Below are 56,301 nucleotides of genomic sequence, written 5' to 3' on the forward strand. Positions count from 1 at the left end.
GCCTGGCTGGCCAGGAGGGGAGGGGGTTGCTCGTTTGTGGCAGGTTCGGCGTAGTGGGTGCATCACTATGATGCAGCATGTAGTGTTGGTGAAAATGCGAGACGTCCCTCAGGGGGTCGGTAGGGATATATTTGCAAGGTTGAGGGTCTCGATGGTGTGGGGGTCTACGGTGTAATGGACGCGGCTCACCCCGGCTGTTATCAATGCTATTTGGCAGCGTGGGCAGGGCTTTGCGAGTTGTGCGGCGCCAGCTGCATCCACGCGGGCAACATAGATGGTGGAGCCCGCCGTTCGCGCAGCGCGGCGGAGGACGGCTTCTTCGGCATGGAAGGTGGCGTGGAGGAAGGTGATTGCCGGATCGTTGCGGCGCCGGTTCGGGGATGCCGCAATTACCCGCGTGCCCGCTGTGAGGACCGCGCCGACTCTGTGCCGGCACTGGGAACGCAGCGCCTGCTTCAGCGCCAGGTTAATCATCGTCAACGTACCAGTGCTTTCGGGCCAGTTGAGGGGTGGACCCCTCCGTGTGGCTGGAGTCTAGTCGCTGGGTCTGAAGCTCTCACTGGAAGAAGAAGCCTTCTCGTCAACGTATGTCGGTACGGCACGCGATTACCTTCTCAGGAGAATGTAGAAAGTGTTCACGCTCCGGCTCAAAGAACACCAGGTAGACCAGAAGTCAGCCTTCCGTAAGTGGGTGGGATTCCCTGCAAGATCATCTGTGCCCCCTCAGGGGGCACGGGGCACGATCGTGTCCGCGACCGGATCGGGGAAGACCATCACCGCCGCCGCGTGCGCGCTGGAGTGCTTCCCTGGCGGGCGGATCCTCGTCACCGTCCCGACTCTGGACCTGCTCGCGCAGACCGCCCAGGCGTGGCGTCTGGTGGGTCACCGGGCCCCGATGGTCGCGGTGTGCTCGCTGGAGAACGATCCGGTGCTGAACGAGCTGGGCGTGCGCACCACTACCAACCCGATCCAACTGGCACTGTGGGCCGGGAGCGGGCCCGTCGTCGTGTTCGCCACCTACGCCTCCCTGGTGGACCGCGAGGACATCGACGCACCAGTGGGCCAGCGGAAGGTCCGCGGGCCGCTCGAGGCCGCTCTGGCAGGCGGGGAGCGGCTCTACGGACAGCAGATGGCCCCGTTCGACCTCGCGATCGTCGATGAGGCCCACGGCACCGCCGGTGATCTTGGTAGGCCGTGGGCGGCCATCCACGACAACCAGCGAATCCCCGCCGACTTCCGGCTCTACCTCACCGCCACCCCTCGCATCCTGGCCTCACCCCGGCCGCAGAAGGGCACGGACGGCCAGGAGTTGGAGCTCGCCTCGATGGGCCAGGACTCCGAGACCTACGGGCCATGGCTGGCCGAGCTCGGGCTCTCAGAAGCGATCGAGCGGGGCATCCTCGCGGGCTTCGAGATCGACGTCCTGGAGATCCGCGACCCCGAGCCCGCCCTCGGGGAATCGGACGAGGCGCAGCGAGGCCGACGCCTCGCTCTCCTGCAGACCGCGCTCCTCGAGCACGCGGCCGCGGACAACCTGCGCACCGTCATGACCTTCCACCAGAAAGTCGAGGAAGCCGCCGCGTTCGCGGAGAAGATGCCGGCGACGGCAGCCGAGCTGTACGTCACCGAGACGTCCGACGACGACCTGGCGGCCGCGGACCGGCTGCCGAAGTCCTCGATCGACGCTGAGTTCTACGAACTCGAGGCCGGCCGCCACGTACCCCCGGACCGCGTCTGGTCTGCCTGGCTCTGCGGCGACCACCTCGTCACCGAACGCCGCGAAATCCTGCACCAGTTCGCCAATGGAATCGACGCCGCCGGCCGACGCGTACACAGAGCATTCCTCGCCAGCTGCCGCGTACTCGGAGAAGGCGTCGACATCACCGGCGAACGTGGAGTGGAAGCCATCTGCTTCGCCGACACCCGCGGCTCGCAAGTGGAGATCGTCCAGAACATCGGCCGCGCGCTCCGGCTCAACCGCGACGGCACCACGAAGGTCGCCAGGATCATCGTGCCGGTGTTCCTGGAGCCCGGCGAGGACCCAACCGACATGGTCGCCTCCGCCAGCTACCGCCCCCTCGTAGCCGTCCTCCAAGGCCTCCGCTCGCACGATGAACGACTCGTCGAGCAACTCGCCAACCGGGCCCTCACCAGCGGGCAGCGCAAGGTGCACCTCCGGCGCGACGAGGACGGGCGGATCATCGGCGCCGGCGGCGAGGTAGGCAAGGACCAGGACCAGGACGACACCGACGCCGCAGCCAAGTCCGCCCTGCTCCACTTCTCCTCTCCCAGGGACGCGGCAACCATCGCGGCCCTCCTGCGCACCCGGGTCTACCGGCCCGAATCCCTGGTCTGGCTCGAGGGCTACCAAGCCCTGCTCCGCTGGCGCACCGAGAACCAGACCACCGGCCTCTACGCCGTTCCCTACGATGCCGAGACCGAGGTCGGCACGACGAAAACCTTTCCGCTCGGAAGGTGGGTCCACCAACAGCGGAAATCACTGCGGACCGGGGAGCTAGAGCCACGCCGCAAGACCCTGCTCGACACGCCGGAGGCCGGGATGGTCTGGGAACCGGGCGACGAGGCATGGGAGAACAAACTCGCCGCGCTGCGGTCCTACCGGCGCGCCACCGGGCACCTCGCACCCCGCCAGGACGCCGTGTGGGGCGAAGCCGACAACGAGCTCGTGCCCATCGGGCAGCTGATCGCCAACCTCCGCCGCAAGAACGGCCTCGGAAAAAACCCCGCACGCGCGCAAGAGCGAGCCGCGCAGCTGGAGGCGATCGACCCCGACTGGAACTGCCCCTGGCCACTCGACTGGCAACGCCACCACCGCGTGCTCGCCGATCTGGTCGACGCCGACGGCGTCCTGCCGGCCATCGATCCGGGGGTGCTGTTCGAGGGCGACGACCTGGGCAAGTGGCTCCAGCGGCAAAAGCACCCGGGCACCTGGGCGCAACTGTCCACCGAGCAGCAGGAACGGCTGTCCGCACTGGGGGTGAGGCCGCTCGAGGCTCCGGCCCCCGCCCCGTCGGCCAAGCCTTCGGCGAAGGGCCCGAACAAGGCGCAGTTGGCATTCCAGCGCGGCCTTGCGGCCCTCGCACAATGGGTAGAACGCGAAGGCGCCGACCGGCCTATCCCCCGCGGCCACAGCGAACAGATCACCGTCGACGGCGAGACAGAACCCGTGACCGTACGGCTCGGCGTATGGATCTCCAACACCCGCGCGAGACGGGACCGGCTTGCCCAGGAGCAGCTGGACGCGCTGCGGGAACTGGGCGTGGAATGGGCGTAGAGCAGCACTCGGTCGGTGGCCCGCTGAACTCCGACGATAGTCCAAGCCGCTCATGGCGGCGCCGGACCGGATGTGCTGCGGGACCCGATGATGCCGTGAGGCCTCGAATGGCTGTCGCGCGGCCCAGGTCGTCTTCTTCGGCGGTAGGGCTTGATCAAAGGGTCACACCAGTGTTGTCATTCAGTACTCTCCGCGCACGATCCGTTCGTGCGCGTGACGTTCCAGCGTCGTTTGGGTGTTGGGGGATGCGTGAACAGCAGGTTAGTGAGCCGTCACCGGCTTGGGGGCGGGAGCACCTCACAGTCAGCATCTCGCCTACTCGTGATCATGGATGTGTTGGGAACTCCCGCAGATCGGGACGGTGCCGTGCCCGGTGCTGTCAAAGCGGTGCGCTCCCTCACTCGGCTGGTGAAGATCGATTTCTGGCTGCGCAATCCGGACTACCTGGCTCATGAGCTGTTGACCGAAGTGGAGGAAGGCCGTCAGCCTCCACAGGACACGCTGCTCTTGGTCGCAGGCATGATCGGCGGGACAGCGCCGTCACTGCATCGCTATCCGATGGCCAAGTACCTCTACGGGGCGTATGAGCGTCCCGACAACGCATTGGCCCTGCTGGCTTCCCGCAAGCACATCAAGATGCTGCGGGTCAATGAGAGCAGTGCCAACGCCCGCAAGGACTACTACCTCTTACTCAAGGGACAGGCCGCGGCGACCGCCCTGCGAGAGCAGGTTCCGCCGATGCAGTGGTACGTGCGTCAGGCTGAGGCCATCAGCTTGATACCGGAAGCCGTCAGCGGAGGGCTCATGCGCCGGCGCCAGTACGAGCATCCAGGGTATGAAGCTGCGGTCAATGGCCGCCTGATCCCTGAGATCACTGAGGAAGTGACCAAACGGACGGAGGACGTGGCGGGGCGGTTTGGCCTTGTCTGGCCGCCGGCATCACAGGACGTCGCAGATGGGGGGCCGCAGACATGACCGAACTGTGGGAGGGCGGTGTTGATGCCGAACCCATCGTGGGTGCGGATGGGTGGATTGCTGAGGTCGTTCGCCGCTCTCGGTGCGGTGAGGAGGAGGTTCGCCAGGTCCTGGCTGCCGAATCGGTCCGGCCTCCGACAGGCTGGAGCACCGGTCGGCACACTTTGGAGGTGCGCGGGGTGCACTTCGCGGGGATCAAGCAGCTGCGGGATGCAGCTCCTGCTCCATTCTCCTTCGCCACCGCGGTTGGCCCGGGGGTCAGCGGGTTCGGCACTCATGAGGTGAACGACGCGGGCAAGTCGAGCTTTTTGCACATCATCTTGTGGGCTATCCGCGGCCGGACCGATATCCAGGACGACGTCAAGAAGTGGCTCCGCGGTGTACTTGTGGAGCTCGCTGTCGATGGTGAGCGCATGGCATGCGTCTTTTCGATCCACAATCGACGCCCGCGCGGCACGGTGTGGTTGCTGGCTCCGGATGCCGAACTTCCGTGGGACGGTTTGAGGCAGGCCAGCGACGAGATCGTGCGCACGGCCTTCGAGGCGAGCGGGGATGCCACGGTAGCTACCCCGGAGCTCACTGAGGAGATCAACAGGATTCTGCGCCCGTACGTGCAGCATGAGCTTGCCTCCTTCTCCTCCGGAGGAGACATGGAGCGCGTCATGGACGGGATCATGACGTCCCGTCTGGGCTTTGAAAGCATCCCCAGCTGGGCGGCCCGGCGCGAGAGCGACCGGATCGACGAGTCCGACGGGACCATGGGCAGACAGGGGTGGCCCACCTGGAGCGGCGCCCTGCTGATCAGCGACCCCAGCATCAAGGTCGTGCTGGGCGAGGAGACATTCGCAGCGGCACGCCTGCTGCAGGTCTATCTCGGCAGTCCTTGGGCTCCCGTCGCCGCCACCGCCCACGCTCACGTCAAGCAGTTGGAGAACCGCATCTCGGTGCTGACTCGGCAGGCCGAACAGGCCAGCACCGCACACAGTGGAAGCCTCGACGACCTCCAGCAAGAGATCGAGCAGATCGACGCCTCTCTCGCAGCCTTGTCACCCGCACCCGACCCTGTCCAGCTTGGTCAGCTCGCAGGCGAACTGCAGCAGGCTTCGGCGGCATATGCACAGGCCAATGCGGTGTGGCTGGAGCGCAGCGAAGCCTACGGGAACACTTCGAAGCTGCTGGAGTCCGCCGAAGCCGATCAGGCGGCACTCACGGAGGCAGCCCACACCCGACGCTTCTGGCACGCGCTCAAGCCCACGTGCTGCCCTCGCTGCGAGACGGACGTCACCCCCGAGCGGTGGGCGGCGGAGAAATCCGGGAGCTGTTCTCTGTGCGCCAGTGATCTGGACCTGGACCTGGAAGCGGACCAGGAGCAGGAAGTGGCTGCGGCCTCGCCCCAGGATCTCCACCAGCTACTCACGGCCGGGGAATCCATCGACTTGGATTCGCTCGACGACCTCACCCAGACCCGCCTGGCCATCCTGCAGCTGGAGGAAGCACTTGCGCAGGAAGAAGGTGCGCTGGACGACGCCAAGCGGCAGCGTGAGCAAGCCGCAGCCGTGCTGGCGAAGGCCCGCTCGCAACTGGAGAGCATCGACACCTCGGTGACCGAACGCCGCATGGCCCTGCAGCTGCGCCGCGCCGAGCTCAGCGGACAGCTCAGCGAGCGCCGCGGCGCCAAAGTCACACTGTTCAGCCAGCAGATCGACGCCCTGCGCAGGCGGTTGAAGATCGTCACTACTGCTGAGGCAGTATCAGTGGATAGGCGCGGCGCCGACCAGAGCGAACTTCTGGCGAAGGTCAACGAGAAACTGACCACCATCGGACAGCACCTGGGGGTCGCGCAGCTGACTCGTGCGGAGCTCAACGGCGGATGCCGGATGGATGTCACCAAGGGCGGCACGACCGTACCGTTCAGCAAGGTCAACGTGGGAGAACGGCTGCGCCTGAAGATCGCTGTGGTGGCAGCGCTGCTGCGGGTCGGGAAGGAGGCCGGCGTCACCCGGCACCCCGGCCTGCTCATTTTGGACTCCGTCGGACGCGAGGAGACCAACCCAGCACACGTTGCCCGCATGCTCGAAGAGCTCATCCAACTCACCGGTGAGATCCCCGGCCTGCAGGTCATCGTCACCAGCGCCCACGGCGCCTACCTGACCGATGCCCTGGGCCCTGATCGGACCTACCTGGCAGAGCCGGGGCATACGCTCTGGTGACGGCCGCCGTCGAGGAATTCAGGGGGAGATGTGAGCCGCGTACTGGCGCGCTTGGAGTCCCTGCGCGAGGCCGAGGCTGACCTCACCCTGGACGCTTTGGGAGGTATGGAAGCGATTCTGGCTGACCAGGAAGACCTCCTGGCCTCACCCGAGATGCCGCTTCTGGTCAGCGTGCTGCTGCACGAGTGGCCGCAGCTGCCAGCACCGGAGCAAGCCGCAGCCTTAATCGTCGAGAGCATCCCGGTACAGGACGCCTTCGCACTTGAAGACATCGTTGACGATGCTCTCTCTTGTCCCGAGGCTCTTCCGCTGCTGGCCACCCCCATCAGCCGAGCCTTGCTGCGCCGGGCCGGTGGCGCCGACGCCGAGGCCGGAATCGCCTTGGAAGGGCTGACGCGCCTGGCTCTGGGCGGCTGGATCCGCTCGCTGCAGGTGCGCAGCCAGCTGGTCGAGCAAGCCACCGATCTGGCCGAAGGCATCGTGGGCTCCGATCCCGACCCCGTATTGATCCAGCGGGTCATCCGCGCCCTGGGTGCTGCCGCCGAGTGGTGGGATGACGCTGAAGTGCCCTCCGCGCTGGAAAGCCTGCTGTCGCTGGAAGCCTGCGAAGACGACATCACCTTCGAACTGGCCATGCTCCACATGCGAACTGGGTTGGCCAAGAACACCCTGGATGAGGCCGTTCCAGCGCTGCGGCAGGCCTTGGTGTGGCTGGACCGGTGCAGTCGCTACGAAGACCGCCTGGACGCCCGCATCTTCCACACCGCTCTGGACGCCCTGCTGTCTTTCACCGCCGGCAACGCCATCTCCGGCTCCACCCTCGAAGACCTGCACGCACTGGTGGTGGAGTACCGGCTGACCGGCCTCCGCGAGCGACCCACCTGGCGCCAGCCCCGAGCGGATGCCACCGCCGCCTGGGTGCAATTCACCGACCGACTGCACGCCCTGCACAGCCTCAACGAGGTGTGGTGGGACCCGCCGGCGCTCATCTCCTCCATTGCTCAGGCCTACAGCGCGCACCGAACCATCCGTCTGCTCGTGCCGCCCGACATCCCCCACGCCGCCGAGGAGCCGCCCGCGTCTGGTGACGCCACAGCACTTCCACACCTGCTGCAGCCCCGGCTCATGAGCTCACTGACGGCCAGGGGTGACAGTTCCGCTTTCCTCGATCGGTGGTTGTCCCTCCACGCCGACGACCCCAGCACCAGCCAGGAAGCCCGGGCCGCAGTTCGTGAACTGCGTGACTTGATGCGCACCGGAGGCGGCAGTGAAGACCCAAAAGGCCGTGAGATCGAGGTCAGCGCCGTCACCTCGGCTCTGGCGCTGACTGCACCGGTGCGAGACCGCCTGACCGCTCTGCTACACAACGAGCCGGAGCTCGCCGAGGACCTCAACAAGTCCGGTCGGGCCGTCCTTGCCGCGCGCGAGCCCGATCTCAGCGACTACGCCAACACAATCTTGCGCGAGCTGCAGGAGGACATCGACCGGATCACCGGCATCGGCGGAGAAGCTGCACTTCGCGTCGAGGAACTGCTGGTCTTCCTCCTGCGCTACACGCGCTGGTCCATCGAGGCCGAGTCCGGCGGCCCGCTGGGCGAACCCTTCCTGCGGCCTTTCACCAAGGGAGAGGAATCGCCAAAGGAGGTCGATATGGCCAAAGACCTCGCCAAACGCCTGTACACGTCGGTCAGCACCAGCCCACGGTGGGAAGTGAAGAACATCGGCTCCGGCCGCACCGACATCGTCCTGTTCTACGGCGCTTTCTACATCGTCATCGAATGCAAGCAGGAACCCAAGAACGCATCGATGGACTACCTGTGCACCCGTTACAGCGTTCAGCCCGCCGAGTACGGTGCCACTGATATCCCCGTGGGTTTTCTCGTTGTCCTCGACCTCACCCCCAAAACCCGCAAAGCGCTGCTCCACCAGTGCCTTCGCGTCACAGAGGTACCCCCAGCCGAACCCGGCGGCCGCCCCCACGCCGTGATCACCGTACGGATCCAGGGGAACACCAGATCCCCCTCGTACTCCTCAACTCCCGCTGCCTACCGCCAGCGCAGCCGTGTAGATCAGCCCTGATCTAGCGATCTGACATTCTGGTGCGCCATGTCCGTTCAACGAGCGCCGCTCAGGGCGGCCGTACCTCCGAACTAGGGAAGGCAGCCGTCGCAGCCGGAGCCCCGGGCACCATGACTGATCTCTCGGGGCTCCCATCCTGTGGGGCAAGGCGTTCTACACGAGCGTGCCCAGGGCCTGCTCAGCCATCTGAATGCCGACCTGGGCGGCCGCCGTCGCTCCCGCTCCCACCAGCATGTCCTTGACCTGGGTCGCAAACTGCCGCATCCGGCCCGGCTCCGGGGTCGGCGACGTCGCTTCGTCATGGAGCTCCTGGGCGACGCGCTCCAGTTCCACTCGGTCCGGGTCGGGCATGCCCAAGGTGTTGCTGATCTGGCCGACGTAACCGGCCAGATGGACGAACGCGCTCGGGTCGATGCCGGCGGTGTTGTTCTGGGTGACGTTCTGCTGCTCACCGATGATGACGCCCTGCGCGTTCGGCAGGAAGTTGTTGTAAGTGGTGCCGGGACGCTGGCGGTTGGTGTACTCCTGCACGCTTCCTCCTGCCAGGGCACAGCTGACGCCCTGAGGTGTGATGGCGACGGTGACGGGTTCGGTCTCGATGTACTTGATCAGCTGGTGCTCAGACAGGTAGCCGAGCGCTTCGTGCAGCTCGGATTCGGTGATCACGGCCCCGGCGAAGAACGACCAAGGTGTGTCAAGGAACAGCACCGGGTTGATGGGCTCGTGGTCGCCTGTGGTGTTGAACAGCCACCGGTGGAAGACATCCATGGTGTGCCGCAAGCGGGCAGCACGGTTCTTCTGCAGCTCCTTCAGCCGGTGCACTTCGACCAGGCCCTCATCGCTGAGGTGGATGGCGTAGAGGCCGGATGCGGCCCGCAAGGCCCTCACCAGGCCTCGCTGTTCCAACTGAAGAGCGAGGGGGGCCAGGTCCTCCTGAAATTCCTGCTCGATGTGTTCCAGGCTGGCGCCACGCCCGGTCCGGGTGTCCAGCAAGAGCAGCAACCGGTCCAGATAGCCGCTGCTCTCGGTCACCTCACCGCCGGAATGCGCGCTGACGGTGGCATCGAGCTGTGCAGACATACGAGCAGGGTTCCGTCGTTGGGCGCGTTCTAGGCTCTTCTTGGTCTCCTTGGCAACACTGTTCGCCCACTTGTCCAGCTCACGCTTATTGATCCCGCTGCGGGCCACATCGCCCTCCTGTCGCACGTGCTTGGGCGACAGGGTACGGGTGGGCACCGACAGTCCGGCCGTGAGTGAAAATGCGGCGACGGCGCGGGCATGGCTGGTGGGCCAGTCAAGAGGACCAAGAGCCTCGAAGGGCTAGTCCACGGGTCGCGGTGCGGGCCAGCCCTGTTGAGTCAGTTCCCTCGGGCGGGACGGGCGTCCAGCGTCGTGCGCAGGCGCTTGGCGATGGGCTGGTACCGCTGGACGAACCTGAGGTCCTTCAGCTGATCGGGCTCGGGCAGCTGCCGGTGCGGGGGTGGTCGCCGGTCGCGCGCACAACCAGGTCCAGGACGTCTCCAGGGCGAGCCGCAGTTCGGCGACCTCTTCGTCCTCCATATATGAGAGACGCGTAACGCGACTATGACGGCCACGGCGGCTTCGCTCACAACTGCTTCGAGGCCTACGCCCGGCGTATGCACCGTCTGCGACGAACCGCCCGAAGCACACTCGTGGGTGTTCGACTCCATCCACGGTGAGCGCCGCCCCCCGCAGGCTGATCCGAGCTCGACGAACGCTCCGGTCCCGACACCGGCCGGACGCCGCCCGGAGTGCGTGAGTCCCGAAGTCTGTGACTTCGGGACTCCCAGACGGTTTCCGGGCCGGGCACTACTTGAGCAGCAGGTGCAGGAGGCCCACCATGCCGACGCCGACCAGGAGGGCGACGCCGACGGCAGGGTGAAGCAGGGCGATGTATGTGGTGACCCCGCCGACCAAGAGCAGGAGCGCGGTACGCAAGTCGAGCCCGTTCCCGTTGTTCACCGACCAACCGCCTTACGGGCGGCGGCACGGCCGTACAGGGCTTCGATCTCGCCATGTGACGCCATGACCTTCGCGCGGGCACGCAGACGGGCCATGTGCCCCTCGACCATCCGGGACGTCATCCCGAGCTCGGCGCCGATCGCCTTCTGGGTCATCTTGGACTCCCAGATCAGGCCGCAGATCGCGCGCACCTCGGGGCCGGCGCCGTCCAGGATCCGCTGGACGGTGTCCTGGAGGACGAACGCGTCCTCGGGGGAACGGATGTATCGGGGACCCCACATGTCCTCGTAGGGTTCCGCGGCGATGGGATCTGCGGCCTCGAACAGGCGTCGGCGGTAGCCGTAGGCCCATTTCTTGAACACGTCGCGGAAGGCGTACAGGCAGGTCTTCACGAAGTAGGTGCGCATCGTCGCGCCCCCCTCCGGGTCCCACTTGCCGGCGGGGAGGAGTTCCTCGGTGAACCTCTGCACGGCGATCTCGACGGCCTGGTGGGCGATCTCGTCACGGATGTCCCCGCGCCGCTTGAGGATCTCAACCTCGAAGTAGCGGGCCCCGAGAGGGACACCGCGCTCCCCGCACTTCTCGATGACCGTCCCGTCCCGCATCCATGCGCGCAGGCACCGCCAGCCATAGACCCACAGGTCGTCGCGCAGGTACTTCATCTCCCAGTGGTCGGGGTCGAAATCGCGGAGCCGAAGGCGTTCGTACAGCGCGCAGTCCGCCGCGTGCTGCTCAAAGTTGCGCCGCTTCGGACCCTTCGACCGCTTACCAACCCCCTGGGGTGACTTGTCCGTTACTTCCGATGTCTGCTCGGGCATGTGGCACCAATCCATCTCGCACATGAAGTTCTACTGGCGGTGCCGTATGGAAAGAACAGCAATTCATCCCACGCACTTTTTGATAATTCCGCGACGAAATCTCGTTTCCGCTGGTCAGCGACGCTCAGGGGTGACGCAAGCGGGTCGACGCGCCACGGCGGCCCGGCGAGTCGCTGGGCCGCCGTGGGAGGGGAAGGCCGGTGGGACAGAGCCCGTGAGTCCCGATGTCACAGACTCCAGGACTCACGGCTCCGAGTGAGCTGGTTCTACTTTTGGGCCCGGACATGAGGCGCTCGGGTCACGCTGCCGGATCGCCGGCCGCCGGGGAGCGGGGTGGGGCTCCAGCCACTCACGCGGGCAGGCGAGGCAAGGGACAGGTCTTTGGGGCTGGGATGCCGGCGACGTCCGTCGTGACCCGCGCCGCCGGCTTGTCGCTGATGCGCACCCAAGGGCTCGTAGCCTGCGTCGGCCAGCGCTGTGTGGAGAATGCAGAAACTGGCAGGCAGAGGCAGACGACGTGGGAGAACTGACGCGACGGACTACAGGTGCCGGCCCTGCCTGTTGGCCGCTTCGAGAGGCGGACATGGGACAGATTGAGCAGGGTTTGGAGCGCGCGTTGCGCACTCGGCCCGTACCCTCAAGCACCGAGGCCCGCCTGCGTTTCCTGCTGGCAGCGCATCGGGGCTCCACCCGGAGGGTGGCCGCCGTGCTGGGGGTGTCGCAGCGCACCGTGCAGCGGTGGGTGACGAAGAAGCCCGGAGCACGTCGTCCCCCGGGGCCGACGCAGGTGCGGGCGATCGAGGAAGCGGTCCTGGCTCGGTGGCAGCCCCGGGTACGGGCCCGTCGGCGTGCCCAGGCAGAGGCGGAGGGGTTCGTCTTCCATACCCGTGCGCGATTCGGATTCGCGGCTCCTGCAGGCTCCTCGGACGATCCGCGGGTTTGGCGTGTAGATCGCCACGTCGGGGTCATCGAGCAGGATGTTCGTGTCGACCGCTACACGCACCGCCCAGGCGTCATCTGGCAGGAGCTCGCCCAGCTTCCGGAGCGTGGCCACGGCCGTCTTGACCTTGTCGATGGCCTTGTCGATGCTGGCCGGCACGGTGGTGTCCCGGGGGCGTACGAGCCAGCGCTGCAACAGGGCAACGGTCCCGTCGAGGCGCTTGGTGACCTCCGGTGTCGGGTGCGGGAACAGCAGCCGGAACAACGGTTCCCATTCCCGTACACGCCCCAGCAGTTCCATCCTTCGCGCCTCGAGTTCGGGGCCGCTGGGTACCCAGCCCCACTTCGCGGCACCAAGGTGCACGATGCCGCTGGACCGGCGGTTCGGATCAACGTTCCTGATCTGCGAGTCCGCGAGGACCTTCAGGAAATCCGCTTCGATCAGGTCCAGGTCCGACCGGAGGCGTTCCAGGTACGTCGGCGGGGCTTGTGTGGCGGCCATCTGCCGATGATGCCGCACGCCTCTGACAGCCCGGCAACACTCAGCGCAGCCCCGGGCCCCGGCCGACGCACTGCAACACGGTGGTGCAACAACGGTCCCAGAAGCCTGATCCGGGGCTCCGCAGCAGGTCAGGGGTGAAACGCCCGGCGGTGTTTCACTGGCTGCGTTTCAGTGCCAAGAGCTGGTGTTGCAGGGCGCCGGGCTCGGTCGAAGCTCTGCGGGCCCGGGACCGGCGCTGCCATCGGGTGCGTCGTGATCGCCGAACGCCGACGGAGGACGCGTTGAGCCAGCAGGAACAGCCCTGGCAGCCGGGCCCGAACGATCTGCCCTTCACCACCCACCTGATCAACCCGCACGGCGACCGCCATCTCGGCTTCAACGATGTTGAAGGCCGGTACTACCGGCTGGCGTAGCCGAAGCCGGCCATGAAGCCGTTCGCGTACGCAGCGACGAGAGTGAAGCCGTCGTGCTCGCAGTGGTGGTCGGCGGTCGGGAAGCTCCGACGAGACCCGCTGGTGCGTGGCCGTACGGGGTGGGGCCAGAATCTTCGCCATGTCAGAAACCTTCTGGGTGGCCCTCGGCTCGATCGGCACCACCCTGGCCTTCGGGGGCGTCGTGTGGCAGGGGTACCTCACGCGCGGAGCACTGAAGGCCAACCAGCTCATGACCGCCGACGCCATCCGCAGCCGACTCGACTCCCAGGCCCCGGGAGTCACCCTCAGGCTCAGTCCCCCGCCATGGGATCCGCTGGCAGCAACCACCATGGGGATGCCGTGCAACCCCTGGCCGCAGGGGCACACCTGGCACTTCCCCGCAGAGCAGGAGGGCGCCAACCGCCTCGTGCTGCAGCAGGTTCTGATCATGGAGAATCTCAGCGACCGACGCGTGCAGGCACGGTTCGACGGCGACCTGGTCGTGGCCGATGAGGACAGGCGGCCCGCTGCCGCCGGCGTCATCGTCCTGGGGCCCGGCGAAACAAGTCAGGACGTCTACCTGCAGCGCGAATTCACCATCAAGGAGCTCTCGGAGAACTACACGGCAAAGCAGGCCGCGCAGGAGCTGCCGCACAAGGTGTTCGGCACGGTTACGGCGGAGGACGACCGTGACAACGGAAGCACGGATCGTTGGGACCTGGTACTGACCGGCTGCCCGGTCCAGCCAGTCCCCGACCGGGAGGGCCTGTGGATGATGGCTCCGTGGCACCTGACCGAGGGATCGGGGCTGCGCACCCTGAACTACAGCCTGCTGCCGTCGCGGCAACGCATCCACTGGATATCACGCGCCAGAGGCATACAACTACCTGCTCCAGACGGCGGGTAGCGGCGTAACACCGCTGATTGGCCGTGGTCGGACGCCTCGGTCGCTCTACTCGGCGGTGTGCTCGGGCGCCGGTACGGAAACTTGGAACAAACGGTTGCTGGACGTTGGGCCCCGGGCCGGTCGGGGCCTGCCGTGGGGCGCAAGGACACGTGCGCCAACGCTCGCCGCACTGGAAGCAGGCCACCCGGTCTGACCCGGGCCGCTATCCGACGACGCCGCCTCTCCCCCGTGTCGTTTGGGTCGCAGCGGTGACCCGGCGTTGGACAGCTTCAGCGATCGTTCGGTACCTGGGAGGACAGGACACCAACTGCAACTGCTCATAGGTACACGTGGTGAAGCGCAGCTCGATGAGCCCTGTCCGGGCTTCGTCGTCGAAACGGGTCCAGTTCTCCATCTGTTCTGGCGGGTAGATCGCGTCTAGGTGATGGGCTCGGGCGACGGGCAGACCGAACACCGGATCCGTCATCGCTTCGATCAAAGGCTGCTTCTGATAACGGACGCCGGAGCGGTGGATGATGTCCAGGCACCACCGCACCGGCCCGCTGCCGTCGTAGCCGTTGATGCCCAGCCCCTTGTAGCCGGTGACGGCGTCGGCGGCTGTGAGGGTGTGGAAGAGGCCGATGCGTCGCAGCACTCCGCTGGCACTCCAAGCACCGGCTCGGAACTGCCGCTCCCACGTCCCTGTGTTCCACCGCTGCTCGAAGGCGAGTTCTTCAGCTGACCACTGCTCTGGTCCTCGCCACAGTGCCTTCCATCCGGTGTCGGCCGCGCGCTCGAGGCTCTCTGTCTCCGCGCGCTTGAAGACTTTGAGGGGCTGACCGGTCAGCCAGGCGGAGGTGCGCTGACCGGCGATGTGCACCTCGACTCCTCTGTGGTCGCGCTGTCGGACGCGCAGTCCGGGGATGCCGTGGACTTCGCCGTCCGGCTCGTAGGAGGGGAGCACACGCGACAGGAGCCTGGCGGCACGCTGCTCGCCTTCAATGACCAGATCGATGGTGTCTGGCTGGGGGCGCACGCGCCGAATCCCGAACGGGTATGCGCTGAAGTCCGTGTAAGAGTCGAGGACCTGGTGGAACAGCGTGGCCTCGAAGATCCGCTGGTCCGCGCAGTCCGCGGGCGGGATGGGCGGCCGTCCGGGGCGCAGCAGGCTCTTCGCCTGTTGATAGGACTCGTTTGTGTACAGCTGGCGGCGGGTGGCGAGGCGGCTGAGCTGGTCGTGGCGCATGGGCGGTCGGGTCCTGTGTCTCCGTACCGGTCGGCCCTCCGGTAGCGGCGATAGGGCCGTATCCGGGTAATGGATGCGCGTGATCGCGGAGTGAAGCTGAGCTCCTTCGCATCCTCTTCGGGAACGTCTACGGGCCGATGGCGTTCGAGGAGCACGGCCCTGCCGCGGCCGCCTTGGCTGCAGAGTAGCCGTCACGTCGGGCGGGTCCAGCATGCTTCACCCGTTCGTGGGCGGGGCGGCTCGCCGAGGGCCCAAGAGCCGAAGTAGTCGCCAGCCCCTGCCCGACTCGTAGGGCGGTGGTGTGACGGTTGCCTAATGTGGTGAGCACTCGGTAGGTGGTGTTCCAGTCGTGCTGGGCCTGCGGGTCCGAGAGCAGGACGCGTGGGCCGGGGCTGTCTTCCCCGCCGCGCACGAGCCGCTCAGCTTGCTTCCCTCCTCCATGTTGATCTGCGTGATCGCGGGCGCCGGGCAGTCCGGGCGTGCCAGGTCTCGCTGATCCCGCCACCGGACTTCACGTATCCGCCCGGCAGGACGAAGCAGTCGGTGCAGTCGACGCGTTCCGCATCGGTCATCGCAGAGCTCCCTTCTAGGACGTGTTTGAGATGTTGATCAAGGTCGTGAAATGATCTTCAGATGTCTCGTGGCGATCTGACGGATGCGCAGTGGGAGCGGCTGGAAGCGGTGTTGCCGCCGATACCGAAGATGGGTCGACCTCCGAGGGATCGGCGGCAGGTGTTCGACGGGATCTGGTGGCGGGCCCGGACCGGCTCGCCTTGGAGGGATCTGCCCGAGCGATACGGCCCCTGGGAGACCGCGTATGCGGTGTTCCGACGGTGGCAGATCGACGAAACATGGGCCCGCGTCCTGAAGAAGTTGCAGGTCAAGGCAGATGCGGATGGGATCATCGAGTGGGAGGTCTCGGTCGACTCCACCGTCTGCCGGGCTCACCAGCACGCCGCCGGGGCCCGCAAAAGGGGCTGACGATCCGGGCCGGACGCGTCCGAACGGCCTCGCGGCCGAGCCGGACGACCACGGCCTGGGACGCTCGCGCGGCGGACTGACCACCAAGATTCACCTCGCCGTCGACGCCTCCTTCCACGTCCTCGCTGCCGTCATCACCGCCGGCCAACGAGGCGACGCGCCCGCCTTCGAGCAGGTGATGGACCGAATTCGTGTCCCCCGGATCAGCGGTGGACGCCCCCGCACCCGGCCCGGACATGTGCTTGCCGACCGGGCGTACTCCTCCCGTCAGATTCGCTCCTACCTGCGCAAACGCGGGATCGCGCACACCATCCCGGAGAAGCGAGACCAGGCCGGACACCGACTCCGCCGCGGTTCCGCCGGAGGCCGTCCGCCCGGCTTCGACCGCGAAATGTACAAGCGCAGGCACAAAGTCGAGTGCCGGATCGGCCTTCTGAAGCAGGCGAGAGGCGTTGCGACCAGGTACGACAAGCTCGCCGTCCGCTACGAGTCGACCGTCCAACTCACCCTCATACGGCAGGCGCTGTGACCACATCTCAAACACGTCCTAGTGGAGGCAGAGCCTGCCATCCCATCAATGGGCGACCGGGGATCTCCTCCGCCGTAGCCCGCCGGCCCCGGGGCCCGAAGCGAGGGCTTCGGCCATGGCGGTGCAGCGCGGGTCCTTCGCGTGCGAGGCCATCGTCAGCTCCTTTCCGGGCCCGTGAGGTGCGGCCACAGCAGCTTGAGGTCGTGGGCGACCCGCTCGGCCAGGACGTCGGGGTCGTTGGCCGTCCACTGGTGAGCTGTCCCGATGGCGTCGGCCGCCTTCGTCCTGGAGGTGCCCGTGCGGGGGAAAGAGCCGGAAGTGATGCGGGCGGTGAAGGTCGCCGGGGCCGGCGGGCGGGGCAGGAAGAGCAGCGGGTGGTGCGGGGTGAAGTCGAAGTGGCCGAGGCGGGCTGCGGGCGCTTCGCCGAAGAGCTGCGGTTCGGTCCACAGGCCGACAGTGACGACGATCCAGGTGTGCGGGTGGTCCGGGTCGTTGCACAGCCACAGGTCGAACGTGCCGACCAGGAGGTTCTCCTCCCACGTCCAGACCTTCGCCCGCGGATCAAGAGCATCAGCCCCGTCCACGCGCAGCGGCATCAGGGCGCGCTCGAACGGGGCGATCAGATCGTCGTAGGCGGCCCGCATCGCCACGCTGCCGGCGTGGTCGTACGTCAGCTCGCGGTCCGGCGTGATCTCCCACTTCAAACCGTCGGGAAGCTGGGTGGTCAGGTACTGGCGCAGCGGGGCAATGGCCGGCGGCAGGCCGTCCTTGTCGAGTCGGGCATGCTCGGCTGCGGGCAGGCGGACCCACCAGGCGTAATACGGCGTTTCGTCGTCGTAGGAGTCGTCGTCGACGCAGTGCTCGTACACGCAGCCCAGCGAGGCGGCCAGCTCCGTCATCGTCTCCCCGGTGCGCTCGTCCAGATCCGGATCCTCGCCCGCGAGCTGCGATGGGTCTTGAACCTCGAGGCGCCACACCACCCACTCGAAGTCCTTGAAATCCTTCACGCGCCCCGTGTGACCCCCGCTGTACCCGGCCACGTCCCGCTCCCCTGCCTCGCCCAGCTCCGACAGTCCAGTACATCAAGGCCCACCAGGCAGGCGGGAACGTTCGGCGACACCCGGCCCGGACGAGCGACGCACAGGACCGACGGCTCCAGGGCCTTGAGGGACGTGCCGGGCCCTTGGCAATGGGCAGCAGCACGCAGGTACTGAAGGTGGGTAAGCCGTCGGGGAGGCCGGCTTGCCCAGGTTCCCCTGCGGCTTACCCGAGAGCGTCGGTCATGCGGAAGATACGACCCTTTTTCACCATAGTGCTGGCCTCTGTCGGTCTGACATAGGCTTTGCCCTTGTATTTGCGGACAAGGCAAGTGATGGGGCTGCGTCATGAAGGAAGGCATGCTGCCGCCAGGGCAGCGCCTGGCCAAAGGGTGGCCCGTCTCGCACTACGGGCCGGTGCCCCGCTTCCGCCCCGACCGGTGGAACCTGCAGGTGTTCGGCGCGACCGCGAGCGGACAGACCCACTCCTGGACGTTCGATGAAGTCGCCATCATGCCAAAGATCACCGTGCATGCGGACCTGCACTGCGCCTCAGGCACCAGCACCACCGGCCACATGTTCTTCGGCGTTCCGGCCCGCACCCTGCTGGACCTTGCCCCGCCCGCCGCAGGCGTGTCCCACGTCATGGCCTGGGCCGAGTACGGGTACAGCGCGAACCTGCGCCTGAGCGACTTCATCGCCGACACCACGGTCATGGCCACCCACCACGACGACGAGCCGCTCACCGTCGAACACGGCTTCCCCCTGCGTCTGGTGGTCCCGCACCTTTTCGGCTACAAGGGCCCCAAATGGCTGCGCGGCATCGAGTACATGACGCAGGACCGCCGCGGGTTCTGGGAGGAACGCGGCTACCACAACATCGCCGACCCCTGGGCCGGCCAACGCCACTCCTACCAGGAGGACGGCGGCCCTTAGCTTCGCGGGCAAACCCCAGGGGCACGCCGACCAAGCGTTGTCCGGGACGCGGATGCCGCCGCCCCGGCCAGACCCACAAGGCGAGGTCCCCCATGGTCATGCGCACCCACGACGGCAGCGTCGGCGACGTCGACTACGGCACCATCGGTGCCGCCTACGCCGCTTGGCGCCGCCCCGACGAACGCATCGCCCACGTCATCGCCCAGGCCCTCGGCGGTGCGCGCACCGTCCTCAACGTCGGTGCGGGCACCGGATCGTACGAGACCGCCGCGCACACGATCACCGCGGTCGAACCCTCACTGGCCATGCGAGCCCAGCGGCCGGCCGAACTCGCCACCGCCGTCGACGCCGTCGCCGAAGACCTCCCCTTCCCCGACGGACACTTCGACGCATCGATGACCCTCTTCAGCGTCCACCAGTGGTCCGATGCCACCGCCGGACTACGCGAGATGCGACGTGTCACCCGCGGCCCCGTCGTCGTACTGACCTGCGACCCGGCCCGCGTACGCGACTTCTGGCTCTACGAGTACGCCCCCGACGTCCTCGACACCGAAGCCCGCCGCTACCCGCCCCTCGGCCAACTCACCGCCGCTCTCGGCGGCACCACCACCATCCAGTCCGTCCCCATCCCGCTGGACTGCACCGACGGCTTCAACGAGGCCTATTACGGCCGCCCCGAACTCCTCCTCAACCCCGCAGCCCGACAAGCCTGCTCGGCCTGGAGCTTCATCGACGACCATGCCCGCCAAGCCTTCGACACCTCCCTGCGCCGCGCCCTCGGCTCAGGCACCTGGGATGAGGCCTTCGGCCACCTCCGCAACCGCCCGACCTACAACGGATCACTCGTCCTCCTCCGCGCAACCCCCTGACCAACAGCAGCGCCCCGACACAGGTATCTGCCAACACAGCTCACCACCGACTCAGGTGCCGAGCCGGCAGGAGCGCCAGCGCCAAGCGCTGCGGCTGATGAGGCCGAGTGCTTCGAGGCGGCCGAGCTGGTGAGCGACGGTGCCGGTGCTGGACAGGCCGACGCGCTCGCCGATCTGCCGCACGGCCGGCCCCTCACCACACTCGATGATCGAGTTCCGGATGACCCGCAGGATCGACTCCTGCCTCGGCGAGAGCCCACCGCCTCCGCTCATGCCGATCCCCCGCCGCAGCTCTGTGTACGGGCGAAGCGACGCAGCTCCACCCGGGCAGCCGGCGCACTGCCGGGGACGGTGGTCCAGAAGGGGTGCCACCAGATCCTGCCGGACAGCTCCAGCAGGCGACGGCGCAGGACGGCGGAATGTCCCGCGAACCCAGCACACCCTGGCGAACGAGCTGAGGGACCTGACTGCCTGACGCCGCGATCAACCGCTCGCGAAGCTCCTGCTCCCCGACCCGGCGGAACAGGGACGGCGTACTGTCCCCCGCTGGACGTTGACGCCGGCGAAGGCGTTCAGCTTTGCGGCCACCAGGCTCAGACCACGACGCACCAAGGCATCGAACAGCCACTTCGGCACCTCCGGCAATTGGGGCAGTGTTCCCCGTCGGCCGGCGGAACTTTCTCCTTCTCCCAGTCCTCGCGAGGGTCCAGTCGGTAGGGGCCGCCGTTCAGCGGGCCGGCGCCTCTTTCGCCTGGCGTCCAGCTCGGCGCGCTGCTCCTGGCGCTGCCGCTCCCGTTCCGCCTCACGGAGGGCAGTTCAGGCATATGAGGTCAACGAACGACGCGACGCAGGTGTCACCCGTCGCCGTGCGACCGGTCAGGGAGTGTCGCCGGACCAGTCCCAGCGGCGCCGGTCGCCGGGGCGCGGGTCATACATCGCCCGCCCCCCAGCACCGAACTGCCCGAGCTCCGTCATCAGGGCGACACCGGTATCGATCTCGCCCTTCGTCCAGCCGGTGATGTCGAGCAGCAGGCCGTCCAGCGGCCCGCCGACCAGCTCGGCGTAGGTGCGTCCCGGCTGCGGTCCGGGCCGGGGATCGTCATGGTCGGCGCCGTAGACCCGGCCGCGCAGCAACTCCTCATCCCTGTCCATACGTCCCAGGCTCCCAGCCACCACCGACAGTGCGGGCTTGCCCAGGTTCACCTTTGGCTTGCCCGCCCGTGTCGGCACAGGCTTGCCCGGGTCAGGGGCCAAAGCTCGCCAGCCGCCGGACCAGTGGGTTCGCACGCGTTGACGGAGGGAGCCACCAGAGGCTTGCCCGGCGCTCAGCGGGGCGCACCCGGACTCTGGCCGGGGCCGGGCTGGTGCGGGCGGTGCGCACGCTGGTCGTTCTCGCGGTGCGGGCGCGGTGCGGTTTCGTCGGGGAGACCAGGGGCCTGGTGCATCCGCTCGCGAGCCCCCGCGTTCAGCTTCGTGCCCGCCCGCTCGAACCGAAGCAGCTGGTCGGCAGTCAACTCCAGCGTTTCCATGTCGGTGCGCAGTGCGTCCAGGTCGACGGCCCGGCGGGCCTTGAGGACAGGGCGGTCCTCCTCCTGGGCGAAGACGTCCAGTTGCTCGGGCATCGCGGCCTGCTGGTGGACCGCCACGTCGTACGGATCCCGGCCGGTGCGGCGGGCTGGCCGCAGCTGCGCCGTCAGCACCGCGCCGGCGATGACGGCGCGGTCGTAGCGCAGCGGCACCCGGGGTATGTCCTGCTGCCCCGCTTCCAGGGGAAGCCGGGGTGCGGCCGGGTCGCCGGGGCCGGCCGGGGGATTGCGGTCCGGCTCGGGAACGTCGGTCGGCGGGCGCCGGGCGAAAGCGGCGCCCGGGAGGGCCCAGCGGGTGGTGTAGAGGCGGTACTCCGGGCGCGCGCCGCGCGACGTCCTCGCGTCGGTGATGTCGGTGCAGTGCGCGGCGAGCGCGGCGTCCACGATCTGCTCGTCCAGGCCACGCTCGTGGCGGCGGCCTCGCAGGACGAGGGCGAGGTGGCGGCGGGCTTCGGCAAGCAGGTGCCGACGGTGGAACCAGCCGCCGCCGTTCATCACGAACACGCGCGCGGTGACGTCGACGGCCGCCAGGGCGACGTCGACCACCGCGGCGACACGGGCCCGGATCACGGCGGCCGCGGCGCGGGCGCGCTCGAGCAGGGACTCGATGACGTTGAGCTCCACCCCGGAGCTGAGGATGGCGCTCGCCTTCCACCAGGCGCGCAGCTGAGCAAGCGGCCGGGCGCGCTGCTTGGGCGGCCGGGTCTTGCGGGCGGCGATCCGGTTCAGCCTGGTGCGGGCCCGCTCGGAGACGACGGGCAGGAACTTCAGCTCGCCGTCGTCGTCGACGGCGGTGACGTACTCGGCCTCCAGCTCCGTCAGGCAGGCGGCGATCTGCTCGCCGCGCCGCGCGGTCCAGCCGATCAGCTCATGCGGGACCCCGGCGATCTCCATGACCGGTCGGCGGCCCGGCGTGACCGTGCGCGGCTCAGAGGCCAACCCCAACGCCTCGCAGGCCTCAGCCATGACGAGCTCGTTGTAGAGCGCGGACGCGGCGACGGTGTTCTCGTACAGGGCCTCTGTGTGTACAGAACCCCACGTGCCGTCCGGGCGCTGCCCCTTCACCGACAACAGCAGATGGTCATGCAGCAACGGCATCTGGGACCGTGCCTCGTAGTGGCGAAAGCGCGCGGCAACCAGACCGCCGGGCGGCCGGACGCAGTGAATGCCACCGCTGCCGAACCGAATCACCGCCACCTGGTCCTCGATCCACTCCAGCACCATCTCGATCGCGCGCTCGTGCGCGGCCTCGATCGCCCGCCGGGTCTCGTCATCACCCAGCGCCCACAACAGGTAGATCGTCGGCTGCGGCCGGAACACCAAATCCAGTCCGGTGACCTTCACCCGGCGCCCGACCGCCCCGGACCGCCACGCCGCCGCCGGGGACTCCCCCGCGGCCAACCGGTCGGCTTCGATCCGGTCGGCGTGCGGGTGCCGGCCTCCCTCGCCGAACAAGTTCCGCAACTGCCGCTCGGTGACCTCCTCCCCCGCCACCAGACCCAGCACCACAAGGCCCCGGCCCATCCATCGCCCGGCCGGGACACCAGCCTCTTCCTGAGCCTTCCTCAGCGGTGCGCGGGGCGGGCGCCGGCCGTCACCGACGACGACCTGACGCAGGTAGTACCGGTACATCTGCCCAGCAGTGATCCTCGCGATATCCATCATGAAGACCACACCACACCCCCTGACCTGCAAGGAAAGAGCGAGATCCCGCGCCTCCCGCCAGGCGGGACAGACAGCCGAACCATTTTCCCGGCGGCCCGCCAGGCGGGAAGCCGCTCCAGGAGCCCGAGCCGAGTGTCATCGCTCTCCGGTCCAGCACGTGCTTCCCGGTCCAGCACGTGCTTCGGCCCCACAAACAACCGCGCAGCTCGGTCAGCGGGCGCCCAAGCTCCTCGGGCAACTGGGTCCTACCCGCCGCGATCGGACCCAGCCTGTAGCGGGCGCGGTTGTTCATCGGGAACGGGAGGTCCATGCGCTGCCGGCCCAAAGCGGCGTGGCCGCCCGCCAGACGGTGAACTGCACGGTCCCTCCGGAGCACGCCTCGAGTACAGGAGGCGTTCAACGGCCCTTGCATGACCGGTACCGCTCCCGGTGCCCGGGGGCGGACCCAGCCTGTAGCGGGCGCGGTTGTTCATCGGGAACGGGAGGTCCATGCGCTGCCGGCCCAAAGCGGCGTGGCCGCCCGCCAGACGGTGAACTGCACGGTCCCTCCGGAGCACGCCTCGAGTACAGGAGGCGTTCAACGGCCCTTGCATGACCGGTACCGCTCCCGGTGCCCCGGGGCGGCGTCGTGTTCTGCGAGCGTCAGGTGGTGGTGGGCCAGGTCCGCAGCAGCGCGGCGATCCTCGCGGCGGTGCAGGCGGAATCGAGGAGGAGGTCTTTGAGAGCGATGGCGTCGTCGCGGGTGGGCTTCACGGGGATACCGGCGGCTTCGAGATACATGACGCCGGTGGCGGCGGCCACGGCCATGTTGGAGCGCTCGAGCCAGCGGCAGCGGCCGAGGTTGTCCACGAGTGCTGCGGCTTTGGCGTAGGGGCCGTCGTAGACGGGCTGCTCGAAGAGTTCGGCCCGGTGGCGGGCGACAGCGGCGATGGGGACGCCGTAGTCGTCGGGGGCGGGATCGTCCGCGCCGGCCGCTTCGGCGACCTGCAGGATCCAGGGAACGTCGATGTGCAGTTCCATCACGCGGCGCGCGCTCCCGCAGGCGCCTGCTGGGCGTCTTCGGCCTCGTCGAAGACCGCCTGGTGCTCGGACAGGAAGCGGGCGGCGGCGTCCACCGCGCGGGCGCGCAGGCCGCTGGCGTCGTCCTGCACGAGACGGGCGAGGTAGTCCCCGATGCTCAGTCCGAGGTCGGCGGCGCGCTTCTTCGCGAGTTCCGCGACATCCTGATCCACGCGTGCGCCCAGCTGTGTCTTGGCCATACCCCACATGGTAACATCTGTTACCAGCCTGTCCAGGCAACGGCGGAAGCAGCGGTCCCGTCCGTCCGATCCCCGCCGAAGAGGGCCGCGACCAGGCTCTCTTGCCCGGTGGACAGCCGATGAGACCACAGGTGAAATCGATGCACTACGGGGGCTGCGCGCCCAGTCGCAGGTTCACGTGCCCTCGGGCATCAAGGAACGCGGCGGGCATCGGCGCAGGGGCGGGCGACGGGTGCGGGCGACAGCAGACTTGAGAACTGCGGGGAGCGGGAACATCCGATGGGCGTCGTGAGCGAAAGCCTCGGTCATGCAGTAGCGGCCGCGGCCACCCGGCCGATCCCGAGATCGGCGGGCGCGCAGGTGCGGTTCCTGGTGAAACGGCTCAAGGGCACCAGGCCGGTGGCCGACTTGCTGGGGGTCTCCCAGCGCACCGTCGAGCGGTACGCCAGGAACCAGATCAAGACGCCGCGGGCACAGCTCGGCGCCCGGCTCGCCGACGAGGTCCGCACACGGTGGCAGCCGCGGGTGAAGGAGGACGCGAAGAAGAACGCGGCCGTCTCCACCGGCATCGTCGTGGAAACCAGAGCGCGGTTCGGGTTCACCGCCGCGCCGGGCAGCACGGACGACGCACGCATCCGGCGCATCACCCAGCACCTTCCCGCCACCTACGCAGCCCGCCTCTTCGACGCACAGGCCGCCGGCGCCCCGGAGCAGCAGCTCCAGGCCGTCCTCGCCGAAGGACTCCAACAGGAGTACTTCAAGGACCGCGGCCGCCGTGCCGACGGACTCCTGGTCGAATTCACCGACATCGACTACATAGAACTCAGCCTCTGACACAGCACCGAAGCCCTCACCGAGCGCTTCGGTCGGCGAGTTGGAGTTGGCCGGGCGAGTTGAGCGCGACGGGCGACGAGGCCACCAGCGGGCCGGCGGGTGCCGCCCCGCGCGCCGCAGCCGCAGGCGCCGTCGGCAGTACGAGCACATCGCGTGGAAGGCACCCGAACACGCACCGACCCGCTCCCCGTGACGCGGTCCTGCCCGCGCGGCCCGGCACTCCAGGTACGCGAACTTGCGGCGGGCGATCTCGCGCAGCGCGAAGACCCCCGGCAACGCCGTCAGATGCGCCAGGAGCGGATGCGGTCGCCTGCCTGGTAGACGCCTGCCTTGCCGGACTGGATGCCGCGGACCAGTTCCACCAGCGCACCGTACGGGGCGTCGATACCCTCACCCGAGGCGTGCATGTAAGCCGCAGCGACCTGACAGGCGTAGAGGGAGTTGCGGTACGGCAGCGGCTGGAGCCGGACCAGGCTGTGCAGGAGAGCAGCGGCACGCCACGCCGCATCGGGTTCGGCGGTGGCGGGACGCGGGACGCGGGTCCTGTGGCGGGCCACAGCCGCGACGAGAGCGGAGTAATCGGCGACCGCGACATCTTCGGGAACAGCCTGCTCCTGGACATCCAGGAGCCAGGAGACGTCAACGTAGAGGACCATCACGCAGCTTCGACTCCCTACCCGCGGCCGGCAGATGCACCTGCACATGGTGAGAGACCCTGGGCAAGCAGCAACGCTGGTGCTCGTTCTGCCCCGTGGGCTGGCGGAGGGCTGGGCCGATGTCGAGCGCCGGCACCGGAACTGGTGCGAAGACAGCGGTCTGCGACCGCTGTGGACGACCCCGCAGCTCAATCCCGTGGAATCCGCCTACCTCAACGCCTATCCCAGTCTCGAAATCTCACGAGCCAGGCGGGCCGCGGTGGGCAGCGTTCTGCTCCGACGTATTGCTCTCTTCCACACCGTCACCGCCTTCTACCGTGTCCAATGCTGGGACGACGGCGACAGCTGGAAGATCGACGCCCGCACCGCCCATCCTCGGGCCATCTGGCACGACCAGCTCCTGCAGCGGCTGTGCCACCCACGATGGGGCCTGCCGGTGCACGTGGCCCACCGGTTCTGCCACTGCGCCGAACTGGACGCCCCCTATCAGTGGAACCACACCTGCGCCTTCTACTTCAACGGCCTCACCACCGGCAAGGACGACCGCATCTATCTGCGCGTCCACGCCAGCCCCGAAGGACACGACTACGTTCGGCAGATCAAGAAACTGCGCCAGGTCGGCGCACCAGAAGTCTGGATGGCCCGTGCCTTCCCCAGCAAGCGGTTCAGCACTACGACCAGCACTATCAGGCGGAATGACTGCGGTAATGGAACGTCTGCCCACCGACCGAGGGGTTGCGCATGCCTGGACCGGACCTGCCGGCGCCGGCAGTCCCCATGACCGCGGAAGCCCTACTCACCCGCTGGCCCACCGCCACGCAGAAGGTGGAACTCCTCCATGGCGTGCTCATCTTCACCGGCGATTTCGACGAGCGTGACCTGGAGACAGCACGCCGTACCTATCCAGGACGCCGGACGGCACTGAACGCCGACGGCGGCCTGGAAGTACATCCGGCCGGCCCTGGATCCCCCATACCGCTCGTAGGCTGGGCGTCCGGAGCTCCCGAGCCGGAGGACGGCGTCTGATCGGGTGCTGCCCTCAGCCAGCAGCGCGGCGTTCGTCGCGCCGATGATCGGCGGTGGCCGTTCCGATGCCCTCGCCAGCCTCCGCCAGCGAGATCGCGGTGCCTGCCACCATGAGTCTTGGACTCTACGAGTCGAACCAGCGGTACCAGATGGGCGTGCCTACGCCTGCGTGCCGGTTCTGGTGGGTGGTACGGCACTGTTCGGGCGTGGTCGGCGTCTCCTCGTGGGCCAGCCAGTCGAGGTACCACTCCGCGAATGTCGCGGCTTGGCGGTCATCGTTGAGCAGCGGGTTCAGGCGATCGCACGTCGCGCGCCCGTCGAACCACATGGTCCCTCGCATGGGCCCGCTGACCACCAGAAGCGTGTAGAAGCCGCAGCCGTCGTCGCAGAGAAAGACAGCCCCGGTGGCCCGAGCGGCTTCAATCGCATACGCGGCCTCCTGCCAAGCGTCGTGGTCGGCTTGGTAGACCGCGTCGGAGGTGTAGTTCTCCCGCTTCGGCTGGTTGTCCCAGGCGTCCTCGCTCGCCGCCAGTGCGGTGTCATGGTCGGGGAAGGGGACATGCAGCTTCTCGTGGTCCCCATACCGAGCGTCGTCCCAATCCCAGCGCGACCCGTTGAACTGCAGCCTCCGCACCCGGCCGCCCGCGCTGACACGCAGCAGATACTGGCGGTAGTCCTCGGGGAACTCCACGCCGAACTGTTCCTCAGCCTGGCGCACCTGCGTCTCGCTCAGGACTGCCGGGAGGTGTCTGCCGAGGCCCGTGCCATGCCGCGCGTAGAGAGCGACGGTCCGATCCCGTACCTCATCCCAGTTCACTGCCTGCATGCCGCTGCTTCCTCCGACGATGATCGAGGTGGTCACGATTCAGTGGTCCGTTCAGGTCGAGGGGTGGCTGACAAGGAATTCCGTACAAGCAAGGAGGCCCGGGACCGGAACGACGGCCCTATACGGGTTACGACAGCGGCCTCCTCAGGTAGCTAGGTCTCGCCAGGCTCCCATGTAAGGCTGGTGACTCCGCGCTGCAGGGGACCTACGCATGGTCGCGGACGCCATCGAGGGCCTCGGTACCAGGTTCGACCAGACCCGTATCGACTGGCCACGCAACGTGAGCCCTGCTACACCGGAGGGAAGGGAGGTGTGTATGCCTCGTGATCCGGTTAAGGGGCTGACCGCGTTCCTTGCGGCAGTGGCAGTCCCGCTTGTCGTATGCGCGCTCCTGATACCCGTCCGAGACACCCTGTCCCAGACCAACGTGGCTCTGATCTTGATGTTGGTCGTCGCGGCGGTGGCCGCCCTCAGCTACCGCTGGGCCGCGGCACTCACAGCCCTCTCCGCCGCCGTGTGGTTCGTCTTCTTCTTCACCACCCCGTACGAAAGCTTCACCCGCTTCAACAACACGGACGACATCGTTACCGCCGGGCTGCTGCTCGTCGTCGGCCTGGTGGTCTCTCAGCTGGCCCGCCGCTATTCCCGTGAGCAAGCCATCGCCACCACGCTGCAGCGCAGCCTGCTGCCTCGTGTGCTGCCGGACACCAGCGCCGTGCGGCCGGCGTTCCGGTACGTGCCCGCCGAGGCCGAGGTCGGCGGGGACTGGTTCGACGTGATCCCTCTCCCCGGATTCCGCACCGCGCTGGTAATCGGGGACGTGGTCGGCCACGGCCTGCGCTCCGCGGTCATCATGGGGCGGCTACGCACCGCAGTCCTCAGTTTCTCCACCCTCGATCTGCCGCCCGACGAACTGCTGGCCCGCCTTGACGATGTGGTCAACCAGATGGACGCGGAAGCGGGTGCCGGTCAGGATGTGAACGTCGCGGCTACGTGCCTGTATGCGATCTACGACCCGGTCTCCCGTAGCTGCACGATGGCAAGAGCCGGTCACTATCCGCCCGCCATCGTCCATCCGGACGGCCGCGTGGAGATTGTCGACCTGCCCGAAGGACCCCCGCTCGGTCTGGGCGGCCTGCGCTTTCAGGCCGCCGAGTGGCAGCTGCCGGAGGACACGCAGCTCGTGCTCTACACCGACGGGCTCATCTACAACCGGTACCGCGACATCGGGACCGGCCTGAAGCTGCTGTGCGACACGCTTTCCGGCGCGGGAATCGACCCGGAAAAGACGTGCGAGATGATCCTGAAGGCGGTGCTACCCGCCCGTTCAGTCGATGACGCCGCTCTCCTGGTCGCCCGAACCCGCACCTTTCCCCGTGACCGTATCGCCGAATGGGACATCCCGGCCATTCCCGCCGCAGTGCCCGCCCTACGCACCGAGGTGTCCGCGAAGCTGGCCGAGTGGAACCTGGAGGAGACGGCATTCGATACCGAACTGATCCTCAGCGAGCTGGTCACCAACGCCATCCGTTACGGGGCACCCCCCATCCACCTGCGCCTTCTGCTCAATACCACCCTGGTGGTGGAGGTCAGCGACGGCAGTAGCACCTCCCCGCACCTGCGCTACGCGACGGACATGGACGAAGGCGGTCGCGGAATCTTCCTCGTCGCCCAGTTCGCCGAGCGGTGGGGAATCCGCTTCACCCCCACCGGGAAGATCGTCTGGGCCGAGCAGCCGACCCCGTCGGTTCCCGTCGTCCCCGTCCTGGCCTCGGTTGGGTGACCGGGCTGGACTGCCCGAAGTCCTCACCGAGACTATGTGCTGGCGACTCCTGCCTCGATCCCAGACGGTCGGCGGGAGGGGCGGGAACTTGTCTGGGTGTGCAGACGGCACGGTGCGGCAGAACGGACACTGCGAATTCGTGGGGGCGCCGCCCCTTTCCTTCGATCTTCCGTTCCTCTTGCTCGGGGTGACCGCGCTCGGGTTCGTCGTGGTCATGCACCGCAAATTGCACGGCAAAGGGGGCATCTTTGCGTCACCGCAGGTGGGACGCACCGCAATGCGACTACTCCAGGCGTGATGAAAGACCGAGGCTAGACGGCGAGCAACCCGGCGAGCGTCAAAGCCGCCACCGCAGAGAAGACCCGCACCTTCCTCCAGCCTGGTCCCGAAGCCTGGCGGGTCAGCTCCCAGATGCTCACCAGACCGCCGCCAAGGCCCAGCGCGCTCTGCAGCAGGAAAACGGTGGTGTGCACAGGAAGCCTCCAGGGACCTTCGAACGGACGGGAAGGCTACCCCCGCTGGCGGTCACGTGGATGGCCAGCCCCAGTTTGGAAGATTTACGCGGATGGCCTCTGACCTGCGAGGACTCTGACCTCACGGATGGCGCGGGAGGAATACCCCTTGTCGGCTTGTCGGCCGGGACCAGGTCCGGCCGGGCGCGGGGTCGCCCTCGCCGTCGGGGAACGCGCAGGCGGGCCATCACATCAGCGAATGCGGGTGTATCCCCTGCCTGTCCAGCAGTGAGATGGAAGGCCAGGGGCCGGCAGTTGCCGTCGGCCGCGAGCTCTTCGCGTCTTCTGTGCCACCGGCTTTCAGCCGGTCGGGGTGAGCGTCATTCTGAGAGGGCCGATAGTGGCCGACCACCGCTCCCCGCGCGACGTCGCACTGTCTGCTTCGTCGAGCATCCGGGCGCGCATGAGCCGCGCGCACTGACTGAGCCGATCGGACTCAAATGAGGGCAGGATCGCGTCCTGGACCCGCGTCACTGACGTGTCCAGCCACTGCACAGCTTCTTGCACGTCGCGCACAGTCTGCCCTGCCGCCCCAAAGAGGGGGCCTTCAATCGACCACTCCATACGCAGCGCCATAACTCGACCGTAACGGCCGTCCCGTAATCCCTGGTGGATCGGTGCGCCCTGGCGATCCGCCGTTGTCGCGAGTCAATCGCTCGGCGTGTGCGACCGGGGCCGTGAGGTAATCCGGGACTCAGGCGGTGATGTCGGACCGATTTGGTCTCGTTCCCGTGAACTGTCCAGACGCACCAGTTCGGCGCACTGCCTGCGGCTTTCAGCGGGTCGGGGTGAGCGTCACGCTGATAGGGCCGACAGTGGCCGACCACCGCTTACCGCGCGACGTCGCGCTGTCTGCTTCGTCGAGCATTCGGGCGAACATGACCCGCACACAGTCCGCCAGCTCCTCGGACGCACCTGGGGCCAGGTTCGCGCGCTCCCGGACCATCGTCACTCCCCCATCAAGCCATCGCACAGCTTCCTGCACGTCACGCACGGACTGCTCTGCCGCCCCAAAAAAGGGACCTTCAAACGACCACCGCATGCGTAGCGCCATAACTCGACCGTAACGACCATCCCGCAATCCCGGTGGATGGTGAACAAGCGCATCGGGTCGACATCGTCGGTGGCCGGATGTGGGGCAGCGCCCCCTCTGACTGCCTGCCCTGTTCAGGCTATTACCACTGACGGCGCAGCTGGACGCGCTCCGCAGTGATCTGGGCGAGGAGGTCGGCGTCGTCGGCGGGCGCGGGGCGCTGCAAGCGGTGCAGCAGGTCCCGGTGCAGGCGCAGCGCTTCATCGCTGCCGGTGGCGGCCAGGACCGCTGACCACAGGGGGCTGCCAGGGAGGGTCTTGTTCTCCACTGTCTCCAGCAGCGTCAGTTTGTCCTGGTGGGTGAGGCGGCTCAGCTCACGCTGCCCGGTCTTCGCGCCAGGTGGTGACCCTCTCCTCACGGGCTGCCTTCTTCAGCGCCCCCATAACGAACGGCGCCAGGTAGCCGAGTTTCTCGGCGCGTTCCCGCTGCGCCTGGCGCTCCGCTGTCTCCTCTTGTTCAAGCTGCACGGCCAACGCCCGCTCCACCCGCTCCCGTCGGGCGGCCTCGTTCCGCTCACGCTCCTCCGCCAGCTGCTGCTCCGTCTGCTCGCGCCACTCCTTCTCCCGCTGAGCCGCGCGCCGCTCCTCCTGCTCACGCCGAAGCGCGGCCTGCTCCTGGTCGTGCCGGACCCGCGCGACACGCACCACCTCCCGCTCCTCGGCCGTCACGTCGAGATCCCTCATCAGCTGAGTGGCCTCAGTGAGGAGGAAAAATGTGGGCTGTTCCTGCAGCCGGGCCAGGACGACCTGGCGTTGTCGGGCTCGTTCTTCGAGCTGCGTCTGACTGCGGCCGAGAGCCAGGCGCAGCCGGCCGATGTTCTCCGGGACCTTCTCTGCCTCCAGGAGCCGCTGGATGGTTCGCACCGCGCTGTACAAACGGTCCGGCTGATCACGCATGGCGCGGTCGAGATGCATCAGCGCGCGTTTGACCGGGTCGTCCTGACGCACCGTGCTCGCCGCCCGCGACCGGGAAGGCGCGACACTGACAATCGAGCGACCCCCGGACTCACTGCGCCGCAGCCCCGTGACCATGGGCGCGCGGACGGCGTCGGGCCTGGCCGAGGTGTTCAGGCCCCGTGACGTCAGCTTGACGTCCTCCAGGCCGTCCCAGATGGTGCCCACCCCCGGGTGTTCTGTGCCCAGCCGCATGACGCGGCCACCGCCGGGCCGGTCCTCGAAGCGGATGCGCTGCACGTACTACTGCCCTCCGTGCTAAGAAGTCATCTCATTTGGTTTGGTCGGTAGGCTGTCGGTCATGGTGGGGATCATTGAGCGGCTGGTGCCGGATGAGTTGTGGGAGTTGTTTCAGCGGGTGGTGCCGGAGGCGCCGTCACGGCCGCAGGGTGGTGGACGGCGCCGGCATGGTGATCGTGAGGTGCTGGCCGCGATCGTGTTCGTGGCCACGTCAGGCTGCACGTGGCAGCAGTTGCCCACTGCTTCGTTCGGGCCGTCGGGGGCAACGGCTCATCGGCGTTTCTCCGAGTGGACGAAGGCCAGGGTGTGGGCCAAGCTCCACCGCCTGGTCCTCGACGAACTCGGCGCCCGCGGCGAGTTGGACTGGTCGCGCTGCGCGATCGACTCGGTGAACATGCGGGCCCTGAAAAGGGGGATCTGACTGGTCCGAATCCTGTCGACCGGGGCAAGTTCGGGTCGAAGATCCATTTGATCACCGAGCGGACCGGTCTGCCCCTGTCCGTTGGAATCTCGGGGGCGAACCTGCACGACAGCCAGGCCCTGATTCCCCTCGTGCAAGGGATACCGCCGATCCGTTCCCGCCGTGGACGCCGACGCCGCAAGCCCGCAAAGCTCCACGCCGACAAGGGCTACGACTACTCCCACCTAAGACGATGGTTACGCCAGCGCGGCATCCAGCACCGCATCGCGAGGAAAGGAGTCGAGTCCTCACAGCGACTGGGCCGCCACCGCTGGACCGTCGAACGCACCATGGCCTGGCTCGCAGGCTGCCGCCGTCTGCACCGACGCTACGAGCGCAAAGCCGACCACTTCCTCGCCTTCACGAGCATCGCCTGCACCCTCATCTGCTACCGCAGGCTCACCAATTGAGATGACTTCTAAGGCTCCCGGTTACGGCTCCGCTGCCAGGCGCCGAACAGAACCAGAAAAACGTAGGCGCTCACAGCAACGGCACCCACGCCCGCAAGCAGCCGCTGCCACCAGGACCGGCGAAGCAGATGGCCTCCACCCCACGCTCGCCGGTGATGTCCACGCCTCCCTCGACATCGACCAGCACCAGCGCCTGGACATGGTCGGTCTCCCACACCTGATTCCGCCAGCCCCGCGGCCGGGCCAGAAACACATCGTGCTTTCCGGGCCTCACGCTCACCACCGGCGAGCCCGGCCCGCTCCCCGGCGACAGATCACGACGGATCGCCCGGTGCAGCGTCGTCAGCGACGGAGGCGGCGCTCCCTCTCCCCTGGCCGCGCGAGCGGTCAGCTCGCGATGGACCGCGGCAACGTTCCCCTTCCACAGCGCCAACAGCCCACGGACTTCAGGCGTGATCGTGAACCCCGTATCCCGGGGACGGGCGCCAGAGCCGGCGGCCGCGGCCTCATCGCTCTCAGCAGCGGCCGCTAGCCACCGCCACACCGCACGCTCCCGCACCCCCAGCACGTCCGCCGCCGACCTCACCTGCTGGGTGATCGGTCCCCTCCCGGCGCAGGGCAAGCAGCCGCCGCACCACCGGAGCACGTAACGCCCGGACAGACACAGCGGGCAACCCACCGCCCGGTTCGTCCGAAACCCCGTGCCACTCCTCCTGCTCCTGAACCACGCATCGAGCACGCCAACCATCCACCGGCCGACGGATAGGAACTCACGAAACTGAGACAACGTCACCCGTCATGCGATAACACCCCAGGACAGCGCGCCTACCCCGATCTCTCACCCCCGTGACAGTGAATCCGCACCGCAAAAAGGGCCGCTGAACAGCAACAAATCCTCACAAGCAACGGTCTCTCACAACCACTGTCCCGAACCCGAGAGATCGCAACCGGGCCGCATAGCAGCGCCGGGAAGACAGCCGGCGGAACGGCCCGGGCACGTCATCGCAGATCCCTCAGGCCCCGCGGCGTAGCACCGGCGATGGCCTGGGCGCCATGGTCGTCTCCGCCCAGTCCCTCGCCGGTAACGCACCGCTGTATGGCCCGGCATGGCAGGCGCTCGCAGGGCAGCACCGGTTCTTCTCTACACCGTCGACCAGGCATCAGCGTTGACCACCACGCTCCGACGAGGGTCTGCACTTCGATGACGTCCCAGTCCTGGGATGTCCGGGACGAGCTGCCCCGCCAGACCGTGGGAAGGCTGCGGCCGGGCGGGAGTCGTCCCCGCTCCCGGCCCCCACCGCTGCGGACTCGCGCTTTCTATGTGCGCGTGCCGGTCCGGCGGGCGTCGCGCTCCGGGTTGACGGCGATGACGGCGACGATGCCGCCGACGATGAGTAGGGCGGCGGTCAGCGCGAAGCCTGCCTGATAGCCGGCGGCGGGGGTGGCGGCGGCGTCGAGCTGCCGGCCCAGGGCCACCGGGGCGAACATGCCGCCGAAGGTGACGATGCCGACGCACAGTCCGGAGGTGGCGCCGCGCAGTCGGACCGGCGAGATCTCGGCGTTCACCAGGTACATGAGAGGGACCCCGGCGACGGGCAGCCCGAAGGCCAGGCTCAGCAGCACCAGCCGGAGCGGGCCGGCCGGAACGGCTGAAACGGCCAGGAGGCAGCAACCGCTGACGATCGCGAGCAGGCCGGCCGGGATGCCCCGGGCGCACCGGCTTGTGGCGCCCCGGCGCATCCAGCGACCGGAGAGCCACGGCAGGACGAGCATCGCGAGCGTACCGAGCGCGGACGGCAGGGCGGCCAGTCTGCCTGCCGTGGCGGGGTCGTACCCGCCGGCCTTGGTCAGGTAGGTGGGCACCCACGCGAGGTTGGCGGCGACGGCCCAGTAGACGCCGAATGCGCACACCAGCATGCCGAGCCAGGAGCCGCTCAGCAGCACCGGCCGATAGCGGGGAGCGTCCGGTGCCGCGTCGGCTGCTGGGCCTGCCTGGTCGGTGAGCGGCCCTTCTTGTCCGACGACGAGCCAGCCCGCCGCCCACACCAGGCAGGACGCGGCCAACACCAGCCACGCCGAGCGCCAGCCGTGGTGGAGGATGAACCAGCTGAGCACGGGGACCGCGATCACGGTGCCCAGCACTGCACCGGCCTGGGTGACGGCGGTGGGCATCGCCCGGCGTCGGTCGGGGAACCACTTGTGCACGGCATGGACCGCGACAGGGGCGGTCGGACCCTCGGCGGCGCCGAGCGTGATCCGGCTCGCGAACAGCATCGCCAGGCTGCCCGCGAGGAACACCGGAAGCGCGGTCAGGGACCAGGCCACCGCGAGGATTCCGAGGATCCACTTGGCGCGCACCCGGTTGGCCAGGAAGCCCACCAGGACCGCGGAGAGGCTGAAGAGCAGATAGAAACTGCTGGCCAGCAGACCGAACTCGGAGGCGTCGAGATGGAGTTCCTTCATGATCGGATCAGCGGCGAGTCCGAGGACTGACTTCTCGGCGAAGTTGATGGCCATCAGCAGCGTGATCATGGCCACCACGGCCCAGGCGCGGGCGGCCGATGGGGCGTTCGTGCGGAGGGCCGGGGCGGATCTGTCTGTGATACCGGGGTCGGGCATGGTTGGTTCCCCTGAGTGGACGGTCGGTGAGGGCCGGGATCTTCCCGTTGCGCGAGACCTGAGACCGCGTGGGCAGGAGGGCTGCACGGCGGCTGCGTCGTGCAGCCCTCGAGCTCCGGTGCGTCGCGCGGCTCAGATCCTGCGGACCGCTGGCGGGCTCCAGCGGCCGTCCAGCACCTCGGGTTTCGGGACGAACAGGCGCATGGTGATCCCGAGGGGGCCGCGCGGCGCCGGCAGCCAGTTCGGCCGATGTTCCAGGCCCGGTTCGGTGTGCTGGACGTGGATGTCGAGGGAGCCGTCGGCGTTGAACACCAGCGGATCGCGGTCGCCGAGCGCGAAGCGGTCGAGCTCGTTGGCGGCCTGGAAGCCCTCCTCGTCGTACAACGTGACCGACCAGAACGCGTGCACGGGCGGCAGTTGGTCGGCGTCGAAGTGGAGTACGTAGTCGTGCTTGCCGTCCAGCGGTTCGCCGTCGGCGTCGGCGACCAGTACGGGGTAGACGGAGTCCTCGGCCTCGTTGGCGGCGAGTCCGATCGCGGCGATGACGGCGCGGAAGAAGTAGTTGTTGCCGTAGACCCCCATGGAGTCGGTGAACGTCGTCCAGCCGTTGACCTGCTGGCCCAGGGTGGGCAGGGCACCGAGAATCGCGCGGCGGGCGTCGTCCGCACCCGCCTGGATCTCGGCGAGCTGCGCGGCGTCGAACCGTCCCGGGTCGAAGTCCTCGCCGGGGGCGATGCCGAGGCGGGCGATCCGGGCGAGGACCGAGAAGTCGCTGGCATGGGGCGGGCTGATCCGCAGCGCTTCGGCGGCGCGGGTGAAGAACTCGACCGCGTCCATGCCGTTGACCAGGTGCAGGGGCTCGGTGGTGGTGTCGTGCGCCGGGTCGATCCGATGCTCGGCGGAGTGCACCGGGGGTGTGATCCGGTACCCGGCCTGGACGGCGTGGACGGCCGGGTAGTCTGCCGGCCCGTTGGTCTGGGTACGGCCGACTATCCAGACCCACGGGGTCGGGGCCGCGATGACCGGCAGCCCCGCGGGCAGCTCGCCCGCGTACCCGGGACCGACGACGACGAAGTCGCGGGCTTCGGTCCCGGTGGTGCGCTTGCCGGGTGTGGCGAAGACGTCGGTCCACATGTCCAGCATTTGCAGCAGGTAGTAGCGGTCCGCGGTGTCGGGCGTGTGCAGGACCACCGGTCCTGCGGTCAGGTCCAGCCAGGCGATGGAGTAGAGCGTGTCGAAGTTCGGGCGGACCACCGCCCGCATCTCTGCGGCCGGGAAAGCCCGCAGGTGGTGGAAGGTGTTCGGGGGGCCGAAGCCCAGGCGGGTGCCCGGCTCGGCATTGATCATCTGCAGCCGGGTGACGTCCATCGTCACCAGCGGATACAGATAGTGGTAGGCCTCGCGGCTCAGAAGCCGCAGGTCGTTCGAGAACGTGCTCACACGCTCTTCCTTTCCGGTAGCACAGTGGTAGTGGCGATCGCGGGGAGGCCGCTCAGCGGCCGGCGTCGCCGAAGGTCTCGCGGAGTTGGGTCTTCTTGAACTTGCCGGTGGCCGTACAGGGGATGGCGGGCACGAATTCGAAGCGATCGGGGACCTGCCAGCGGGCGAAGTCCCGCTCCAGGTGCCGGCGCAGGTCCTGCGGCTCGGCCGTGGCGCCGTCGCGGAGGGCGACCACCGCGAGCGGGCGTTCGCCCCAGCGCTCATCGGATACGGCGATCACAGCCGCCTGGGCGACGGACGGATGGGCCATCAGATGGTTCTCCAGGTCTACCGAGGAGATCCATTCGCCGCCGGACTTGACCAGGTCCTTGGCCCGGTCGCAGATCCGGATGCAGCCGCGCTCATCGATCCGCACGATGTCGCCGGTGCGGAACCAGCCGTCGGACGTGAAGTTGTCGGCGCCGCGTCCGCGGTGGTAGCCCGCCGCGACCCAGGGGCCGCGCACCTCCAGTTCGCCCAGGGCGGTGTCGTCCCACGGGATGAGCGCGCCGTCGTCGTTCCGGGCCCGGATCTCCATGAGGGGAACGGCCACACCCTGGCGGCTGCGGAAGTCGTACTGCTCGTCGGCGGTGCTGTGCTCGAGGGCCTGGGGCAGCCGGCATGCGGTGCCGAGCGGTGCGAGCTCGGTCATGCCCCACATCTGCAGGACGGTCAGGCCGTGCCGGTCGTACCCCTCCAGCATGCTGCGGGGAACGGCCGCCCCGCCCACCGCAAGGCCTCTGAGGGCGGACAGGTCCCAGCGGTGCGGCTCGGCGTCCAGAGCGTTGAGCATGGCCATCCATACCGTGGGCACGCCCGCGGTCACGGTGACCCGCTCGTCGGCCAGCAGGTCCAGCACGCTCACCGCGTCCAGGCGGGGGCCGGGCAGAACCAGGCCGGCCCCGGCGAGCGCGGCTGCGTACGGCAGGCCCCACGCGTTGGCGTGGAACAGCGGGACCACCGGGAGGAGCACGTCCCGGGCGGACACCGCGAGGGTGTCGGGGAGCGCGATGACCAGCGAGTGCAGCACGACGGCCCGGTGTGAGTAGACGACTCCCTTGGGGCGCCCGGTGGTGCCGGAGGTGTAGCACATCGCCGCGGCCCGGCGCTCGTCGAGCACCGGCCAGGTCATCGGCTGGGCGCCGGCGACCAGGTTTTCGTAGGCGAGCATGCCCTCGGGGGCGGAGCGGTCGTGTGTGACCACGATGACGTGCTCGAAGGCGTGGGCGTCACGGAAGGTCGAGAACACCTCGAGGAGGGACTCGTCGACCACGATCACTCGGTCGTCGGCGTCGGCGACGATGAAGCCGAGCTCCTCGGCGTGGAGCCGCGGGTTGAGTGTGTGGATCACCGCACCCATCGGGGGAACGGCGAAGTAGAGCTCCAGGTGCTCGCTCTGGTTCCACAGCAGGGTGGCGACCCGGTCGCCGTCGCCGATGCCGAGCGAGCGCAGTGCGGATGCCAACTGCCGCGCGCGCCGGCTGCACTCGCCGAGCGTGGTGCGGTGGATGCTCGCGTCCGGCCGTCGCGACACGACGGGACGGTGGGGGTGGAACCGCTCGGCACGCTCGACCAGCGAGGTCACGGTGAGCGGATAGTCGTCCGTGCTGAGGCCATTGATCACGGGGGTTTCCTTCGTGGAGCAGGATGACTCGGGCTCGGGCCCGGCGGCACCCGGCGGGCGGGAGGGGCCGCGGACGCGGCGACATGTCGGGATGCGGCTACGCCCAGAAGTTCAGCGCCAGCGCGGCGAACTCCTTCGCGCGCTCGATCTGCGGCATGTGGCCGGTGGCCGGGAAGAGGTGGGTGCGGGCGTGAGGGAGCGCGCCGCGTGCCGCTTCGAGGTGGGTGGCCGGGAGGACAGCGTCGCGGTCGCCCCACACCACGAGGGTGGGCAGGCGCAGGTCGGCCACGGCTGACAGGAGCCGGCGGCGCCACTGGGGGCGTACGCCACGTAGGTTCCCGAGGCTGCCAGCGGTCTCGATCATGACCGCCGCGCCGTCCTTGCGGGCGGCCAGCTCCAGCGCGCGCTCCACGCGGCCCGGTGTCGCGAAGGCAGGATCGTGGAAGACGGCCCGTTCCAGGCGCCTCGCGGCGCTTCGGCTGGGGCGGCGGAGCAGCAGCCGGCCGAGGGGGCGGACGGTGAGCGCGCGCAGTGCCGCGATGACCTCGCGGCCGAAGCCGGCGCTGTTGGCCAGGACCAGGCTGTGCACGCGGCTCGGCGCCTGGACGGCCAGTTGCATGGCCACGGCCCCGCCCAGGGAGTTGCCGCAGACGCGTACGGGCTCCTCGATGCCGAGGGCATCGAGGAAGTCTTCGGCGGAGCCCGCCAGGGCCTCCAGGGTGATGGGCTGCGGCAGGCGCTCGGAGCCGCCGAAGCCGGCCAGGTCGACGCTGATGACCCGGTGCCGGTGCGCGAGCAGGTCGTGCTGCTCGTCCCAGTCCTCGAGGCTGCGGCCGATGCCGTGCAGCAGCAGTACCGGGCTGCCCTGGCCGGTCTCGCGGTAACGCACGCGGCGTCCTTGGACGGTGATCGTCCGGGGAGCGGGGAGCGTGTCGGCCAAGGGTTCGTGGGCGCGGCGGAAGTGCATGCCCGCGTCCTCGACCGGTGCGTCCCGCATCAGTTGGACGTCGCGGAGGTAGTGCTGGTGGGCCCGCCACGGTTCGCCGGTGCCCTGAGCGGGGAAGGAGGAAAGGCTGCGCTGCAGGTAGCCGGAGGTGAGCCCGACGATGGGCTCGCGCTCCGGGGAGACAGGGGCGAGCGGCGTGCACACCTGGTAGCCGTGCTGGTCGCAGTGGGAGAGCAGGCGGCTCACGTAGTGGGCGATGAGGTCGGTCTTCAGCGTCCACGGGGCGTTGCTGTAGCCGAGGGTGAAGGCGAAGTTGGGCACGCCGGAGAGCATCATGCCCTTGTAGGCAACGGTCTCGTTGGCCTGCACCTCCGAGCCGTCGACCAGCAGCCGCATCCCGCCGAAGAGCAGCAGGTTCAGGCCGGTGGCGGTGACTACAACGTCGGCCGGCAGCTCGGTGCCCGACTCCAGCCGGATGCCGTCGCGGGTGAAGCGGTCGATCCGGTCGGTGACGACCTCGGCCTGTCCGGAGCTGATCGCCTGGAACAGGTCGCCGTCCGGGACCAGGCACATGCGCTGGTCCCAGGGGTTGTAGCGGGGGCTGAAGTGGGTGCCTATGTCGTAGCCTGCGGGCAGCCGCCGTCGGACTCCTCGCTGGAGCAGCGAGCGCATCAGTTTCGGTGCCTTGCGGCTGAGTTGGTAGACGGCGACGTTGACGCGCACGTTCTTCCAGCGCGCGGCGGCGTAGGCGGTGTGCGTGGGCAGGAGGCGGAAGAGCCCCTTTGCGATGGGGTCACGGGACGGCAGCGAGAGGATGTAGGAGGGGGACCGCTGCAGCATCGTCACCTTCGCGGCCCGGTCGGCCATGGCCGGGACCAGGGTGACCGCGGTCGCGCCGCTGCCTATGATCACGACGCGCTTGCCGTCGTAGTCGAGGTCCTGGGGCCAGTGCTGGGGGTGCACGAGCCGGCCCGCGTAATCCTCGACGCCCTCGAAGTCGGGGGTGTATCCCTGGTCGTAGCGGTAGTAGCCGCTGCACACGAAGAGGAACGAGCAGGTCAGCGAGGTCCGCTCGCCGGTGTCGCCGCGTTCGGCGGTCACAGTCCACCGGCCATCGGCGGAGGACCACTCGGCCTGCACCACCCGGTGGCGGTAGCGGACGCGGTCCTCTATGTCGAACTCCCGTGCGGTTCGCCGCACGTAGTCGCGGATGGCCGTACCGTCGGCGAGGGACTTGGTCTCGGTCCACGGGGCGAAGGAGTACCCGAGGCAGAACATGTCGGAGTCCGACCGCACACCCGGGTAGCGGAACAGGTCCCAGGTACCGCCTATCGCTTCGCGTGCCTCCAGCACCGCGAAGCTGCGGTTCGGGTGATCGCGCCGAAGGTGGCAGGCGGCCCCGATGCCGGAGAGGCCGGCGCCGACGATCAGGACATCCAGGTGCTCGGTGTCGGCTTCAACGGACGGTCGGCTTTGAACGCTTGGGTGCGGCATGGGATTCCCTGGGGGTGTCGATTCGGGGTACGGCTGAGAGCGTGCAGCGCACGCGGCGGGGTGGGGCGGGAGGCGGCGCAGGACGACCGCAGGGTGTCGATTCGGGGTACGGCTGAGAGCGTGCAGCGCACGCGGCGGGGTGGGGTGGGGGCGGCGCAGGACGGCCGCACGCTCCCAATCGTGGCGGTCTGTCGACTGGATTTCGGCCGGTCAGAGCGAGCGGTGGCCGATCAGGACAGCGTGGCGCGCTCGACGATTCCCGGTACGGCGGACTTGTCGGGCGCCGCGAGGAAGTCCGGCCTGGCATACACCGGGTCGGGGTAGGCGTAGTAGCCCTGGCCGCTGTGCATGCCCAGCTTCCCCTCGTCGAGGAAGACCTTCTTGATATAGGCGGCGTTGTCCAGCATCTGCTGGTCGCCGCTCCGGGTGCCCCAGGAAGCCAGCACGTCGAAGACCGTCTTCATCCCGATGACGTCGACCATTCCCATCGGACCGATGGCGCAGCCGCGGTTGGCGATGAGGAACGTCCGGTCGACGTCCTCGGGTATCGACACACCGTTGGTCACCAGCGTCTGCGCTGCATTGAGCAGCGGCACGAGCCAGGTGTTGAGCACATATCCGTTCTGCTCCTTCTGCACAGGGACCGGGACCATGCCGATCTCGATCGCGTACTCCGTCACCTGCGTCAGCGTGTCGGCCGCCGTACCCGGGTGGGCCATGACCTCGACCACGTTCATCGACCAGATCAGGTTGGCGAAGTGCAGGGCGCAGAACTTCTCGGGGCGCCCGGTCGCCGCCGCGAAGTCGCTGGGCAGCAGGGTGGAGGAGTTCGTGACGACCAGGGTGTGGTCCGCAAGCAGCCCGGAGATCTTCTCGTAGACGTCGGTCTTGACCTCCGGGATCTCCGGAACGGCCTCGATGACCAGATCCGCCGCGGCGACAGCGGATCCAAGGTCGTTGGTGTAGGTCAGGCGCCCTCGAGTGGCGGCGATGTCCTCGGGCCGGGCGCCCAGCTGGCCGAGGTAGATGGAGGCGTACTGCTCGTGTGCGGCCCGGCAGCGGTCCAGCGGTTCCGCATCAAGGTCGTACACCACCACAGTCTTGCCCTTGAACGCGCTGTGCCAGGCGATCTGGCTGCCGAGGACACCGGCCCCGAGCACGGTGACACGGTCGATTTGGGACATGGGAGTTCCTCTGTGTGGGTCGTGCAGGGAGAGTTCTACGGGTTCGGTTGGAGAGCGGCGCCCCGGCCGGCCGGGAGGCTGTGCTGTCGATCGCCTCCGGCTCGGCTGACCGTCACTCGTGCCGAAATGACGGATGCGGCTACCGGGATTGCGGCACAACATAGCGGAAGGGCATCCAACATTGGAAGAGGTAACAACATTGGAAGTTGTTCCAGCTATGGGATGGCGGTAGGGTCTCCGGTGTGAGTCAGGCCAAGGTTTCCCGCACTGCCGTCCGCGCAGCTGCGACCCACCGCGCCATCGTCGACGCAGCCGAACATTTCCTGCTCGAGGGCGGTGCGGAAGCGCTCACGCTCGAGGCAGTCGCCGAGCGAGCCGACGTCGCCGTTCAGACGATCTACAACCGCGTCGGAGGCCGGTCCGCGCTGCTGATCGCAGTCGCGGAGCGCGCTCTCGAAGAGGTCCGTCACTACGTAGACGTCGCCTATGCATCCACCGGGACACCCGTGGAGCGAATCCTCAAGGCGGCGCAGGCGTACTCCCGCTTCGCGGCCGAGCGCCCGCACCAGTTCCGGCTCCTGGCCGACCCGCCGAACGAGCCGACGGCCCTGGGTAGGATTTCTGACATCCTCGACGAGGAGAACGGCAAACTCGCCGCGGCAATCCGCGAGGGAATGGCCGACGGGAGCATCAACCCTGGCCTGGATCCGCAGGTCGTGGCCACCACGCTGTGGGCGGCCATGAACGGCATCCTGGCCCTCCATTGGCGCCGCGATCGAGGCCGGGCCGACGAACCCCAACTCGAAGAGCTCGTGAACACCATGATCGAGATGCTGACCGACGGACTGTTCCGCCAGTCGCATTAGCAGCTCGATTCGCTGAGGATTGCCCCGTAACCCCTGGTCAGAGGCCATGGGACACCCCTTCGTCCCAGATCCGCGTTGGGCGGGAGGCAGAGGAGCAGCGCCCATGGGAGGCTTCGCTCACTCGCCGCTGGCCTCGTGACTGCGCTGGTCTCAGACCTCTACGATCACTCAAGCCGCAGCAGGGAATTTGGGCGGTCGATCGCAGGCTGGGGGGCGATCGGCCACCCCTGCGGCCACGCGGGCGGTTCCTTCGCCATCCGGTGCTCTGCGGGCTCGTCGGCGCTCTCTTTTTCAGCGGCGTCTGCGCTTTGGCTCTTGGGAGGGTGGACCCGCAGGTCACCCTTTACAGCTTGGCGATGGGTGTGTTCTCGGGCCTGCTCGCCATCGGCGAACGGAAGCGTTTGGACCACTACTGCTACCCATGGAGGCAGGAGCGCGACGGCTAAAGGGTTGCCGCGGAGCCCCCGTCAGAAGCGAGATGATCTTGACGTGCCTGGCGGTGGCATCGGCTTCGAGGGGACAACACCGCCAGGACCGACCACCATCGCAGACCACCCGCTTACTTCGATCGCGCGGAATCCCTGATTGGCTTTATCGAGCAGCTGCGCTTGAGGGATCTGGCACGACGTCTGAGGTCGGTCACGCTGGGTTGGCCGGTCACGGGAAGCAGCACCCGATTGCTCAGGAGACCATGCATGTCAATAGTTCTGACGGGGTGCGACATGCCGTCTCTGGCGTAATCGCTCATTGGGGCGGTTGGCGGTGTCAGGCTGTACGGGGTGATCACTGTCGTGCGCGGAGCCCCGTGTGTACGGGGCGTGTGAGCGCTCTTGGAGCGGATCGCCCTTGTGCGCCCGATGGATCCGGGCGCGTCGGGTCAGGGCACTGCCAGCCGGAATGCGTGGCCAGGGAGTTGAAGGCGCCACCGTCGAAGGGCGGGAGAAGGCGATCCCCATCCTGGCTGGCACCGCCTGGTACCAGCACCTGGCCACCGAAGGCAAGCATCAGGCCGCCTGGCGAACACCTCAGGGAGACAGCCGCCCAGTGAGTTCCCCGCGGCAGCGGGACGAGAGGGATGTGCACGCAGCGATGGCCGAAGGCGGGCGGAACCTGAGCAAGTCTGGGGTGGACCGGTCGGAGGGGTTTGGTGAGCGGTTGCTGGGTGTGCTGCTGGACCGGACTCACGAGATGCCGCCGCAACTGATCGCCCCGCTCGTTGCGGAAGAGGTGGCCAGGGTCGGTGGCCGGGACCTCTCGATCCTCTTGCAGGACTACGAACAAATGCGCCTGGTACCGCTGCCGGGCCGGCGGCTGAAGGTAGGTGACCCCGAACCGGTCGAGGACTCCCCCGCCGGCGACGCGTTCCTGAGCCGCAAAGCGGTAGAGGTACCACAGGACGGCAGCGTGCGGATGTATCTGCCGCTGCTGGACGGCAGCGACCAGATCGGCGCGATGGCCGTCACCCTGGACAGCGTCGATGACGACGACCGGCGGCTGCTACGCAGACTCGCCGGTCTGATCGCCGACATGATCGTCACCAAGGACGCCTACACCGACCTGTTTTTCCAGACCCGACGCAGCGCCCCGATGAGCGTGGCCGCGGAGATCCAGTGGTCGTTGCTGCCCCCGCTGTCGATGACTGTTCCGCAGGTCGAGGTGGCCGGAATCCTCGAGCCCGCGTACGACGTGGCCGGCGACAGTTTCGACTACGCCCTCAACGGCGACATCCTTCATGTGGCCATGATCGACGCGATGGGCCACGGCCTGGACGCGGCGACCATGGCGACGGTGGCCATCGGCGCCTATCGCCACACGCGACGGGCCAACACGAGTCTGTCCCAGGTGTACGCGTTCATGGACAAGGCCATCAATGAGCAGTTCGGCCCCGACCACTTCGTCACCGCACAGATGATGTGTCTGAACATCGCCACGGGCCGCATGCAATGGGTCAACGCCGGCCACCCGGCACCGCTGCTGATCCGTGACCGCACCGTGGTGGACCGGCTGGAAAGCCCCACCACACTACCGGTCGGCTTCGGCGGTGAGCAGCCGACAGTCAGCGAGCGGATCCTGGAACCCGGGGACCGGTTGCTGTGCTTCACCGACGGCCTGATCGAGGAACACGAAACCGGCGGAGAACAGTTCGGTGAGGAACAACTCATCGAGTGCACCAACCGGATCCTCCGTGACCGCACCGCGGTCAGGTCGGTGGTGCGTGGGCTCTCCCACGCCCTCAAACACGAACGAGGCGACGTCACCAGCGACGACGCGACCATCTTCCTCATCGAGTGGCGGGGCGGCGACGCCGATCACCTCGCCACCCTCGACTGAGCCGACAACGCAAGGACTTCCTTCGCGCTACGAGTCGCTGTTGGGATCCGAGCGGCCAAGCACCGTCCGCCCCCTGCCCAGCAGTGTCCGGCCAGACGAGGGGGCGACCGGCCGGACACCATCGGGGTTGTGAGCCCCCTGTCGGGCAGCGGTCCACGCCGCAGCGGAGGACATTTGACTGGACCACCACCCACACCACAATCGTCACGCTGGACCAGGCCACTCGCATCTGGGCCAGCAAGGTGCACTAGGCACTGTTTCTCGGATCATGTTCGGAGCCAGATCATGATGGCTGCGAGGGTGACGGTTCCGAGGTAGATGTAGGCGCGTTTCTCGTAGCGGGTGGCGACGGCGCGGAAGCCTTTGAGTCGGTTGATGGCGCGTTCGACGGTGTTGCGTTTCTTGTAGCGCTCGCTGTCGAACCCGGTGGGCCGGCCGCCTCGAGAACCTCGGTTCTGCCGGTGTCTTTGCTGGTCGAGACGTTCGGGGCGCGACCCGACCATGTCTTGGCGGACAAGGCCTACACGTCCCGGAAGAACCGCCGTTACCTACGACGACGCGGAATCCGGCACACGAACGTCCCAGACACTCGCCGATCTGACCACCTCCTCCAGCCGGACGGCCAGTCTCCGCAGCACCGGATCGACCTGGTTCGTCCCCCGGCCGGCCCCCTTTTCAGCCGCGGCGGCTTCACCACCAAGATCCACCTCGTCGCCGAGGGACGATGCCGCCCCCTCGCTTTCGTCCTGACGCCCGGACACTACGGTTGGAGCAGGTCTCCGTGCCCCGCACCGGAGTCGGACGGCCCCGCACCGCGGCCGCCGACGCTTTCCTCGCGCCGGCGGCGTGCTGGTGGGCCCGCACCGCCGTCGAGTCCACCGACACATCCCAGTCGATCCCGCCCGCGGCGTCCTCGGCAGCCTGGATGCGAGACAGCAGCATCTTCCAGGTTCCATCAGCTGACCAGCGACGATGCCGCTTATAGACCGTTTCCCACGGCCCGAACCGCTCCGGCAGATCCCGCCACTGCACACCCGTCCGCACCCTGTAGAGAACCCCGTTGATCACCCGCCGATGATCGCTCCACCGACCCCCACGCGCACCACCAGGAGGTAAGAACGACTCCAGCCGATCCCACTCCGCATTCGTCAGATCCCCACGGCCCATGCAGCCAGCCTGACCCCAACACCCCACTCACGTCCGGAGATCCGAGAAACAGTGCCTAGCCGCTGCCGCAGGCCCTGGGGTACGGCTCGCTCAGCTGAAGAGACAGCAGCGTTCCTGCGCATGGAAAGCGTCCTCAGCAACAGCGGGAGACGTGGGGTCCTCTCCGACCAGGAAGCCGCCGACACCGTCCTCGCCCGGTACGCCGACGACATCGGCTGGGACGTGGACACCATCCTCGCCACACGCCGCCCGGCGGCTCGGACTGGCACTGCCGCTACTCGCCCTGGTCACGCTGGCGACCGTACCGCTGGCCACCCAGGCTGGGGAGTGGCTGGAGCGACACGTAGACAGCGACCCGCTGGTGCAGCGTCACGCCGAGCTGGGCGACGAAATGCTGCCGTGGGCGCTGGGCCTGTTCGTGCTGGCGGCCGGCGTGTGGTGGATCTCCCGCCGTACGAGCGCGCCGCGACAAGCTCGACGCCAAGCAGCTCTGCGCACTCGCCGAGTTGGGAGTGGAGTGGGCCGTGTCGTAGGCGATCGCTGTGAAAAGCCCAGCACATCCCACCAGGCACGGTCCGAACTGGGGCACCTGTCGACTCCCAGACGACAAGGGAGGAGCACATGAGCACCGAGCAGCACGATGCGTGCGGGGGAAGGACTGTCCTGCATCAGCCAGAGGTGACCGTGCGCTCTGCGGGTGCTGGCCGGGACGGCGGTGTCGTCGGCTGCGGTGGACGAGTTGGTCTCACTGCTGGAGGCCGTGGCGCACGCCGGGGTCCGGTGACGGGTGATCCGTGCAGGTCACGTGCCGGATTGAGGGAGAGTCTGTTCGCTCCAGACGGTCTTGCCTTCGGTGGTGTAGCGGGTGCCCCATCGTTGGGCGAGTTGAGCGACGATGAACAGGCCGCGTCCCCCTTCGTCGACTGTGCGGGCGTGGCGCAGTTGGGGGGAGGTAGCACTGTCGTCGTGGACTTCGCAGGTGAGGGTGCGGTTCTTGATGAGGCGTAGTTGCATGGGCGGGGCGCCGTAGCGGATCGCGTTGGTGACGAGTTCGCTGACGATCAGTTCGGCTGCGTACGCGGTGTCTTCGTCCACGTTCCAGTCTGCGAGTGTCCGGCGGGTGTGTCCGCGGGCGGTGGCGGCTGCTGTGGGGTCATGGTCGAGGAGCCAGGTGGCAAGAGAGTGGGCGGGGAAGGGCCGGGTGCGTGCGAGGAGGAGCACGGCATCGCCCGGACAGTCCGTACCGCGGAAGGTGTCGAGGATGTCGTCGCACAGGTCCTTAAGAGGCCGGCCGGGTGGAACAAGGACATCGCGCAGGAGTGCGGGGGCACTGTCGGATTCGGCGGGGGGTGTGGGCAGGGTCGCGGGGGTGTAGAGGGCGAGGGTGCTGCCGTGGGGGAGGTCGGTTGTGGTGGCGGCGAAGGGCGGACCTTCCGGGCTGCCCAAAAGTGGCCCTGGGTTGCCGTCCGGGACCTCGGTGCTGCTGTCGGGGCGGATGATCACGGGGGCGGTGTGTCCGGCCCGTGCGAAGGTGCACGTGCGGGTGACCGGGTCGTAGACCGCGTAGACGCAGCTCGCCGAGAACGGTTGCCGGTGCAGGGGGTCGCCGGGGGGCAGAGCCGCGCGCTCTGCTGCCAGGAAGACGGCGGTGTCGTTGAGGCGCGCGAGGAGCTCGTCGGGTTGTAGGTCCAGTGCGGCCAGGGAGTGGATGACGGTGCGGAGTTGTCCCATGGTGGTGGCGGCTTGGATGCCGCGGCCGGCGACCTCGCCGACGACCAGAGCCGTGCGGGCGCCGGACAAGGGGATCGTGTCGAACCAGCCTCCCCCACCACCGAAGCCGGGCACGTACAGATGGGCGGTCTCCACGGTGCTGTGTGAGGCGGGATGACGGGGGAGCTGGTGACGCTGGACCGTCGCGGCGATGGTGTACTCGCGGGTGAAGCGGCAGGCGTTGTCGATACACAGGGCGGTGTGGGAGGCCAGATCGGCAGCAAGGCCGACATCGTCCTCGTTGTAGGGATCGGACCCGCCGGTGCGGAAGAAGCTCAGCACTCCCAGAGCCGTTCCGCGCAGAGCCAGCGGAGCCACGATGAGTGTGTGCGCTCCAGTTGCGCGGACCGCCCTGGCCCTGCGGGCATCGAGCCACGAGGTGTCGGGGCTCAGGGCCACGAGACGAGGACGGAAATCGCTCAGGGCCTGCGCATAGGGAGGCAGCAAGTTGAGGGTCCGCACGTCGTGCACCGGATGGGCCTGTACCTGCAGGCCGTCGCGGGCGCGGATGGCGGCACGGCGCAGAGCAACGTCCTGAGCCAGTGCCCCTGTCGGGGACTCCTCGCCGCGAACCACCGCGTCCACGACGTCCACCACGGCGGCATCGGCGAAGCCGGGCACCAAGGCCTCCACCAGCTCCTGGCAGGTGGCGATCACGTCCAGGGTCCGTCCCACACGCTCGCGCACAGTGTTCAGGAAACCCAACCGCGCACGCGCCTGCTCCTGTTCCGTGACGTCGACCACCGTGACAACCACTCCCAGGACCGCCCCCTGCGGGTCCTGCAGACGGAACACCGACACCGACCGGATTCTTTCCCGCCCCTGTTCGGCTGCCAGCCGCATCCGGAGCAGATACTCACGCACCGGCGCACCGCTCTCCAGCACACCACGGAGCATCGCCTCCACCTCATCGGGCGCGCACAGGCCGGCATACGCCTCGGCGAAAGGCCGCCCGAGCAGGCCCTCGACTCCACGCACTCACTACCGACCGTCTGAGGGCCTGACTCGGAAGATCGCTGCAAAAGCCAACGCCGGGGCGGCAGCCTGGTGCCAGGACGCCGTCTACCGGCTTCCGTCCATGCCCTGGCCCATCCACCTCCGGCTTCCCAATGCCCCATTGACGGTCCGGCCGCCGCACATTTCCGCCGCCACCACACAGCATCCGCCCGGCCCGGAACCGGCCCACCCCGAAATCCGCCACGCCGAGCTGGGGATCATCCTGGAACAGCTCAGCAACCCCTCAGTAGGCCCACCTGCATCCACCGAGGGAGCGTCATGAATCACGGTGTGTACCTCCACGAAGGAGTCACCTGATGGGTATGAGTGCTGATCACCTGATCGGGACCGAGAGCGGCGTGTCGCTGCAGCGCGCGGCTCCCTACCATCGGGCCGTGACGATCGCCTGATCACCCTCATCGACTACCAAGAGCGCGGGCGTGGTGAACAACATCAACACCCTCGCATCCGGAACGGCCTGCTACCTCACATCCAGCGGCGTGGCAGAGGCGGAACGCTTCGTACGGGAACGGGACGCCACCCGTAGCAGGTTCCGCCTCGCGACGAACCGGGTCGAGCTGGGCACTTTCATGGGCGCCCCGTACATGCACGTGCTCGACGGTGTGGACAGAGACTGGCAGAGCTCCGGTGCTCCACCGGACACCACTCACCACGCCCCATGACCGACCAGACACCAGCAGACAAGCAGGCCGCGGGCCAACCAGGTGACGAACACGCCACTGGCTCGCGCGTCACCACCCGGGCACCCCTACCCGGCACAGAAACTGGGTCAGCAGCGCCCAGGCCCATCCTGGCGCCAGCCCCTGAGCTCCCGGAACGGCGCCTCGACACCGCCCTCCCGGGAGCCACGGCACCCACGACCGGCAGGCGAGGCGACCCTCGCCAGCCGCACCGGCAACCGGCTGTGGTGACTCCCCAAGAAACCTCGCCACGGCTCGGGACAGCAACCCGAGTTCCATTCACCACGCCCATCCGCAGATGACCGGCGTGGAGTGCCTGGCGGTGGCATCGGCTTCGAGGGGACAACACCGCCAGGCACCAACCACCATCGCAGACCACACACGCTTACTACGATCGCGCGGAATCCCTGACTGGCCTCTATCGAGCAGCTGCGCGGGAAGCCGGGCGCCGCTTCGTGGTCAGCTGCTCCGCGGCCGATTCCGGGGCGGCGGGTCAGCCCTGCGTGGTCTGCGGGCGGACGATCCGGCGCTTGAGGATCTTTCCGGTGGCGCCCTTAGGGAAGGCGTCGAGGAGCCAGACCTCGCGCGGGTACTTGTAGGCGGCCACGCGCTCCTTGACGAACTCCTGGATCTCCTGGGCGGTGGTCCTGACATCGGGGCGCAGCGCGACGGCGGCGGTGACCTCTTCGCCGAGGGTGGGGCGCGGGATACCGATCACGGCGGCTTCGGCGATGGCTGGGTGCTCGTAGAGGACCTCTTCGATCTCGCGGGGGTAGACGTTGAAGCCGCCGCGGATGATCATGTCCTTCTTGCGGTCGACGATGAAGTAGTAGCCGTCCTCGTCGACGGTGGCGAGGTCACCGGTGCGCAGCCAGCCGTCGAGGACGGTTTCGGCGGTGGCCTCGGGACGGCCCCAGTAGCCCTTCATGACGTTGTGGCCGCGGACGCAGAGTTCGCCGACGCCGTTCTTCTCGTCGATCAGGCACAGCTCGACGCCCTCGATCGGAGTGCCGATGGAGCCCGCCTTGCGCGGACGGTCCGGGTGATTGAAGGAGGCGACCGGTGAGGTCTCGGACATGCCGAAGCCCTCGAGGACCGGACAGCCGAAAGCATTCTCGAAGCCGTGCAGGACCTCGATTGGCAGGGAGGCGCCGCCGGAGACGCACAGCCGCAGCGAGGACACATCGATGCCGTCGCGGTCAGTGCCGAGCATGGCTGCGTACATGGTGGGCACGCCTTCGAACACGGTGATGTGCTCGCGGGCGACGGTCTCCAGCGCGGCGGCGGGCTCGAAGCGGGGGAGCATGACCAGGCCGGCGCCGGCGGTCATGGCGGTGTTCATGGCGCAGGTCTGGCCGAAGGCGTGGAAGAGCGGGAGGCAGCCCATCACCGTGTCGTCGGGGGTGAGTCCGAAGAGCGGGCCGGCGGTGATCTCGGCGTTGCGTATCAGGTTGGTGTGGGTGAGTTCGGCGCCCTTGGGTGCCCCGGTGGTGCCGGAGGTGTAGAGGATGACGGCGGTGTCCTCGGCCTCGCGCGGGACCGACGGGGCGGGCTCGGGGTGCTCGGCGAGCAGTTCGTCGAGCGAGCCGTCCTCGATGGGCACCACGCGGGCCCCGGTTCCCTCGGCCCCAGTGGCGGCCTCCTGGGCGACCGGGCCGAACGCGAAGGCCAGACGTGCTTGGGAGTCGCCCAGGTAATGGGCCACCTCGCGTGCCTTGAGCAGCGGGTTCATCGGTACCACGATCGCGCCGGTTCGCAGCACGCCGTAGTACAGGACTGGGAATTCCGGCAGGTTGGGCAGCATGACGCCGACCCGGTCGCCAGGGGCGACTCCGGCGTCGGCCAGCATCGCGGCAGCCCGGCCGGACAGCTCGTCCAGTTGCGCGAACGTCAGCGACTGGTCGCCGATGCTCACCGCGGTCCGTCCGCCATGCCGTTGTGCGGACTGGGTAAGAAGATCGCTGAGGTTCATGCGTTACGGGTCTCCTCGTCCTTGAGGGGCGTGATGTCAGCCGCGCAGTGCGGAGTTGAAGATGCCGGGCAGTTTCGTGATACCGGGTGCTGCGGTGAAGTGGGTGACGCGTTGGACGGTCGTCAGGGAGGTGCGGTTGGTGACGAAATACGGTGGCTTGGGCGATAGGGAGGGCGAACCGGCGAACAAGCCGCGCGGGGCGGGGGCAAACGGCGCGCGCAGCACGGTCTTCACGATGTCCTCGAGCATGAAGGCGTTGTGGACGAATGCGCCACGCCGTCGACTTCGCCAACGACACCCTGCCCGGCACTCTCGGCGCCACCCTGATCGTCCACCCCAAGACCGAGAAGACTCACCGCGCCACCGTCCACCAGGCCATCGCTGACCTGCGCTACGGAACCCTCGGCGTCAACTGCTGGTCCGCGATCGGATTCCTCCTCGGCTTCACCCCCTGGGGCGCCCACCCCGGACACACGCGGCAGGACATCGGCAGCGGTGCGGTCACTATCAGCGGCCGAAACCCACTCACCTCACCCAGCGCGAAGCGGCGCACCACGGCCCCGAGCCGTGGTGCGCCGCCAAGGAACTGCAGTTGGGTCAGCCTTCGGTGCGAAGGAGAAAGCCGGCGTTGGTCAGTGGCGTCCGTTGCGATCCCGGCCGCCGTGGTGGTGACCCCACGATGTGGAGTCGATCGTGCGCCCGTGGGCGTCGCGCAGGGTTGCGGTGTCTTGGTCGTTGTTCCACACGTAGGTGCGGCGGTCCTGGTAGACGTCGCGACTCGTGTCGCGGCCGGTACCGGTGTGGACGCGGACGGAGGAACGTCCGGGCAGACGCAGGTCGAACCGGTAGGTGTGCCGGCTTTCGTCGGTCAGGATCCAGTTCCGAAGGTTGACACTGTTCCGACCGGTATTGGTGATAGTGACCCATTCACCGTTCAGGCTCCGGTTGGAGCGGTCATCGCGCCCAGGACTGTCGTACTGGACGTGGCCCACAACGACGGACGAGTACCGGGACAGGGCACGGCCGTGGTCGTCGGCACTCGCGGGCAGAGCAGCGACGGCGAGCAACGCTCCGGCCGCGAGGACGGTGGCGGTCAGACGACGGGTGGTACGGGACATGAAACCCCTCAGGTGCGGGCTGAGACCGTGGGGAAGGCTCAGCGGTTGTGTTGTCCCAGCGTGTGCCGGGACCGCAACTCTGACCGCTGCCGCCCCAGGTCAGAGCGTGCCCCGAGGGGCGTTACACAAAGGGGATATTTCTGTCACATGCACCTGTAACAGGAGCGACCCACTTGCGCCGAATCCCTGACAATCGTTGCATGCTACACCCACCCGCAACTCACCGCAGTCCACCGTGACAGGTGCACCGCCTACCAACGTGCGCACACCCCGTACTACCTCAGGCGGAACCTGACGGTCCGTAACAGACCTTGCGCGGTCATCCTGAACACCAGTTCGCGCTCCACGACCTGTGGCTGGCATGGTTGTCGAGCACGGCTCCGGTCTGGGCACCCAACGCTGGGTCATGGAGGGCGCGTTCGCCCACCTGCACTGGTTCCGCCGCCTGCGGATCCGCTGGGAGATACGCGACGACATCCACGAAGATTTCCTCACCCTCGGATGCGCTCGAATCTGTTGGCGGCGATTGCGCTCTGTGTTTAGCGGTGCCGTGGACTAATCACCCGCTGCAAGTCGGTTGAGAACTTCCACCGGGGTGAAGCTCCAGCCGACGAAGCGCGGTCCGCTCCAGTTGATGCCGATCATGTAGCCCTCTCGGGCGGCATCAGGCAGATCGCGATCGTCGAAGCAATGAACCCAGGTCAGGCCATACGAGGGCGTCGCCAGCCTCGACCGACAAAGCGTCGATCCAAACCAACAGCCGTTGGCCATGTCAACGGTGGCCGGTGCACTGACCCAGGCCGGGCAACGCGAGGGCGCCGCTGACCTCGCACGGCAAGCCATCGACCGCGCCCGCACCATCACCGATCCCGACCAACAGGCCCGGGCCCTGGCAGCCGTGGCGTGTGTCCACGGAGCGTCTTTGCCGGGAGGGCTTCTACTGGCAGAGGCGCCACTGTGGGATCCCTAGAGTCCTTGGTGGATCAGCCGGCTGCCGTAGACGTCACAGCGCTGGAAGAGGCGACGCACTGCGTCCGGCCCGGCTCCCATGCGGGGCCCTGTTGAGTTCGCTCGGCCCAGGACGGCAAGGCGCGCCCGGAGGTGCGTGAGAGCGCGGAGCGCCCGGTCCGGGCCGCAGCGCAGGCAGCCGACGACCTGCTGCACGTCATCGTGCCGCTCGTCGAGAACGAATCGCTGCTCCCCTACGACAGTGCATCCGCCCTCGCCCGCGCAGGCGCAGCCCCACACTGAACCGCAGCAGGCCACCGCCACGTAGATGCCGTGTGCGTGCCTGCACGGGCACGCACGCGCGCGGCCAAGGCTGACAGCGCGCAGGAGATTCCGGAGGGCCGCGGAAGAGCTCCGCTGCGGCAAGGAAGGCGGCGAGGTCCCGCCGCAAGGCGCGGCACCACTGGTCCTGCCCGGCCCAGACGGTCTCCACACGGCGGGTCGCTGCAGTCTGCGTGAGATCCGCCGCCCGGTGGGTGGCTTCCGCTGGCGTCGGAGCTGTCCTCACCTGCCACCTCACCCCGGCGGAGCCATTGCTCTGGGCCAAAGGCGATACCACTGGTACCGTCGGTACCATGCCAGAACCGAAGGCCATGAACCTACGCTTCCCCGACCCCGAGCAGCGGGCCGCGATCGCCGCCGCAGCCGCGCAGGAAGGAGTGAGCCTGCAGGAGTACATCCTCTCCGCTGCCTACGCCCGCGCGACCGCCGTGGAGCAGCGGTTCCTCGATGGCTTCAAAGAGTCGATGACGCGCAGCGGCGACGCGTTCGCCGCCGAACCCAGCAGCACCGACCCCTCCCCGGAGCAGCGGGCCGCCGAGCAGCAGGCCCGTGCCGAACTTCAGCAGCAGGAGCGGGGCCAGGCCGCGTGACCCAGCCCGAACCGCTCCACCCGCTCGGCATCACCTTCCTGCTGCACGCCGCCGAGCTCCTCGCCGGCGACCCGCAGGTCGACGACCTCGGACCGCTGTACGCGGCCGTCGCGCGGGTCAACGCCAGCGCCATGGAACGCGACATCTACGGCTCCGTGCACCTCAAGGCCGCCGCACTGCTGCAGACCCTGGTAAAACTCCCCTGCCTCGAGCACTCGGGCGAAGCCTTCGCCTGGCACTCGAGCGAGGCATACCTCGCCCTGAACGGACACCGGCTCGACTACCCGCCCAAAGCAGCCGTCGCCCTCGTACGCGACGCCGCCGCCGGAACACTGGGCGTCCCCCGCATCGCCCGCCAGCTGCGCGACTGGACCACCACCTGACCCGCCCGCAGCACCGTAACCGCCCCGGAACACCCCACAGCCAGGAGACCGGCCGAAAGGCCGAGACATGGGAGCGTTTACTGGCTTGATGTCAGATGGCCCGGCTACCAGCGCTTGGTCTTTCTGCCAGGTCGTCGTGCCAATCCCAGCGCCCGGGGATCTCGCCGGTCTCCGGCCCAAGCGCGACCACGGTGTCGGTCACCTGATAGGTGACGCGGTAGGCCAGGACCTCGGTAGCCAGGTCCATCCACTGGGTCTTCTCCGCTGGCGGTACGGGGCCGAGGACCGTCACAAACCACATGGGCATCAATGAACGGTCGCGGATCGCGTCGGCCAGGCACCCGCGCAGCAGCGCGGTCAGCTCCTTCTCCGCCTTGTCGCTCTCCTCGAGCAGCGAGGCCTTCGTCTCGCGCAGCGCGTCGTCCTGGTCCAGGGCGGCGCGTGCCTGCTACGCGGGACCGTTCAGCTTCACGACGCGCTGGTGCTGGTTGTCCGCGTGGGCGCGGGCCGACTCGAAGGTGAGGGCTGCCTTCTGGTGTTCGGCTGCCTGCGGCGGTGTGGCGGCCAGGACGGCGGCCGCTGCCACGACCTCGCTGCGGAGTTCGTCGCGCTCCTTCACGGCGCCCTTCAGGGCCCGGATGCTCGAGGTATGGGCGAGGCGCTGCTGCACGCTGAGCAGCTCCGAGCGGATCTCCCGGCCGAGGGCGGCAATACGGGCCAGGTTCCTCCACAGCGGTTCGACGGTGTCGAAGTCGGCCTCAGGGGCGCCG

52 protein-coding genes and 7 pseudogenes (1 of these 59 only partly in view) are annotated in these 56,301 nt (G+C 68.2%); 25 read left to right on the top strand and 34 right to left on the bottom strand.

Features of this window, described 5'->3' with window-relative positions:
- Positions 1-108 precede the first annotated feature (108 nt).
- Positions 109-474 (bottom strand): deaminase, encoded by a 366-nt coding sequence (locus tag OHB49_RS42260; protein ID WP_329166860.1) that lies wholly within the window; start codon positions 472-474, stop codon positions 109-111.
- 157 nt (positions 475-631) lie between these two features.
- Here OHB49_RS42260 and OHB49_RS42265 point away from each other — a divergent pair, with 157 nt between their 5' ends.
- The 4 genes from OHB49_RS42265 to OHB49_RS42280 all read left to right on the top strand — a co-directional run bounded on the left by OHB49_RS42265 (position 632) and on the right by OHB49_RS42280 (position 8,559).
- A complete protein-coding gene (locus tag OHB49_RS42265) occupies positions 632-3,295 on the top strand; it encodes a DEAD/DEAH box helicase (RefSeq protein WP_329166862.1) in 2,664 nt (887 codons plus the stop codon).
- 408 nt (positions 3,296-3,703) lie between these two features.
- Positions 3,704-4,270: a hypothetical protein gene (locus OHB49_RS42270; RefSeq protein ID WP_329166863.1), complete on the top strand. Its 567-nt coding sequence runs from the start codon at positions 3,704-3,706 to the stop codon at positions 4,268-4,270.
- 413 nt (positions 4,271-4,683) lie between these two features.
- Complete coding sequence (locus OHB49_RS42275) at positions 4,684-6,480, top strand: hypothetical protein (RefSeq protein WP_329166864.1); 1,797 nt, start codon at positions 4,684-4,686, stop codon at positions 6,478-6,480.
- A gap of 30 nt (positions 6,481-6,510) precedes the next feature.
- On the top strand, positions 6,511-8,559 hold the full coding sequence (locus OHB49_RS42280) for a hypothetical protein (RefSeq protein ID WP_329166866.1): 2,049 nt from the start codon (positions 6,511-6,513) through the stop codon (positions 8,557-8,559).
- 153 nt (positions 8,560-8,712) lie between these two features.
- On the opposite strand, the gene OHB49_RS42285 is transcribed toward OHB49_RS42280, so the two are convergent.
- From OHB49_RS42285 to OHB49_RS42295, 3 genes are all read right to left on the bottom strand, one after another.
- Positions 8,713-9,795 (bottom strand): hypothetical protein, encoded by a 1,083-nt coding sequence (locus tag OHB49_RS42285; RefSeq protein WP_329166867.1) that lies wholly within the window; start codon positions 9,793-9,795, stop codon positions 8,713-8,715.
- A 594-nt stretch (positions 9,796-10,389) separates the two neighbouring features.
- Positions 10,390-10,542 carry a hypothetical protein gene (locus OHB49_RS42290; protein ID WP_329166869.1) on the bottom strand — a complete coding sequence of 51 codons (153 nt, stop codon included), beginning with the start codon at positions 10,540-10,542 and terminating at the stop codon, positions 10,390-10,392.
- Positions 10,539-11,360 (bottom strand): hypothetical protein, encoded by an 822-nt coding sequence (locus OHB49_RS42295; protein ID WP_329166870.1) that lies wholly within the window; start codon positions 11,358-11,360, stop codon positions 10,539-10,541. The genes OHB49_RS42290 and OHB49_RS42295 overlap by 4 nt, the downstream gene beginning before the upstream one ends.
- Positions 11,361-11,943: 583 nt before the next feature.
- On the opposite strand from OHB49_RS42295, the gene tpg (OHB49_RS46010) reads away from it, so the two are divergent.
- From tpg (OHB49_RS46010) to OHB49_RS42310, 3 genes are all read left to right on the top strand, one after another.
- Positions 11,944-12,939 (top strand): telomere-protecting terminal protein Tpg, encoded by a 996-nt coding sequence (gene tpg / locus OHB49_RS46010; RefSeq protein ID WP_443079708.1) that lies wholly within the window; start codon positions 11,944-11,946, stop codon positions 12,937-12,939.
- Positions 12,940-13,082: 143 nt separating this feature from the next.
- Positions 13,083-13,214: a hypothetical protein gene (locus OHB49_RS42305; protein ID WP_329166872.1), complete on the top strand. Its 132-nt coding sequence runs from the start codon at positions 13,083-13,085 to the stop codon at positions 13,212-13,214.
- 139 nt (positions 13,215-13,353) lie between these two features.
- Positions 13,354-14,121: a hypothetical protein gene (locus tag OHB49_RS42310; protein ID WP_329166873.1), complete on the top strand. Its 768-nt coding sequence runs from the start codon at positions 13,354-13,356 to the stop codon at positions 14,119-14,121.
- Between the two features lie 202 nt (positions 14,122-14,323).
- On the opposite strand, the gene OHB49_RS42315 is transcribed toward OHB49_RS42310, so the two are convergent.
- A complete protein-coding gene (locus OHB49_RS42315) occupies positions 14,324-15,346 on the bottom strand; it encodes a hypothetical protein (RefSeq protein WP_329166874.1) in 1,023 nt (340 codons plus the stop codon).
- Between the two features lie 633 nt (positions 15,347-15,979).
- Here OHB49_RS42315 and OHB49_RS42320 point away from each other — a divergent pair.
- Positions 15,980-16,856 (top strand): IS5 family transposase gene (locus OHB49_RS42320; protein ID WP_406322283.1). Its coding sequence is split into 2 segments (ribosomal slippage): positions 15,980-16,321 and positions 16,323-16,856, totalling 876 coding nucleotides; the frame shifts between segments, so codons are not numbered across the junction.
- 155 nt (positions 16,857-17,011) lie between these two features.
- On the opposite strand, the gene OHB49_RS42325 is transcribed toward OHB49_RS42320, so the two are convergent.
- The gene (locus OHB49_RS42325) at positions 17,012-17,863 is read right to left on the bottom strand and encodes a hypothetical protein (RefSeq protein WP_329166876.1); all 852 of its coding nucleotides are present in this window, start codon (positions 17,861-17,863) and stop codon (positions 17,012-17,014) included.
- Positions 17,864-18,241: 378 nt separating this feature from the next.
- Between OHB49_RS42325 and OHB49_RS42330 the strand changes: the two genes are divergently transcribed.
- Together OHB49_RS42330 and OHB49_RS42335 are read left to right on the top strand one after the other, a co-directional pair.
- On the top strand, positions 18,242-18,829 hold the full coding sequence (locus tag OHB49_RS42330; protein WP_329166877.1) for a molybdopterin-dependent oxidoreductase: 588 nt from the start codon (positions 18,242-18,244) through the stop codon (positions 18,827-18,829).
- 92 nt (positions 18,830-18,921) lie between these two features.
- Entirely contained in the window at positions 18,922-19,698 is a 777-nt protein-coding gene (locus OHB49_RS42335) for a class I SAM-dependent methyltransferase (RefSeq protein ID WP_329166878.1), read from the top strand.
- A gap of 51 nt (positions 19,699-19,749) precedes the next feature.
- On the opposite strand, the gene OHB49_RS42340 is transcribed toward OHB49_RS42335, so the two are convergent.
- The 5 genes from OHB49_RS42340 to OHB49_RS42360 form a co-directional block, all read right to left on the bottom strand.
- Complete coding sequence (locus tag OHB49_RS42340; RefSeq protein WP_329166880.1) at positions 19,750-19,971, bottom strand: hypothetical protein; 222 nt, start codon at positions 19,969-19,971, stop codon at positions 19,750-19,752.
- Positions 19,972-20,574: 603 nt separating this feature from the next.
- Positions 20,575-20,850, bottom strand: a complete 276-nt coding sequence (locus tag OHB49_RS42345) for a hypothetical protein (RefSeq protein ID WP_329166882.1) — start codon at positions 20,848-20,850, stop codon at positions 20,575-20,577.
- Positions 20,851-21,023: 173 nt separating this feature from the next.
- A complete protein-coding gene (gene mobF, locus OHB49_RS42350; RefSeq protein WP_329166883.1) occupies positions 21,024-22,949 on the bottom strand; it encodes a MobF family relaxase in 1,926 nt (641 codons plus the stop codon).
- A 642-nt stretch (positions 22,950-23,591) separates the two neighbouring features.
- On the bottom strand, positions 23,592-23,969 hold the full coding sequence (locus OHB49_RS42355; protein ID WP_329167452.1) for a fic family toxin-antitoxin system, toxin component: 378 nt from the start codon (positions 23,967-23,969) through the stop codon (positions 23,592-23,594).
- Entirely contained in the window at positions 23,969-24,208 is a 240-nt protein-coding gene (locus OHB49_RS42360; RefSeq protein WP_329166884.1) for a hypothetical protein, read from the bottom strand. Before OHB49_RS42360 ends, OHB49_RS42355 begins: the two co-directional genes overlap by 1 nt.
- Before the next feature lie 279 nt (positions 24,209-24,487).
- On the opposite strand from OHB49_RS42360, the gene tpg (OHB49_RS42365) reads away from it, so the two are divergent.
- Positions 24,488-25,042: a telomere-protecting terminal protein Tpg gene (gene tpg, locus OHB49_RS42365; protein ID WP_329166885.1), complete on the top strand. Its 555-nt coding sequence runs from the start codon at positions 24,488-24,490 to the stop codon at positions 25,040-25,042.
- Between the two features lie 281 nt (positions 25,043-25,323).
- On the opposite strand, the gene OHB49_RS42370 is transcribed toward tpg (OHB49_RS42365), so the two are convergent.
- Positions 25,324-25,698, bottom strand: coding sequence for a toxin Doc (locus OHB49_RS42370; protein ID WP_329166887.1), 375 nt, complete (start codon positions 25,696-25,698; stop codon positions 25,324-25,326).
- Between the two features lie 79 nt (positions 25,699-25,777).
- On the opposite strand from OHB49_RS42370, the gene OHB49_RS42375 reads away from it, so the two are divergent.
- Together OHB49_RS42375 and OHB49_RS42380 are read left to right on the top strand one after the other, a co-directional pair.
- Positions 25,778-26,479 (top strand): hypothetical protein, encoded by a 702-nt coding sequence (locus tag OHB49_RS42375; RefSeq protein WP_329166888.1) that lies wholly within the window; start codon positions 25,778-25,780, stop codon positions 26,477-26,479.
- The gene (locus tag OHB49_RS42380; RefSeq protein WP_329166889.1) at positions 26,476-26,724 is read left to right on the top strand and encodes a hypothetical protein; all 249 of its coding nucleotides are present in this window, start codon (positions 26,476-26,478) and stop codon (positions 26,722-26,724) included. The genes OHB49_RS42375 and OHB49_RS42380 overlap by 4 nt, the downstream gene beginning before the upstream one ends.
- 124 nt (positions 26,725-26,848) lie before the next feature.
- Here OHB49_RS42380 and OHB49_RS42385 read toward each other — a convergent pair whose 3' ends face one another.
- Entirely contained in the window at positions 26,849-27,586 is a 738-nt protein-coding gene (locus OHB49_RS42385) for an SMI1/KNR4 family protein (protein ID WP_329166890.1), read from the bottom strand.
- 280 nt (positions 27,587-27,866) lie between these two features.
- On the opposite strand from OHB49_RS42385, the gene OHB49_RS42390 reads away from it, so the two are divergent.
- A complete protein-coding gene (locus OHB49_RS42390) occupies positions 27,867-29,333 on the top strand; it encodes an ATP-binding SpoIIE family protein phosphatase (RefSeq protein WP_329166892.1) in 1,467 nt (488 codons plus the stop codon).
- Positions 29,334-29,644: 311 nt separating this feature from the next.
- On the opposite strand, the gene OHB49_RS42395 is transcribed toward OHB49_RS42390, so the two are convergent.
- The 6 genes and pseudogenes from OHB49_RS42395 to OHB49_RS42420 all read right to left on the bottom strand — a co-directional run bounded on the left by OHB49_RS42395 (position 29,645) and on the right by OHB49_RS42420 (position 32,131).
- A complete protein-coding gene (locus tag OHB49_RS42395; RefSeq protein ID WP_329166893.1) occupies positions 29,645-29,806 on the bottom strand; it encodes a hypothetical protein in 162 nt (53 codons plus the stop codon).
- 155 nt (positions 29,807-29,961) lie between these two features.
- Positions 29,962-30,117, bottom strand: a pseudogene (locus OHB49_RS42400) (IS5/IS1182 family transposase); the annotation flags it as partial.
- 28 nt (positions 30,118-30,145) lie between these two features.
- Positions 30,146-30,421, bottom strand: coding sequence for a hypothetical protein (locus tag OHB49_RS42405; protein ID WP_329166894.1), 276 nt, complete (start codon positions 30,419-30,421; stop codon positions 30,146-30,148).
- 199 nt (positions 30,422-30,620) lie between these two features.
- A complete protein-coding gene (locus OHB49_RS42410) occupies positions 30,621-30,791 on the bottom strand; it encodes a hypothetical protein (protein ID WP_329166896.1) in 171 nt (56 codons plus the stop codon).
- A gap of 229 nt (positions 30,792-31,020) precedes the next feature.
- The gene (locus OHB49_RS42415; RefSeq protein ID WP_329166897.1) at positions 31,021-31,296 is read right to left on the bottom strand and encodes a hypothetical protein; all 276 of its coding nucleotides are present in this window, start codon (positions 31,294-31,296) and stop codon (positions 31,021-31,023) included.
- A complete protein-coding gene (locus OHB49_RS42420) occupies positions 31,253-32,131 on the bottom strand; it encodes a hypothetical protein (RefSeq protein ID WP_329166898.1) in 879 nt (292 codons plus the stop codon). Before OHB49_RS42420 ends, OHB49_RS42415 begins: the two co-directional genes overlap by 44 nt.
- Positions 32,132-32,192: 61 nt before the next feature.
- Between OHB49_RS42420 and OHB49_RS42425 the strand changes: the two genes are divergently transcribed.
- A protein-coding gene (locus OHB49_RS42425; RefSeq protein WP_443079709.1) for an IS5 family transposase occupies positions 32,193-33,001 on the top strand; the annotation gives its coding sequence in 2 pieces (ribosomal slippage) (positions 32,193-32,541 and positions 32,541-33,001; 810 coding nt in all).
- Positions 33,002-33,071: 70 nt separating this feature from the next.
- On the opposite strand, the gene OHB49_RS42430 is transcribed toward OHB49_RS42425, so the two are convergent.
- The 7 genes and pseudogenes from OHB49_RS42430 to OHB49_RS42460 form a co-directional block, all read right to left on the bottom strand.
- Positions 33,072-33,275 carry a hypothetical protein gene (locus OHB49_RS42430; RefSeq protein ID WP_329166901.1) on the bottom strand — a complete coding sequence of 68 codons (204 nt, stop codon included), beginning with the start codon at positions 33,273-33,275 and terminating at the stop codon, positions 33,072-33,074.
- A 1,043-nt stretch (positions 33,276-34,318) separates the two neighbouring features.
- Positions 34,319-35,620, bottom strand: coding sequence for an MFS transporter (locus OHB49_RS42435; protein ID WP_329166902.1), 1,302 nt, complete (start codon positions 35,618-35,620; stop codon positions 34,319-34,321).
- Between the two features lie 132 nt (positions 35,621-35,752).
- Positions 35,753-37,060 (bottom strand): DUF1254 domain-containing protein, encoded by a 1,308-nt coding sequence (locus OHB49_RS42440; RefSeq protein ID WP_329166903.1) that lies wholly within the window; start codon positions 37,058-37,060, stop codon positions 35,753-35,755.
- Between the two features lie 52 nt (positions 37,061-37,112).
- Positions 37,113-38,723, bottom strand: a complete 1,611-nt coding sequence (locus OHB49_RS42445; protein ID WP_329166904.1) for a long-chain fatty acid--CoA ligase — start codon at positions 38,721-38,723, stop codon at positions 37,113-37,115.
- Positions 38,724-38,820: 97 nt separating this feature from the next.
- Positions 38,821-39,690 (bottom strand): alpha/beta fold hydrolase, encoded by an 870-nt coding sequence (locus tag OHB49_RS42450; protein ID WP_329167453.1) that lies wholly within the window; start codon positions 39,688-39,690, stop codon positions 38,821-38,823.
- A pseudogene (locus OHB49_RS42455) lies at positions 39,664-41,163 on the bottom strand (flavin-containing monooxygenase); the annotation flags it as partial. The pseudogene OHB49_RS42455 and the gene OHB49_RS42450, both read right to left, overlap by 27 nt.
- Before the next feature lie 230 nt (positions 41,164-41,393).
- Positions 41,394-42,347: a 3-hydroxyacyl-CoA dehydrogenase gene (locus OHB49_RS42460; RefSeq protein ID WP_329166905.1), complete on the bottom strand. Its 954-nt coding sequence runs from the start codon at positions 42,345-42,347 to the stop codon at positions 41,394-41,396.
- 242 nt (positions 42,348-42,589) lie between these two features.
- Here OHB49_RS42460 and OHB49_RS42465 point away from each other — a divergent pair, with 242 nt between their 5' ends.
- A complete protein-coding gene (locus OHB49_RS42465; protein ID WP_329166907.1) occupies positions 42,590-43,213 on the top strand; it encodes a TetR/AcrR family transcriptional regulator in 624 nt (207 codons plus the stop codon).
- A gap of 1,089 nt (positions 43,214-44,302) precedes the next feature.
- A complete protein-coding gene (locus OHB49_RS42470) occupies positions 44,303-45,544 on the top strand; it encodes a PP2C family protein-serine/threonine phosphatase (protein ID WP_329167454.1) in 1,242 nt (413 codons plus the stop codon).
- Between the two features lie 266 nt (positions 45,545-45,810).
- Here the strand turns inward: OHB49_RS42470 and OHB49_RS42475 are convergent, their stop codons facing one another.
- Complete coding sequence (locus OHB49_RS42475; RefSeq protein WP_443079711.1) at positions 45,811-46,047, bottom strand: hypothetical protein; 237 nt, start codon at positions 46,045-46,047, stop codon at positions 45,811-45,813.
- On the opposite strand from OHB49_RS42475, the pseudogene OHB49_RS42480 reads away from it, so the two are divergent.
- Both OHB49_RS42480 and OHB49_RS42485 read left to right on the top strand, forming a co-directional pair.
- Positions 46,036-46,131, top strand: a pseudogene (locus OHB49_RS42480) (IS5 family transposase); the annotation flags it as partial. The gene OHB49_RS42475 and the pseudogene OHB49_RS42480 overlap by 12 nt on opposite strands.
- 78 nt (positions 46,132-46,209) lie before the next feature.
- A pseudogene (locus OHB49_RS42485) lies at positions 46,210-46,302 on the top strand (IS5/IS1182 family transposase); the annotation flags it as partial.
- 118 nt (positions 46,303-46,420) lie between these two features.
- On the opposite strand, the pseudogene OHB49_RS42490 reads toward OHB49_RS42485, so the two are convergent.
- A pseudogene (locus tag OHB49_RS42490) lies at positions 46,421-46,711 on the bottom strand (transposase); the annotation flags it as partial.
- 238 nt (positions 46,712-46,949) lie between these two features.
- On the opposite strand from OHB49_RS42490, the pseudogene OHB49_RS42495 reads away from it, so the two are divergent.
- Positions 46,950-47,177: pseudogene (locus OHB49_RS42495) on the top strand (hypothetical protein); the annotation flags it as partial.
- A 335-nt stretch (positions 47,178-47,512) separates the two neighbouring features.
- Here the strand turns inward: OHB49_RS42495 and OHB49_RS42500 are convergent.
- On the bottom strand, positions 47,513-49,459 hold the full coding sequence (locus tag OHB49_RS42500; protein ID WP_329166908.1) for an ATP-binding SpoIIE family protein phosphatase: 1,947 nt from the start codon (positions 49,457-49,459) through the stop codon (positions 47,513-47,515).
- Positions 49,460-49,917: 458 nt separating this feature from the next.
- Between OHB49_RS42500 and OHB49_RS42505 the strand changes: the two genes are divergently transcribed.
- Entirely contained in the window at positions 49,918-50,160 is a 243-nt protein-coding gene (locus OHB49_RS42505; RefSeq protein WP_329166909.1) for a hypothetical protein, read from the top strand.
- Positions 50,161-50,671: 511 nt separating this feature from the next.
- On the opposite strand, the gene OHB49_RS42510 is transcribed toward OHB49_RS42505, so the two are convergent.
- The 3 genes from OHB49_RS42510 to OHB49_RS42520 form a co-directional block, all read right to left on the bottom strand.
- A complete protein-coding gene (locus OHB49_RS42510; protein ID WP_329166910.1) occupies positions 50,672-52,150 on the bottom strand; it encodes a long-chain-fatty-acid--CoA ligase in 1,479 nt (492 codons plus the stop codon).
- 36 nt (positions 52,151-52,186) lie between these two features.
- Positions 52,187-52,399, bottom strand: coding sequence for a hypothetical protein (locus OHB49_RS42515; protein ID WP_443079712.1), 213 nt, complete (start codon positions 52,397-52,399; stop codon positions 52,187-52,189).
- A gap of 383 nt (positions 52,400-52,782) precedes the next feature.
- On the bottom strand, positions 52,783-53,268 hold the full coding sequence (locus OHB49_RS42520) for a lamin tail domain-containing protein (RefSeq protein WP_329166911.1): 486 nt from the start codon (positions 53,266-53,268) through the stop codon (positions 52,783-52,785).
- A gap of 364 nt (positions 53,269-53,632) precedes the next feature.
- On the opposite strand from OHB49_RS42520, the pseudogene OHB49_RS42525 reads away from it, so the two are divergent.
- From OHB49_RS42525 to OHB49_RS42540, 4 genes and pseudogenes are all read left to right on the top strand, one after another.
- Positions 53,633-53,827 (top strand): annotated as a pseudogene (locus OHB49_RS42525) (IS5/IS1182 family transposase); the annotation flags it as partial.
- A gap of 542 nt (positions 53,828-54,369) precedes the next feature.
- Positions 54,370-54,519, top strand: a complete 150-nt coding sequence (locus OHB49_RS42530; protein ID WP_329166913.1) for a hypothetical protein — start codon at positions 54,370-54,372, stop codon at positions 54,517-54,519.
- 332 nt (positions 54,520-54,851) lie between these two features.
- Positions 54,852-55,148: a type II toxin -antitoxin system TacA 1-like antitoxin gene (locus tag OHB49_RS42535; protein WP_329166915.1), complete on the top strand. Its 297-nt coding sequence runs from the start codon at positions 54,852-54,854 to the stop codon at positions 55,146-55,148.
- Positions 55,145-55,531 (top strand): fic family toxin-antitoxin system, toxin component, encoded by a 387-nt coding sequence (locus OHB49_RS42540; protein WP_329166916.1) that lies wholly within the window; start codon positions 55,145-55,147, stop codon positions 55,529-55,531. Before OHB49_RS42535 ends, OHB49_RS42540 begins: the two co-directional genes overlap by 4 nt.
- 91 nt (positions 55,532-55,622) lie before the next feature.
- Here the strand turns inward: OHB49_RS42540 and OHB49_RS42545 are convergent, their stop codons facing one another.
- Together OHB49_RS42545 and OHB49_RS42550 are read right to left on the bottom strand one after the other, a co-directional pair.
- A complete protein-coding gene (locus OHB49_RS42545; RefSeq protein WP_329166918.1) occupies positions 55,623-55,838 on the bottom strand; it encodes a hypothetical protein in 216 nt (71 codons plus the stop codon).
- 141 nt (positions 55,839-55,979) lie between these two features.
- On the bottom strand, positions 55,980-56,301 hold the 3' portion of the coding sequence (locus OHB49_RS42550; protein WP_329166920.1) for a hypothetical protein. Its footprint extends 311 nt past the window's final position; only the last 322 of its 633 coding nucleotides appear in the window; the start codon falls outside the window, past its right edge; it ends in the stop codon at positions 55,980-55,982.

The organism is Streptomyces sp. NBC_01717 (assembly GCF_036248255.1).
Classification (GTDB): domain Bacteria; phylum Actinomycetota; class Actinomycetes; order Streptomycetales; family Streptomycetaceae; genus Streptomyces.

Excerpts from the sequence above, each read along its gene's own strand:
- OHB49_RS42260 (WP_329166860.1), bottom strand. The coding sequence starts at position 474 with ATGATTAACCTGGCGCTGAAGCAGGCGCTGCGTTCCCAGTGCCGGCAC.
- OHB49_RS42275 (WP_329166864.1), top strand. The coding sequence starts at position 4,684 with ATGGCATGCGTCTTTTCGATCCACAATCGACGCCCGCGCGGCACGGTG.
- OHB49_RS42295 (WP_329166870.1), bottom strand. The coding sequence starts at position 11,360 with ATGCCCGAGCAGACATCGGAAGTAACGGACAAGTCACCCCAGGGGGTT.
- tpg (WP_443079708.1), top strand. The coding sequence starts at position 11,944 with ATGGGACAGATTGAGCAGGGTTTGGAGCGCGCGTTGCGCACTCGGCCC.
- OHB49_RS42310 (WP_329166873.1), top strand. The coding sequence starts at position 13,354 with ATGTCAGAAACCTTCTGGGTGGCCCTCGGCTCGATCGGCACCACCCTG.
- OHB49_RS42315 (WP_329166874.1), bottom strand. The coding sequence starts at position 15,346 with ATGCGCCACGACCAGCTCAGCCGCCTCGCCACCCGCCGCCAGCTGTAC.
- OHB49_RS42330 (WP_329166877.1), top strand. The coding sequence starts at position 18,242 with ATGAAGGAAGGCATGCTGCCGCCAGGGCAGCGCCTGGCCAAAGGGTGG.
- OHB49_RS42335 (WP_329166878.1), top strand. The coding sequence starts at position 18,922 with ATGGTCATGCGCACCCACGACGGCAGCGTCGGCGACGTCGACTACGGC.
- OHB49_RS42340 (WP_329166880.1), bottom strand. The coding sequence starts at position 19,971 with ATGAGCGGAGGCGGTGGGCTCTCGCCGAGGCAGGAGTCGATCCTGCGG.
- OHB49_RS42345 (WP_329166882.1), bottom strand. The coding sequence starts at position 20,850 with ATGGACAGGGATGAGGAGTTGCTGCGCGGCCGGGTCTACGGCGCCGAC.
- mobF (WP_329166883.1), bottom strand. The coding sequence starts at position 22,949 with ATGATGGATATCGCGAGGATCACTGCTGGGCAGATGTACCGGTACTAC.
- OHB49_RS42355 (WP_329167452.1), bottom strand. The coding sequence starts at position 23,969 with ATGGAACTGCACATCGACGTTCCCTGGATCCTGCAGGTCGCCGAAGCG.
- OHB49_RS42360 (WP_329166884.1), bottom strand. The coding sequence starts at position 24,208 with ATGGCCAAGACACAGCTGGGCGCACGCGTGGATCAGGATGTCGCGGAA.
- tpg (WP_329166885.1), top strand. The coding sequence starts at position 24,488 with ATGGGCGTCGTGAGCGAAAGCCTCGGTCATGCAGTAGCGGCCGCGGCC.
- OHB49_RS42370 (WP_329166887.1), bottom strand. The coding sequence starts at position 25,698 with ATGGTCCTCTACGTTGACGTCTCCTGGCTCCTGGATGTCCAGGAGCAG.
- OHB49_RS42380 (WP_329166889.1), top strand. The coding sequence starts at position 26,476 with ATGACCGCGGAAGCCCTACTCACCCGCTGGCCCACCGCCACGCAGAAG.
- OHB49_RS42390 (WP_329166892.1), top strand. The coding sequence starts at position 27,867 with ATGCCTCGTGATCCGGTTAAGGGGCTGACCGCGTTCCTTGCGGCAGTG.
- OHB49_RS42405 (WP_329166894.1), bottom strand. The coding sequence starts at position 30,421 with ATGGCGCTGCGTATGGAGTGGTCGATTGAAGGCCCCCTCTTTGGGGCG.
- OHB49_RS42410 (WP_329166896.1), bottom strand. The coding sequence starts at position 30,791 with ATGGTCCGGGAGCGCGCGAACCTGGCCCCAGGTGCGTCCGAGGAGCTG.
- OHB49_RS42435 (WP_329166902.1), bottom strand. The coding sequence starts at position 35,620 with ATGCCCGACCCCGGTATCACAGACAGATCCGCCCCGGCCCTCCGCACG.
- OHB49_RS42450 (WP_329167453.1), bottom strand. The coding sequence starts at position 39,690 with ATGCACTTCCGCCGCGCCCACGAACCCTTGGCCGACACGCTCCCCGCT.
- OHB49_RS42460 (WP_329166905.1), bottom strand. The coding sequence starts at position 42,347 with ATGTCCCAAATCGACCGTGTCACCGTGCTCGGGGCCGGTGTCCTCGGC.
- OHB49_RS42470 (WP_329167454.1), top strand. The coding sequence starts at position 44,303 with ATGGCCGAAGGCGGGCGGAACCTGAGCAAGTCTGGGGTGGACCGGTCG.
- OHB49_RS42475 (WP_443079711.1), bottom strand. The coding sequence starts at position 46,047 with ATGGTCGGGTCGCGCCCCGAACGTCTCGACCAGCAAAGACACCGGCAG.
- OHB49_RS42510 (WP_329166910.1), bottom strand. The coding sequence starts at position 52,150 with ATGAACCTCAGCGATCTTCTTACCCAGTCCGCACAACGGCATGGCGGA.
- OHB49_RS42515 (WP_443079712.1), bottom strand. The coding sequence starts at position 52,399 with ATGCTCGAGGACATCGTGAAGACCGTGCTGCGCGCGCCGTTTGCCCCC.
- OHB49_RS42520 (WP_329166911.1), bottom strand. The coding sequence starts at position 53,268 with ATGTCCCGTACCACCCGTCGTCTGACCGCCACCGTCCTCGCGGCCGGA.
- OHB49_RS42535 (WP_329166915.1), top strand. The coding sequence starts at position 54,852 with ATGCCAGAACCGAAGGCCATGAACCTACGCTTCCCCGACCCCGAGCAG.
- OHB49_RS42545 (WP_329166918.1), bottom strand. The coding sequence starts at position 55,838 with ATGCCCATGTGGTTTGTGACGGTCCTCGGCCCCGTACCGCCAGCGGAG.